Source organism: Gilliamella sp. B14448G11 (assembly GCF_016101765.1).
Taxonomy (GTDB): Bacteria; Pseudomonadota; Gammaproteobacteria; order Enterobacterales; family Orbaceae; genus Gilliamella; species Gilliamella apicola_N.
In genome coordinates this window covers 1-57,671 of the sequence record NZ_JACFPX010000007.1, presented here as the reverse complement: position 1 = coordinate 57,671, position 57,671 = coordinate 1, and the positions used below count along the sequence as shown (strand labels likewise).

The following is a 57,671-nucleotide window of genomic DNA, read 5'->3' as shown; positions in this document are numbered from 1 at the left end:
TCCAATCATGTTTTAAGCGTTAAAGCCGTATTAATTAATGGTGAGATCCTTGAAACAAACAAAAAAAGTATTACAGAAGTTGAGAATCTGGCTAATGATTCAATGATTTACCGCACGGTATATGAATATTGTAAAAATCATCGCCAACTCATTTTAAATAAATTCCCAAAATTAAATCGCTTTTTAACTGGTTATGATCTGAAAAATGTCTTCAATGATAATTTAACCGAATTTGACTTAACACGCATTCTTACTGGTAGTGAGGGTTCATTAGCCTTTATTACCGAAGCTAAATTAAATATCATCCCCAAACCAAAATATCGTTTTTTAATGAATATTAAATACGACTCTTTTCAATCCGCATTAAGTAATGCCCCCTTTTTAGTAAATGCTGAAGCATTGTCTGTTGAAACAGTGGATTCAAAAGTTTTAGGACTGGCTAAAGAAGATATTATCTGGCAATCAATTAAAGAATTAATTACCGATGTTATCGGGCATGATATGCAAGGTATCAATATTGTTGAGTTTGCAGGTAATGATTATGAGTTGACTAAAGGTAAACTCGATAACTTAAGTAAGCAAATTGACAAACTCATGATAAATCATTCCTTAGGTATCATAGGTTATCAAACATGTGAAAACTTAGATGAAATTGAGAAGATCTATGCAATGCGAAAAAAAGCGGTGGGATTACTTGGTAATGCTAAAGGAATGCGTAAACCAATTCCTTTTGTTGAAGATACATGCGTGCCTCCGCAGCATTTAGCGGAATATATCGCTGAATTTCGTGCTTTGCTTGATAGTCATCATTTGTCTTATGGTATGTTTGGCCATGTTGATTCAGGAGTATTGCATGTTCGCCCAGCTCTGGATATGTGCGTTCCTGAACAAGAAAAACTGATGAAAACTATTTCTGATCAAGTTGTCGCTTTAACTGCTAAATATGGCGGATTACTATGGGGTGAACATGGTAAAGGGTTTCGTAGTGAATACAGTCCTGCTTTTTTTGGTGAAGAGTTATATCAAGGTTTAAGAACAATTAAAACTGCTTTTGATCCCCATAATCGTTTAAATCCAGGAAAAATTTGCCCACCTTTAGGTGTTGATGAGGGCATGTTAACCGTCGATTCTACCACACGGGGCTTTTATGATCGCCAAATTCCATTAAGTGTTAAAGAAGTTTTTCACGGAGCAACAGAATGTAATGGTAATGGTCTCTGTTTCAATTTTGATGTGAATAGTCCCATGTGTCCATCGATGAAGTTATCAGGTAATCGAGTTTATTCGCCAAAAGGCCGAGCAACCTTAGTGCGCGAATGGCTACGTTTAATGGTTAAATTAGGTATGACAGAACAAGAACTTAATTCGTTATTAACAACAAAACACAGTTCGTTAGTTGCATTTGCTAAAAAAATAGCCAACACCGTTAAAGCAAAATTTGGAGAATATGACTTTTCACATGATGTAAAAGATTCAATGAATCATTGTTTGTCATGTAAAGCGTGTTCAACACAATGTCCGATTAAGATCGATGTACCTGATTTCAAAGCGCGTTTTTTACAGTTATATCACACCCGTTATTTAAGACCTGTGCGCGATTACTTGGTGGGAAATATTGAGTCATACCTGCCTTTAATGGCAAAAGCACCACGCTTTTTTAATTTTTTTATGAAGATGCCCGTTACAGAATATGTGACTAATAAAACCGTGGGTATGGCCAGTTTACCTATGTTGTCTGTGCCAACATTAAAAAAACAATTGATTGGTCATAACACTGCAAATATCAAACTTGAACAACTACAGAAATTTTCACAAGAGGAGCGCGCTAAGTATGTACTTGTCGTTCAAGATCCATTTACGAGCTATTATGATGCAAAAGTGGTCTATGATTTTGTCTGCCTGATCGAAACGTTAGGATATAAACCCGTCGTTTTACCATTTGTCCCCAACGGTAAAGCTCAACATATAAAAGGTTTTTTAAAACAATTCGCCAAGACGGCGCAAACAGCTGCACAACTATTATCACAAATTGCTCAATTGGGTATCCCCATGGTTGGTGTAGATCCTGCTTTGGTACTTTGCTATCGAGATGAATATAGACTTATACTTCAAGATAAAGTCAGTGATTTTAAAGTATTGCTTTCACATGAATGGTTAACTAATATTGCTGACCACTTGCCAAACAGCACACAATTAAAAACAACCGATAGAGAAAAATGGTATTTGCTAGGGCATTGTAGCGAAACGACACAATTACCCGCCAGTAATCAACAGTGGCAACAGATTTTTAAACAGTTTGGTACTGATTTACGACCAATCCGAGTAGGGTGTTGTGGTATGGCGGGCACTTATGGACATGAAGTTAATAATCTTACAGCATCAAAACAATTATACGAGTTATCTTGGCAACAAGCATTGGCTAACTATCCTAAAGAACGATGTTTAACAACAGGGTATTCATGCCGTAGTCAGGTTAAACGGTTTGATAAGTTTATTATGAAGCATCCGATCCAAGCATTACTCACTATGATGCAGATGAATTGATTGAAAAAATAGAAGAATATATAGAATACTACAACACCAAACGGATTAAAGCCAAATTAAAAGGTCTGACTCCGGTTGAATATCGAAATCAGGCCTTACAAGCCGCTTAATAAAAGTGTCCAACTTTATGGGGTCACTTCATTATTTGCGCTTTTAAAAGAATGATGGCAATAACTTATTATTCTAAATAAAGATCTTGCATGGTTTTAAAATCTTGATCTGTAAAACCTAACTCTTGCTTAATGTAATTTACTGGTGAGCCAGCCACTTTTTTCATTGTATCAAGAATTTCCATCATAAAACTGACACGGGTATCGATTAAACTCAATAAATAACCGAGTACATCTTCATCATCGGTAATCTTACGATAGGCTGCCATTTTGATTTTATTTCGCTCTAAACGATTTTCATGAGTCAGCATATAATCATAAATAATATCGGATTCTGATACGCCTAACATAATTTGGATCAATAATACACCATATCCTGTTCTATCTTTACCTCCACGACAATGTTGAAGACTTGGACTGTTGTCGGCATCTAAAACAGCCTTTAACATTTGTCGATAAGCATTTTTAGATTTTTCACTTAACACAAAGTTACGATATTGTTCAAGCACTTGTATGCCTTCACCATTAACTAATTCTCGAGGGATATCTCTTAGTACACTTTCAATCAATGCTTGATCTTCATTGCTTGGGTCGGCTGCAAATTGAGCTGCAAGTTCCGCCGTTTGAGCTGATGCATCTAAATGAAATGTCTGTTTTTCCCCAATGGATGAATTAGGACTGGTTTTAATTTCGTTAGCACTGCGATAATCAATAATTGTTTTAATATTTAATGCAGTAATATATTGTTGTGCATCGGGTTTTAAACCATGAAGGTGATTGGAACGGTATAATTGTCCCCATTTTACACGTTTACCGTTAGCAGCAACATAACCACCAAAATCTCGGAAATTATTCAAACCTGTTATTGGTAACGTTCTTTCACCAAATATTAAGGGTGATTTGCCTTCCTTTTCTAAAATGAAATAAATACGTTTTTTAGCTTGTAACGGATCATCAAAAATCACCGGACTTTGTACATTTTTGCCAATCAATGTTTTAGTTTGGGTATGAGCATTAGCCTCTTGAGTCCAATAAAGATCAACGGATTGTTGATCTAATGAATCAAATGATATGACAATCTGTCCTTGATTATTACGTACCGCTGATACAGCTTCTTTATTTTGTTTTTCCATCGTTATTTACCTAATTAATTTAGTATACCCAACATTGAAAGAATTACTCCAATCACCATTACCGTTATAATTAGTGAAACAGTGTATTTTCCTTGGAATTTTTTGACTAAATAAAACACACCTAAAGCAAAAAGAATAGTTAATAAATTCGGCATGACTTTATCAAACATATCTTGTACTTTGATTGACTGTTCACCAACTTCTATTAACAGGGGCGTTGAAACTTTAACGGTCGTGGCTATGAGGGAGCCGAGCACCATAACCCCCACCACATTGGCTAAATTGCTAATTCTCTGAATAATATTTGAATTTTTAGATTGTTCAATAAGATCAACCCCTTTATTGTAGCCATAATGAACAAAGAAATATTTGCTCAGTATATTGACTAAATTATAAATAAAGAACATCAATATCGGTCCAATCACATTACCTTGTAAAGCAAAAGCCGCGCCGATACTGCCACAAATTGGCATCCAAGTGAATTTTAATAAGCTATCGCCCAATCCGGCAAAAGGTCCCATCAACCCCGCTTTTAACGAAATTACCGCATCTTTTTCTTCTTCTGTGGTTTTTTCTTCCATTGCAGCTGTAACACCTAATATCAATGCACCAGCGTTAACTTGGGTATTAAAAAATTCAAAGTGACGTTTCATTGCACGGATGCGCGTCTCTTCATCCGCATCTTTATAAAGTCGATCTAAAATGGGGATCATGCAATGTGCAAAACCGATGGTTTGTAATTTTTCATAATTAAAAGAAAAAGGTATGGTTTGTATACGCCAAAAGACACTATTGAGATCCTTTTTGGTAATTTTCTTTTCGTTATTCATAGATCATACTCCTCTTCAACTACACTATTATTTACTGTAGATTTATTCTCTGTGTTACTACTTGAATTTTCATTCTTTTTACCAGCCATAAACGCCATGTCATATAAAACCGCAAACGCCAGTGCAATGAAAGTAATTGGGATAATTGGCAAATCAAGATAACTGGTTAGTACAAAACCAAGTAGAAAGAAAAACCACATGGTGCCTTTTAAGAGCATGAGTAATAAAATACAGATACCCACAGCAGGAATTAATTTTGACGCAACGCCCATACCTGTAATGATATCTTTCGGAATCGCATCTAAAATGGTTTTGATTAAATCACTACCAAAATAGATTGCTAAGAAACAAGGTACAGCACGAATCAGGAACCAAACCGGTGTAGAAAAGTAATGAACTTTTACCAGTCCCTTATAACTACCATTTTGAATACTTTTTTCTGCCAATGGATTTAGAAAACAAGCAAAAGATCGCCAAACAATTAATAACTGCTGGCAAAGTATTGAAACAGGAAGTGCTAATGCGACACCCGCAGCAATTCCACCTTGAGTAGCAATGCCGAGCGAAACACCAATTATTGAACCTGCAACAATATCAGGTGCGGAATAGGCACCCACATTACCAATACCCATCCACATAAGCTCAAGAGTGGCACTGATTGCAAGTCCTTGAACCAGATCGCCCATAATAATGCCAGCTATAGTTCCTGTTAATAATGGTCTACGTAACATTTGTGGACCAACATCATCTAATGAACAGATTCCCGCCCAAATGGCGACAAGAATAGCCTGTGTTAACATAGGTTAACCTCCAAATATAATTAATAAATAGTTAATTAAGATCAATTAATCAGTGTTTTGAGTAAAACAACAGGATCTTTGGGAACCATTTGAACCTCAACAATCACATTTTTTTCAATCAGATTTTTGAATGCTTGTTCTTCTTCAGGCGTGACAGAAACAGCCCGTGATAATTGATGACGTCCTTCTTGCATGCGCATTCCTCCAACGTTGAGTTTTTCAATCTCTAGTCCTCCTGATACCAGCGCATCGACATCAATACTGTTGGTAAATAACAACATTGTGCGTTTTTTGATAGGTGTTTTTTTGAGGATTTCAATAAATTGTTGAACGCCAAATACTAAGACTTTTAATTCTGGTGGGGCAGACATGGTTAATACTGATTGTTGAACTTTATCGTTGGCAACTTTATCGTTAATTACTAGGACTTGCTCAATATTATAATTTTTTACCCAAGTGGTGATAACTTGTCCATGAATAAGACGATCGTCAATTCTAGCTACATTAATTGGCATATTGTTCTCCTTACAAATCAGTAGATTGTTCACGTTGAGAATTTAGTACTTGTGCAACGTCAACACAGCTTTGCGGAAAAATTTCTTCAATGGCAGCTTTAACGTCGTTAAGTGATCCTTCTCTATTATTTAAAACTTCAAGCAATACAGGAATATTAAACCCACTAAATAGCAATACATCACCATATTGTATTAATAATTCACCGGCAAGATTACACGGTGTACCGCCCATAATATCAACGAGAATAATGACACCGTCACCTTTATTCAGACTCTGATAACTTTCAGACATCTGCTGACGTAGATTATCAATATTGCTATCAACTAAGACCGATATTACTTTGATATCTTGTTGTTGCCCCATAAGCATTTGGGCACACTCAAGCGCACCTTGAGCAAAAGGCCCATGACTGGCTAAAATAATGGGTAATTGTCGTTCCATTTTCAATTTCCTTTATCAAACTAGATTATCACTAAATGTAATAATGTTACTTTAAATTAAAAATTATTTAGTAATAAAATTACATCTAAGTGAAAATTAAGTCATCTTTTTTTTTTAGATTTTTAGGAATTTGTGAACTGGATCATGTTTAATTTAAAAAGTCATTAAATAACATAATATTGTATTAATAATATGAATGGTTTAAACAATTTAGTGAGAAGAAAAATACGATAACATTAAAGACTAATGATTAAAAATCATTAATATATCTTTAATAAAAATTATGAAAATATCCTTTGAGACATTATTTATGATGGGGATATTTACGTTTTTCACGACTTTGAGTCTGCTCAAGCAAATGTTTATCATATTTTCGGATGAATAAATTGGTCAGTAACATATTCATAACCGATATTTGCGAAATTTTAGAACGAATTGGAATCAGTCGTGAAGCATGCTCCATCGAGGTAGTATGTAACACAATGTTTGCTAATAAAGATATCTGACTTTGCCCCATTTTTGTGATTGCAATAGAGGGAACTTTTAAACTTTCGGCAAGTTTTAATAGCTCCACACATTCTGGCGTTTCACCTGAATGTGAAATAATAATGATCAAATCATTTTTACCGAGCGTGCTAACAATACTTCGACTGATATGCGAATCAAAATGGCAATTAACATCTTTTTTAATTTTAATGAGTTGATACTCCAACTCTTTTCCAACTAAACCGCTACTGCCCACTCCAAAAATAACGATCTTGTTACTCGCTATGATCAAATCAATGGCGTTATCCAATGCGTTAAGGTTTACGATTGAATGGGTATCGTCGATAGAGGATTTTTCCATAGCCTGAACTTTTCTATTCACATCTTGCAAGGTATCATTAAGGTTAATATCATCTTGTAAGATATCGGTACTAAATTTTTGTGGTGACGATGAAATAAGATCAACTTTAAAATCGCTAAATCCACTATAACCGAGTTTATTGCATAATCTTAAAATTGTACTAGTACTAACATAATTAAGCTTAGCTAATGTTTGAATACTCATATTTTTTACTGATTGAGAGTGGGTTATAATGTACTGCGCAACTTCTAATTCTTTTACCGACAGGTCATTTTTTACTTCCCTGAGTTTCAAATTAATCATGCTCACCTCGAAATTGAAATACCTGAACGTCAGTATAGTAAATAAGTTCAAAAATTGAAAAATATTTTAAATTGCACACAAAGAAAGCAATCATCAATCTTAATTTAATTATTTGAACAATTATTTAAAATAATGATAGTTAAAATAACAGAAATGATTAAGTACTTATCTAAGATTTATTCGGTTTATTATTAATTTTGAATAGGGAAAATAAACGATAACTTGAAGAGAAGTGGAGTTAATGTGTGTTATTTTGAGAAGTTTATGGAGGCGCGTCCCGGAGTCGAACCGAGGTAGACGGATTTGCAATCCGCAGCATGGCCACTCTGCCAACGCGCCGTAGTGCTCTGTCTCAACAGGTGGCAAATAGTAGCATTGGCTTTATTAATCGTCAAGGCTTAATAGACTATAATTACAGCAGTCATAATAAATTGATTTAAAATGATGCATTTTTCTTGTAAAAAAGTTTCAGGTCATGCATGTGTTTCAGTAAAAAATCGATTTTAGGTCACAATTACTTGATATAAATTGAGTACAAAATAATTAATAAAAGTCGTAAAATCTAAAATTTGATTTAAATGATGTAAACGAACAATCAATCCTTAGTACCATTGAGAGGAAAACGATCGCTTATTAAACGTGCTAATTATCAAAAATTTGACTTTAGTCAGATCTAATTTTTAATCCGACTTGTTCTTATAAGTTTTTACTTGAGTTGGAGAGAGTTTGGAAAATAGGACGATAGCCTATTAACTATAATGTTAAACGATAAGAGATGCATCACATTCATCAATAATTTTTTATAGGTTTAATGTTAATTATTGAATTAATCAGATTTATCATTTTACATTCGCCTATTTCTTTATGAATGATTAAACTTTATTGACTGTCTATCGAAATTTTATAAAAAATGAAACGGTATAGACTCCTGAATAATTTTTACAGACTTGGTGTTAAATAGTTAATATAATTGAATTTATTATTCAACATGCGTTTATCTATTTATGATTAATCAAACCTTATTGACTGTTTGTTAGAATTTTATAAAAAATGAAACGGTATAGACTCCTGAATAATTTTTACAGGTATAATGTTAATTATTTAATATAATTGGATTTATCATTTCACATTCGTTTATCTATTTATGAATGGTTAAACTTTATTGACTGTTTGCCAGAATTTTATAGAAAATAAAACGGTATAGACTCCTGAATAATTTTTACGGATTTGATGTTAATTATTTAATATAATTGGATTTATTATTTAACATTCGTTTATCTATTTATAAATAATTAAACCTTATTGACTGTTTGCCAGAATTTTATAGAAAATGAAACGGTATAGACTCCTGAATAATTTTTACAGACTTGGTGTTAAATAGTTAATATAATTGGATTTATTATTCAATATGCGTTTATCTATTTATAATTAATCAAACCTTATTGACTATTTGCCAGAATTTTATAGAAAATGAAACGGTATAGACTCCTGAATAATTTTTACAGACTTGGTGTTAAATAGTTAATATAATTGAATTTATTATTCAACATGCGTTTATCTATTTATGATTAATCAAACCTTATTGACTATTTGCCAGAATTTTATAAAAAATGAAATGGTATAGACTCCTGAATAATTTTTACAAGTTTGATGTTAATTATTAAATTTAATTGAGTTTATTATTTAATATTTGTTTATCTATTTATGATTAATTAAACTTTATTGACTGTTTATTGGATTGAATAAAATGAACTATTCGGAATCGATAAAAGGGTATTTGTCAAAAAGTGTCAGTTTTTGCTTAGAGTTCAGAAAAAAATAGAGTTAAGTAAAACAGTATATTCTTTGTTCAACTTGAATGAATTAGTATTTCAACGCTTCTAAAATCAATTTAAATACATTTGAATGACCTTTTCGGCTTGGGTAATAGATATAAAATGGTTCATAGGTCATGGCAAAATCGGCTAATAATTCAACTAATGTTCCTTTTGCTAATTCTTCTTCTACTTCTAACCGACCCACCCAAGTAATACCTAAACCGTCTAATGCTGCCTGTTTACGGAGATGATTATTAAAAATTAATTGTGATGAAGGATGATAAATTAGAGTATTACCATTATCGTTAAATTCCCATGATAATTCTGCACCATGATGAGAAGAGATTCTTAATCCTATTAATTTATGATGATCTAAGTCATTAATATGCTTGGGTTTTGTGGTATTTTTTAAATAATCTGGGCTGGCAACCAATGCCATTTTTAACGGCTCTGATATTTTTATTGCAACCATATCTTTAGCGAGATCGTCACCAATACGGCAGCCCATATCAAAACCTTGTTCAACAATATCGACCCAATTATTGTCGGCTTGAATTTCAACTTTTATTTGAGGATATTGAGTTAAAAAATCGCGCAATTTAGGATAAAGAATCATTTCTACCGCAAGACTTGTCGAATTAATTCTGATTGTTCCCGACGGCGTTTCAAGAAAATTTGCTAAGGCATGAACTTCGTCATTAATCGATTTGAATAAGGGGGCAACTTGCTTAAATAACTGTTCGCCTGCTTCGGTTAATGACATACTGCGGGTGGTACGATTAAATAATCGTAAATCAAGACGGCTCTCTAAATTACGCATACTATGACTCAGTGCCGAGGGAGAAATTTGTAAAGACTTGGCCGCTTTTGCAAAACTGCCCGCTTGGGCTATCGTTATAAAGTAATTTAGTTCATTAAAGTTATACATATTGGGTTGGATTAATGAATTTTATTCATCATACTATAAATCAATACCCTGTTTATCTCAATAAAATTACTGTTTAAAATCAGTTTATAAAAACATTGTGATCGTTTTTTTGAAGCAATCGTTTACCTAAGTCAATTTAGCAGCTAGAAAGGAGGAAGTTATGGATTACATTAAACTTGGCACGTCGAACATTGAAGTGTCGCGATTTTGTTTAGGATGTATGAGTTTTGGCGATCCAGCTAGTCAAATGCATGCATGGACACTTGATCCTGATCAAAGTGAAGCGATTATCAAACACGCTCTTGATTTAGGGATTAATTTTATTGATACCGCGAATACTTATTCGGCTGGTACCAGTGAAGAATATGTAGGACGAGCAATTAAAAGAAACATTGCCCGTGATAAAGTTGTGATTGCAACCAAAGTTTATTTTAATGAAGGTCATCTTTCCAAAAAAGCGATCGAGACAGAGATCAATGGATCACTTAAACGCCTTGGCACTGATTATGTGGATTTATATATTATTCACCGTTTTGACTATAGCACGCCGATAGACGAAACAATGGAAGCGTTGCATAATCTGGTGAAAGCAGGAAAAGTCCGTGCATTAGGTGCGTCAGCGATGTATGGTTATCAATTTCATAATATGCAATTAGCTGCTCAGCAAAACCACTGGACACAGTTTGTATCGATGCAAAATCATTATAATTTATTGTATCGGGAAGATGAACGTGAGCTCATTCCTGTTTGCAAGCAATTTAATGTTTCATTAACGCCATATAGCCCTTTAGCGGCAGGCAGATTGTCTCGTTTAGAGTGGAAAGCTGACACATTACGCAGTAAAACTGATAAGGTCGCTATCTCTAAATACGACGGTACCCAAAATACCGATGCCAATATTGTAAAAAGAGTTCATGAAATTGCCGAAAAATATAATGTAACTATGACACAAGTGGCTTTAGCATGGCAGTTTGCTAAAGGGGTTGCTTCACCTATCATTGGTGCAACTAAAACGCAATATCTTGACGATGCAGTAGGGGCATTGAAGGTTAAATTAACGCAAGAAGATGTTACTTATCTTGAGGAACTTTACATACCACATCGTATTATGGGCGCTTTATAACTCGAATTGAGTGATTGAAATTATTACCCTTAAAAAGGTTTGATATCATTTTAGGGGTAATTGTCAAAAAGCTTGAGAATAGCCTTAAGGTTTAACTCTATCTTACTTTTAATTAAATCAATATCGGTTAAATTTTAACTTGATATCAAGCCATCAAATTCAATTTAGAAAAATTTACCAGCAATTCTATAACAAAATGAAATAATTAATTTTTAATTTTGTTACGAAAATTACTCATCTTATGTCCTACTGATTTGAAAGAGTGATCATTTATCTCAGTACTATTTCGAGTTTCTTCAAACTTAACTATTTTCTATTAAATTTTGTTCGCATATAGCCAATTCGCATAAAGATATAAATTTTTTGTATTAAACGATTGCTGCGTTAGTCACTATAATGTTAGTGGTAAGAATAATAAATACAGTATTAGTACATCTAACATACTCAAATTTAAGGATTAATGATGCGAAGGATTTTTACTTTAACCATTTTAATGTTAAGTGGTCTATTTTTGTTTGGTTGTGAGCAAAAATCAAATCCAGAACAAGCCAATAAAACTGACAAAAAAGAGATTGTTGTTGGTTTACCGCCGAGTATGCATAATATTTTAATGGAGCGAGTGGTAAAACCAGAATTAGAACGAAAAGGTTACACGGTAAAACTGGTTAATTTTAGTTCTTTAAGAGATTCGAATACAGCGTTAGTTGAAGGTAGTATTGATATGAATGCAGCTCAGCATCAAGCCTATTTAGATGTTTATAATAAAGAAACGAATAACGACTTAGTATCATTAGTCCATATTCCATCTATTTCGGCTGCGCTGTTTTCACAGTCCCACAGGTCTGTTAATGAGATTGCCCCAAATCAAATAATTGCTATTCCTAATGATCCCTCTAATACCGCTAGAGCACTCTTATTGTTGCAAAAATTAAATTGGATCACACTTAAACCAGACACAAAATCGGGTACGGCAAATATTAATGACATTGCTGAAAATAAGTATGACTTAAAATTTAGATTATTATTATCAGAAATCATACCCAGAACGTTAGGTGAAGTGGATTATGCCATTATGCCAGGAGGTGTAGCATGGTTAAGTAAGATACCCGCTGATAATGTTTTATTTCAAGAACAATTATCCCCTAATTTGGAGTTAATGGTCGTTGTAAAAAAAGAGAATTTAAATACGGCATGGGCTAAAGAGGTTAAAACGCTTTATCAGTCTGATGTTTTAAAAAGATTTATTAACGAAGATCCTGATGCTAAAGGTCGATTCATCTGGCCTCAACAGTAGATTAAATTATTGAAATTTTTTGCAGGGATAACGTTATTATTAATAGCAAAATATTTACTTAATCAGTTATTGTATATATTTATAGCATAATGATTATATCCAGTTAGTTATCTCTGTAACGAATTAGATAAACAGTGATTTGAAGTAGGTCTTTATTAATATTAATGATAAAATTTGCCCACATTAATAATAATTTCAAAATTTTAATACGATGAAAAAAATAAAATATACTTTACTTGTTACTTGCAGTTTGAGCTTGGTGGGCTGCTTTGAAAGTAGTTCACTCGATCGTTGGATAGATAATCCGACGGCTAATGAAATTAAATTGACTATTGATGGTAATGAATTAACGATTCCTGCACAATCAGGCATACAATATAAATTTGATTATGGCAAACATACTTTAACGTATAACGATGATTCACTAAACTTCATTGTTAAACCCGCTAAATTTGGAATGGCAAGCTTTATTAATCCTACCCAAAGTAACTATTTTATTTATACTGTCGTATATTCAACTTCAAATATAAGTCAGGAAGAGTATGACAAACTTTCACAAAGAGTGATAAAAAAATTACCTATAATTGTCAATGGTGAAGAAGCAGAAATAGAACTTCCAACTGTCGAGATTAATGATGTATTCATCGATAGAATGGATACTAAGTGGGATTATTCGTTTGATGAACCTTTTCCTGAAGAGTTATTTGAAGAGCTAAATTTACCTAAAGGCTCGTATTATTACGATGACAAAAGAAAACTGTTTCGAGAAGGGGATTTTATTGATTATTTGAAAAATGATGGGGTAGAAGAAGCGATCAGTTTCTCTTATCAACCCAAAAAGTTCAACGAAACTACCAAACATGTCTTTCCAAATATTGATTTAACAGCCATAAAATGTGAAGCCGGTCAAACGTACATGAAAGAATTATTAAATGACTGGCATCATTTATTCACGCTGAAAGGTGGAGATTTTGCAAGTACTTATAATAAATTGACGTCTAATGACGCAAGTCATAAAAATTATGAATCAAGAAAATTGTGTAATCCTGAAACTGATCCAGACTGTACCTATGATAAAGCATTGACTGAAATTACTAATGCTATTCGTGATATTCGTGATGTGCACTTTTTTGTAATTAAATCATAATGCACTGACAATTTAGAAATTGTCTAAACGATATTCTTAATCCACTCGTCATAAATAGGCATAATATTATTTGTAATAGTATTATGCCTGAATATTTTTCTTACCTTTCTTCTTTTATAATATGTAATGATTACTCATTAAATTTTTAAAAATGTGTTATATAAAAAGATGAAAAAATTGAAGACAAGCAATCAATTAACAATCAAATAATAATATGATAAATTTTTTGATTTTTATTTGCTAAAACCATTAAGTAACATTATAACTTTGTAAGTAATTGTGTTATAATTTACATTATCTTTTAACAATCTTAACAAAATAATGCGATGAAAAAAATTAAATCTACTTTAACTCTTATTTGTAGTTTAACTTTAGTTGGCTGTTTCGACTCTACTTTTAGCAATAGTTCTGTTGACCGATGGATTGATAATCCTACTGCAAACGAAATAAAAGTCACTATCGACGACAAAGAACTCACCATTCCTGCAAAATCAGGCATTAAATATGCCTTTGAGTATGGCAAACACACTCTAACATATAATGGTGATTCACTTACTTTCATGGCAAAACCTGCAATATCAAACAATACTGGATTTATTAATCCAACACAAAGTAACTATATTTTGTTAACAACCTACTATACCAACAGTGATGAAGTCTATGATCAATTGATCAAGCCTTACCTTAAACTTATTCCAGTTTCCGTAAACGGCGTACCTGCAGAGATGGAATTACCAGTACAAATTTTTAATGATGTATTTATCGAAAAAAATAGTAATTCTTGGGATTATTCAGTCGATGAAGAACTGCCTGATTCCGTGACGGTTCGAGGTGAAAACCAATATCAAGCACAAAAGCGTAAAATGTACCGCGAAGATGATTTTCTTGATACCATAAATTCAGAAGATATCGATGAAAAAGTGAGTCTTCCTTACACGCCTAAAAAATTTTCTGAAATCAAGAAACATGTATTACCAACCCTTGATTTAGACAAAATTGAATGTAAAGAAGGACGCGAGTTTCTGGAATCACAGCTTAAAGATTGGAATAAATTTTTTACCACTAAGGGCAGTGAATCAGGTAATACTTATAAACAGTTGACTTCACACGAAACGTTCAAGAAAAAACATTCACTATGTTCTGGTCAAGACCCGCAAAATACTTACCAATTCACGACCAGAGAAATTGAAGACGCAATGGATGATTTGAGACAAATAAATTTCTTTGTTACCGAATAGGTGAATCTTTACCTAACAAACCAAAGCGATTATTAAATACCTAATAACGCTTCATAAGAACTTACTAAGTGGGCATAAAATCAGTTTAATTTTATGCCCGTATTTTTTACTCTTATTTAATCTTATATAACGATAAAAATGTTTAGTCATTTTTTACTTCATAAGGTATTTTGTAATTTAATGCCTTAACTAAAGTTCCATTAAAACAACCAATCATGCAAAATTGAAATAAAATTATTGAGCTATATCACACAAATTATAAAAAAAGATTTATTTATTATTCATTCTAGATAATATTTATCAAAAGAATAAATGAAAGGAATATCGTATGGGTAAAACTAAATTAAAATTAGCCGCTATTATCGGAGCTGTAATTCTTAGTTCTTCGATGGCTTTTGCTTCACTTGAGGAGGCAAAAGATTTAAAAATCATTAGTTATAATGTCTATAATGGCATGAAATTGGATGAGTCAGAAGGAAAACAAAAATTTATTGATTGGGCGAAAATGCAGGATGCCGATATTATTGCTTGGCAAGAAATGAATTTTTTTACTCGTGAAAAACTTGAAAAATTTGCGGCAAGTTATGGTCACAATTATGCAGTATTATTAAAAGAGGCACCAGATGATCCCGCCTCTTTCCCTGTTGCGATCACGTCAAAATACCCAATTGTGAATGTAAATAAAGTCGTTGATAATTTATGGCATGGCGCTTTATATGCGGATGTGGGTAATTATCATTTTGTAATAACCCATATGAACCCATTTTGGACGTCAAAAAGAATAGATGAGATCAACTTGATTATTGATTCAATCAAATACAGTACAGATCCAAAAGGTAAATGGATTATTGCTGGCGATTTAAATTCATTCTCCCCAGCAGACAAAACGGAATATGACAACAGCAAATTATTGGAGGATATCAAAGATAAACAAAAGAAACGACCAATCTTAGATAATCTTGTTAATGGCCAATTGAGTTATACGGTACAACAAAATTTACTGGATGCGGGTTATATTGATGCTTTAAAACTGAAAAACAAACAATTTATTTCAACCGCACCGACTAAAGTATTTTATGATCAGGCATCAACGCCATTGCGATATGATTATATTTATGTTTCTCCGAAACTTAAAAAAGATGTCATTGATGTTAAAGTTTTGAAAGATGAATTTACTGATACGTATTCCGATCACTATCCAGTACAAATGATTATTCATAATAAATAATAACAATACTACTTAACTTAACTTAACTTAACTTAATTGCTTAATAAGTCAGCCATACTGCAATAGTATGGCTTTTTTATATTCATCAGTTTTAATGCTAAAAGTGATAGGTTGTGATAAGACTCTCAAAAACAAAATGTAATTTAAAGTAATATTAATGTTTAGCAATTTTAACTCGCTAAATCTTTTTAAAGGATAAATAACGATGAAAAAAAATTTTTGGGTAGTTAGTTTGATTGGACTGTTTTCACTCTGTTTCAATGTTTATGCTGATGACGATCTGGTAAAAACACAATATCAAAGTTCGCCTAATAAAGTCTATGCCGAAGGTAAACAACCACAAATAACGGTGGCTAATTACAATATTGCTGGTGGACTTAGGAAGCATAAAATGGATCTCGATTTAGTCGCTAATGCTATTAAAGCCATGAATGCTGATATTGTTACACTTGAAGAAGTCGATCAAAAAACCTCTCGCAGTGATGGTTTGGATCAGGCAAAAGTTTTAGCTGAAAAAACTGGAATGCATTATGTTTTTGGTAAAGCGACTGAAATGAAAGGGGGAAATTACGGCAATGCAATTTTGTCTAAGTACCCAATCGAAAAAAATAAAGTCTTTTTATTGCCATCGGGTTCTTTCGAGCAAAGGTCACTTATGCTTAGCAAGATTAATGTTCCCGGCTTTGATTCTCCTATTTATATCTTCAATAGTCATTTCGACTGGCATGAAGAAGATGAAGTGAGAATGTCACAAGCACGATTTATTAATAGTATCGTTTTTGATGATCTTGATTTAGATGATGAATTTCCTAATTTAGCAACGGGAATTATGATCTTGCTAGGTGACTTTAATTCTGTTGAAAGTGACAGGGTGATTAAAGAACTTGATAAATATTGGAATCGAGTTAAAAAAGATGGCGTTGATACACGTACTTGGCCAGCAGGCAATCCTGGATTAGATCTTGATCACATATTTACCAGTCGTAACCAAGTCTGGAGTGTAGAGCAATTAACCATACCTAATGATGGTAATGAGTGGAACGGTATTAAATGGCCATTAGTCAGTGATCATATACCTGTTATTGCTAAGCTAAAATTATTAGAACAATAATGAATGGGCGGAATGCCCATTTTTTATAAATAAAAGAATAACGGATTTAATCACTCAATTTATCAAAGAGAGGATTGTCGGATAATTTATCCATAGTTTGAAATAAATTCAGTTTCGAAACGATTAAACCAATAAAAAATGGGCGGAATGCCCATTTTTTATAAATAAAAGAATAATGTATTTAATCACCCAGTTTAGCAAAGAGAGGATTGTGGGATAATTTATCCATAGTTTGAAATAAATTCAGTTTCGAAACTATAAGACCAATAAAAAACGAGCGATATGCCCATTTTTTATAAATAAAAGAATAACGGATTTAATCACCCAATTTAGCAATGAAATGTATGTAAAATAATTCACCCACCAATTCAATAAGCGTTTGGGTCACAATTACCGCTGGTAATAAAGGGATTGCGTTAGGTATAGCAAGAGCTAAAGGAAGTATTACCAGTGCATTTCGTGTGCCTGCACTAAACGCTATTGAGCGACTTGCACAACTGGGCAGATGAAATAGCTTGGCTATCCTCCAACCGAGTAATGGTGCAATGATGGCAAAAATCACATAATAGGGTATCACAATCAAAGCGGTTGCTACGGTGTTTTCAAGTTGCGGTAAAATGGCGATGATCACCACAAATAATGTGAGTGCCGTTGCAGGAACTGGCATTAAATTTAGATATTGAGCAACGGTCGAGCCAATTTGATTACGCTTAGCGTAATATTGAACAATAGTAGCCAAAATAAATGGCACTAGTATTAACTCAATAAAAGCATGAATAAACGGAGCAAATTGAATTAGGCTTTTAACTTCATCCCCAATAAATAAGCCGAGATAAATTGGTAATAGTAACATTTGCATGACTAAAAGAATTGGCGTTGACATCATCAACGATTTTGCATCGGCTTTCCCAAGATGCGAAAAAGTGACAACGTAATCAATGCATGGTGCAAGCAAAACAAATAATACGCCCAGTTTTATCAAAGGAGCATGAGGTAAAAATAAAGCTAATATGCCAACAAACAGCGGGATTATCACAAAATTAGTGATTAATAAGGCTGCAATAAATCGCCCTAGAGTAAAAATCTTTTGAGTTCAGTAATGGGAACTTGTAGAAAAGTGACAAATAACATATACGCAAGCACTGGATTTATCACTATGACTAATATACTCGTGCCTTGTATACAAAAAGCTAAAATAATGGCAACGACAATCGTCACAAAGTAAAGGATAATTTGCTGTTTTTCTAACAATTCTTTAATGGTTGGCATATCAATGATTGATTTTTATTTAAAGAAGATTGTTTTATAGCTTATCAGAAAAGTAGATGTTTATCTTCATACTTATTGGTAAAGTATAGTTTGTTCGTTTTCAGCTTCTGTGACAGATATTTTTTACTTTTTTACTTTTTTACTTTTTTACTTTTTTACTGGTGATTATTTGTTAGTGAAAAAGTTTCAACTCAAAATGATTATTATGAAAATCAATGAGGTTAAGCAAATTAACTTAATTAAAAATTTTAAACAAAAAGCACTAACTTATTTAAAAAACTCAATATTGTGAATCTCATCACATTGTACAATAAAAGTAAGCATATCCCTGAAATTATTAAATGCTTCCGTTTTTAATTACTCTTTCCTTTCCTAACTGTAAGTTAATTAAATTAAATTTACTCAATCAGGGATTTATCGTGCCACATTTACTATTTCATTTTGTTAAAACCAAAAGTATTTATTGAGGAATATGAACAAAGTAGAAACTGCTATCACGATCACAATTTATTTTTTCTGACCCGTTTATACTACTTATTGAATTTGTTAATCTTTTCCATAAGTTTTGTTATCGAAAGTGAGGTAGTAATGAAAAAATGTATGAAAAATTGGATAACAGTGGGGATATTGTCCACTCTGTGTTTACCTATCCATTCTGTTTGGGCTAAGGACTATCAATTGTCTGGGAAGAATACGACTATTAAAATTTCGGATAGTGACAATCAAAAAAGTATTACTTCCTTAGATTTTATTAATGCTAAAAATAGTGATCAAATCAAGGTGAACACCTTGTTTGAAATTACACTAAGCTCGGGCAAAAAATTGACGGATAAAGATTTTCAATTAAAAACATTAAAACAAAATGATAATAATTTAACATTAACCTATACTGGCCACGATCTTAATGTTGAAACGTTATTAAATTTAAATGATGATAATCATTTTGCGAGTTTTGAACTGCAAATCACCCCTAAAACTAAATCACTTTCAATGACGGCAATTTCTTTGATGCCATTTCATTCGCAAGCACCTTTTGTTTATGGTTCTGTGGTGAGTTCACCTATTATTAGTGATACCTTTTTTATCATTCCTGAAAATCCGCTAACAAATACCGTTGCTTATGAAGGGGGCGTTTCGCAAAAAATTCCTCAGGAAATTCCTTTACAAGCAAATCATACTTTAAGTTATAAAACCTATATCGGTACTTTTGAAACAGGTCAGTTAAGACGTCATGTTAACCAATTTATTAATTATGTGCGTGAACGCCCTTATGCACCTTATTTACACTATAATTCTTGGCTTGATATTGGTTTTTTTAATCCTTATACCGAAAAAGAAGCATTACTACGCATCGATCAGTATGGAAAAGAATTGGTAGAAAAACGTCATGTTAAGCTTGATGGTTATCTATTTGATGATGGTTGGGATAACTTAAAAGGTAACTGGGGATTTGGCAGTAATTTCCCTGACGAATTTAATAAACTAAAAAGTGCTTCGGAAAAATATCATGCTGCATTGGGTATATGGTTGTCACCATGGGGTGGCTATAACAAACCACGAGATACTCGTGTTAAAAATGCATCTGAATTTGGTTATGAAACAATGGATGGCAAATTGGCACTATCAGGACCTAAATATTATGCCAATTTTCATAAACGTATTATTGAGTTAATTAATCAGCAAAATATCAGTATGTTTAAACTTGATGGCACAGGTAATGCTGATAAGGTTATTGCAGGTAGTGAATTCACCAGTGATTTTGATGCTGCTATCCATCTAATTAAGGATATGCGCAGTGCTAATCCTAATTTGTATGTCAATCTAACAACAGGTACACAAGCCACACCATCTTGGTTGTTTTATGCTGATTCCATCTGGCGGGGAGGCGATGATGTTAACTATTATGGTCCAGGTACAAAAGTTCAGCAATGGTTGACCTATCGTGATGCGGAAACCTATCGTTCAATTATTATGAAAGGTCCCTTATTTCCATTAAATTCGTTAATGTTACATGGCATTGTCTATGCTAAACAGGCCAAACATCTACAAAAAGAGAGCGACACTGATTTTGCTGATCAAGTTTGGAGTTATTTTGCAACGGGTACTCAACTGCAAGAAATGTATATAACTCCTGAATTACTTTCAACTACAAATTGGGATACTTTGGCTAAAGCAGCTATCTGGGCGCGTGATAATCAACATGTATTATTTGATACACATTGGATTGGGCAAGATCCTACCAAATTAGCTGTTTATGGTTGGGCAGGTTGGTCAAGTGATAAATCAATTATTACGTTACGTAATCCGTCTGATAAACAGCAAGTTTACTATCTTGATCTACAAAATGATTTAGAACTACCTGCCAATGCTGTTCAACATTATCAAATCAATATTGATTATATAAGTAAATCTCATGCAGATAAACCAGCCAAAATTGACAAAACTGCAATGATAACATTAGCGCCATTTGAGACAGTGATCATGTCTTTAACGCCTCAGTAATCATAAAACACCTTACCTTACTTTGTTAAGGTAAGGTGTTATCTTTAAGCGAGTAAATAGAGTATTAATTAAGCTTGAAAAATTAGTAATTAAATAATAATAGATACATTAGATTATCAACAATCGTAAATAACAAATTTATATATATCGACAACCTAGAAAAATCCTACAACATTTTGATGACACTCAATAAAGAGTGAACAGCCATTTATATTCTATAAAAAAGGTTTGGCTTGAAAATAAAGTGAATAAAATAAAAAACTCACAATTTGCCTATTAAATTAGCAGATTATTCAGTTATCTTTAATCAGACAAGTTAACGTCGGCTTTTCTTCTGGCAAGGTAGATAGCTTTATGATTCTCATTCGCCCACTTGATAAGCGTATTCATTGGTTTTAAAAACGATTGTCCTAAATCTGACAAAGCATATTCAACACGGGGAGGGGCTTCGGCATAAATGGTTCGAATAATATAACCATCTTTTTCGAGTTTTTTTAATGTTCGCGAAAGCATTTGCCGAGAAATATCATTAATTTCTTTATGCAAGACACTAAAACGTATTGTTCGGTTTTCAAGGGTTTTTAAAATTAATAAGCTCCATTGGTCACCGATTCTATCAAGCACATCACGAATCGGACAGGGATGATCAAATTGGATCGACGTATCATCAAATAGTTTGGTCATTTTAACTCTATTTTCTAGTAATAATTAGATAAGTCACACCGATGTGACCTAGTTACATTCAGGTTACTTATTGTTTTAGTTCAATTTTATTGTTAACATTTAATAAGTCTACATTATAGACTAATAAAAATTGATTGCACGGATTTTTGAGTTTAATTGACTATTTAGGAGTGGCTATGAGTATATTAAAAAACAGTATGGTAGCAATATCATTATTATTTATAACAACTGGTGCAATTGCCAATGAAAAACCAACTTCTGATATTGCCCAAGAAGAAAATAATAAAACATTGGTCGTTAATTTTTATAATGATTTCTTTAATAAACATCAAATCAACGAAGCGTTAAACATTCTCACTGAAGATTATAAACAGCATAATCCATATGTACCGGATGGTCGAGCACCATTTATTACCTACTTTTCCGCATTTTTTAAAGAACATCCTCAATCCAGTGCGCAAATTGTTCGTACTGCTGTAGATGGAGATCTTGTTTGGCTTCATGTTCACTCTAAAGAAAATGAAAAAGATCTGGGTAAAGCGGTACTGGATATATTTCGAGTCAAAGACGGTAAAATTGTTGAACACTGGGATATCATTCAAAATGTGCCAGCAACTGCTGCAAATTCTAATACCATGTTTTAACGAGTATTCGCTTTTAACCAATATTATTTTAAAAGATACGATGTGTTAATTAATACGGCGTCTTAGCAAATGTCCAATTTAAATAAAAGCACTTAATTAGTGCTTTTACTTATTATTCTTTCAATCTTTAATTGTTTCAACTACCTCAATTTTCACTATTTAACATTTTTAGCGTATACAGAAAATAAAATTTATTGGCTGGATTTATAAAAACATTATCCCTTCATATGTATCAGACTGAAACAACAATAGTGAAAGCTTCTATATTTTTCTTTTCATTTTTTACTAAACCCAATATACTTGCCAGCCTATTAATTGATAATAATTATCATTATTAATTGCGTGGTTAATATTCAATAATTATCTATCACTTAACATATTGATTAATATTATGGAAGGAATCAGATATGAAACATAAAAAGGCAGGCCTATTATTACTCTTTATGAGTTGCTCTCTCCACGCTGAATCATTGATAGGTGGGAACCTCACGTCTGATAAGGATGACAAGCAACAAAAAATCACTGATAAATCTAACTCACCGAATTCAGTGAAAAATAACGCTCAAAATGATGATATTGATGATGTTATAACTGTTATTGCTCGATCGACGTCTCAAGATGAACTTAAAAAGATTAATAGTGTTATTGCAGGTCGTTCCACACTTTCTTCAAGGCTAATTGAACAAAAACAAGCCGACAATGTCGCCGAATTACTCAATACATTACCGGGTGTCAGTTCTGCTGGATCAGTAAGACCAGGCGGACAAACTTTAAATATATGGGGATTTGGTAAAGTTGAAGATGTCAAAATTATTGTTGATGGTGCGCAAAAAGGCTTCCAAAAATATCAACAAGGTTCAGTATTTGTTGAGCCTGAATTATTAAAACAAGTGGAAGTTAATAAGGGTCCACACGATGTAAAGTTTGGTAATGGTGGCTTTGGTGGTGTGGTCAAAATGGAAACGAAAGATGCGATAGATTTGCTTGATCCTGACCAATATGTTGGTGCTTTGGTAAAATACAGTTTCCATTCTAATAATCATCAAAATATGGTGACCAGTGCCGTTTATGGACGAACGCAAGATGATATGTTTGATGGGCTGGTTTATTACACCAATCGCAATAGTGGTAATTTTAAGCGACCAGACGGCTCCAGATTTGTCTTTTCAGAAGATGATATGGATACCTACATGGCTAAGTTAAATTTTAGACCCAATGAAGAACATACATTCACTGTTTCAGGTGTTCGTTCTAAACGTGATTCATGGCAACCATGGGCAGCTAAATATGTCGAAAAAATGACGCCCCCAACAGCTGCTCAAATTAAAAAATATGGTTATAAAGCTGCGTGGTTAAGAAAGTTAGTCAAACGCGATCAAACCGATGAATCAGCCCAATTTAAATGGAATTATCAACCAACTTATAACCCATTTATTAATTTTACTTTGCATACCACTTATTCTAAAACCAAACAGCATGATACCCGTCCGAGTAAATATAATCCCGTTTCATCTTTGGGTACTATGGGTAATGAAAGTTGGGTTAGCTATACGGATAAAACCGTTGAACTTGAAAATATCAGTATTTTTTCTACCGGACCGATTGATAATGCTTTAAAAATCGGTGCGCAAGTACATTTACACGACCGTGATACCCTGATGTATTATAAGGGTTATGAAAAGAAACCTAACTATAATAATGGTTATTTTCAACCTGCTTATATGCCATCCGGTAAACAACAGAATTATAGTTTTTATATCCAAGATGAGCTTTCTATTGATACTTTTGTTCTAACACCATCACTTCGTTATGATTATGTTCGTAATCATGGTAAGCAAAATTATGCTTCAGCCTACAATGACCCAGATCCTCGTTTTGGTCATGACTATTCACCCGTGAATTATTCTGGTTGGACACCAAGATTTGGAGCCTATTGGCAAACAACACAAAATATCGGATTTTTTAGCGATATTAGTTATGCTTGGCAAGCTCCGACAATTGATGAAACATATGAAGTGCAATTTACCCCTAAAAATGGTGGTTCAGGTAAAATCAGTGCCACAAGTCGTAATTTAAAAAAAGAGCGTAACTTGTCAATTCGGGCAGGTAATATTCTCGATTTCAGTAATATATTATTAGAAAATGATAAATTACAAATCAGAAATACGTTATTCAGACAGCAAGTTAAAAACGAAATTTTTATTACGCGTGGCTTTGATGGTTCAATTTGTGGACCCGGTAACTCATGTCCGCTTGGTCAATCCAATTATCATAATGTTCCGGGTAAACTTGTGATACAAGGTTTTGAATTAGAAGCTTTCTATGATAGCCGATATTGGTTTGCCAGTGCCACTTACTCTATCCAAAAAGGGGAACGTGATTCAACACCGCAGGCAATATGGATGCATAACAAAACTTATGTGGCAACGATTGCTCCGCGCACAGCAACCTTAACCTCTGGTTTTAAAATACCTGAATGGAATGTTCGAGCAGGTTGGAATGCTCAATTTGTGAGAAAACAAGATCGCACAGGTCTTGAAGATAGAAATCATGATGGTATAAAAGATCTGGGCGCTTACGGTTTAGGGCGTTCATCAGGCTATTCAATCCATAATTTATTTGCAACATGGCAACCAACCTTTTTACCGAAAGCGGAAGTTAAGTTAGCTGTTGATAATTTATTTAATAAAGATTATAGACTCTATTTAGGTGAGAATACCTATGGATTAGCGCGTAACTTTAAAGCCAGTTTTTCATATCGATTCTAGTTTGTACATTCAAATTCTGCTAAATAATGAGCAGAATTTGAAAATTGCAATTCATTTTATTGATATCTCATTATGCTTTTAAAAATTTTGTTCTCCTTTCAAAAAGGAATGTTTAATTATGGATACGATTTATTTTAATCTTTGAGATAGCCGAAGTTTGACTTTTTTTGCACTTAAAAAAAGCTGCAATCTAATGACTCATTTTTTTAGTGATCTTGATGTGATCAAAGAAGTGTCGAATTAAAACGAACTTAAGCAATAAAATTGGGTAATTTATTTTTTTATGTCACAATGGGATGAATTGATGCAGTTTATCTTCAAAAATCTTTTTTATAAAATGCATGAAATAAGCCATATAAAAGTGTTTATTCATTAACTATTTTATAAAAACAGGATTTTTTTATCGTAAAATCGATTTAACTCAAGTCAAATTATCTGCCAACTAAAAATATCAAGAGGAAAAAGTAAATGACTCAATCAAGACACACAAAAGGTCTGGAAAATATCGAATCATTATATGGTGAAATGGGAGCCAATGGTTTAAAAAATAACGCAAAATTAGCGCCGAAATTCGAAGAATATATTTGTGATTTTGCTTATGGTGATATTTATAGTCGTCAAAGTTTATCCTTGTTACAAAAACAGATCGTCACCATATCTTCGCTTATTACTCAAGGTTGTGTGCCAAAAGAGTTAAAAATGCATATTCATGGTGGCTTAAATGCTGGATTAACGGAAGAACAAATTTTAGATATTTGTGTTCATTGCTTACCTTATGTAGGCTTTCCTCGTGTTACTAGTGCATTAAAAATTGCCCACCAAGCATTTGAAGAAAGAAAACCGAAATAAACCATTCAAAACAGCACACATTAATTTTAATATCACACGTCAATGTGAATGAAATGCCATAAAAATTCCATAAAAATATTTTTTATGGTATCCACAAGGATAATGATTAATAAATAATCTTAATGATTTCCTGATGAGTTAAAGTAAAACATAGCGTTTGGATTGTTTAATCCATATAACCAAAAACAGGGTTCGGCCTAAACTAAATAAAATATAAGAAAACCATAATCCATTATTTCCAAAGACGGGCACAGCAAAGTATTGTGCTATAAACCAAACTAATAACGCCAATAACATTGAGTCGCGAATAGATGAGGTATAACTGATACCTGAAAACACGCCATAATAGATTAATCCTCCAGCTGCAACAATAGGGAATACCATTAACCAAGATTGATACTGAAGCGATAGGGTTATAATCTCAGTTTGATTCGTTAATAGTTTTATAATTGCAGTATCAAAGGCTAACCAAATTGCAATCAAAATTATTGGGCAAATAATGCAGGCTTGTAGTGACCATCGTAAAGTTTGATTATAAAGTTGAATATTTTTATTACCTTTAGCTCGGCCACTAAAGACGCTTGAAGCATTAGCAAAACCGTCAAATAGGTAAGCCATCATGTAATGAATCTGAAATAAAACGGCATTGGCGGCTAATACTTCAGTATTGAATGTTGAGCCAATCGAAATAAAGTGATTAGTTACCGTTAATAAACAGATAGTGCGGATCATTAAATTAGTATTAACTAAAATGACCCCTTTTAACGATTGCCATGACAAAATAGATTTTATATCGATTTTTTGTTTAGTTCTGGGTAAGTACCGGTAGATAAACCAAATACCGACCAAGGTACAACATATTTGAGCAATCAATGTTGCAAAAGCCACTCCTTGAATGTCCCAATGCATCCACCAAACAAAAAGCATCGCCATTATAATATTCAGTAGATTGATAAAGACTTGTAAAAACAGCACGGCTTTTACTTTGGATATCCCCATTAACCAGCCAACTAGGACATAATTAATCAGAACAAAAGGGGCTCCCCAAATTAAAATCGAAAAATAGAGATCCGCATAATGCTGTACATCTTGATTAGGTTGGATGATGTGCATTGAGGCGCAAAAAATCAACTTTTGAAAAATAATAAATATCAAACCTAAAAAGATAGCAATAAATAAAGGTCTGATAAGAGAAGATCTTAATAATAAACAATCATCCAAAGCTTGTGCAGCAAAACCAGTAGTACTGACTCTTAAAAATCCAAATAACCAATAAATGGTATTAAATATTACTGTCCCTATTGCAATACCAGCAATAAAGGCAGGATTAGGCAAATGACCAACTAAAGCCGTATCGACCACACCCAGTAGTGGAGTGGTGATGGTTGACAGAATAAACGGAATAACTAATTTAAGATAATCTTTAAACTGATATTGATGATTCGATGTTGATGAATGGGTCATTTTTAAAAACCTAAAATTGATTCAAGTAACTGTTTAGAATAAGGATTTTTAACTTGACTTAATTGTTCTATTTTATCAATGTATTCAACGATTTCACCTTTATAAAAAAAGGCAATTTTATCACAAAGGTAAGTGATTGTGGTTAGATCATGGGTAATAAAAATACTGGTTAGATTAAGCTGTTTTCGCAAATCGGCAAGTAGTTCTAAAATTTGGGTTTGGACCGAAATATCTAATGAGCTCACTGCTTCATCAAATAAAATAAATTGAGGAGAGCAGGCTATCGCTCTTGCAATGCAGACGCGCTGTAATTGACCACCACTCATTTCATGAGGAAAACGCTCATAAAAAGAGCTGTCTAATCCTACTTGTTCTAATAAAACATTGATACGCTGCTTTCGATCATTTTTAGATAACCTTTCATAAATATCAAGCGGTTCAGCAATAATCTGTGCAGCAGTAAAATAGGGGTTAACAGAAGCATTATAATCTTGAAATACCGCGCTGATATTTTTACGCATGGCTGATTTTTTCCATATGCGAGTACTAATATCTTGTCCATTAAAATAAATTTTGCCACTGTCAGGTTTTTCTAAGCCTAAAATTAGCTTTCCTAATGTACTTTTCCCACTACCACTTTCACCAATAATACCGAGACACTCTCCTTGTTTTAAATCAAACGATACCCCTTTAATAACCGTCGTTTTTTTATTACTAAACAAACGTTGGTTAGGTTGTAGAAAAGATTTTTTAACATTAGCAACTTGTAATAACGGTGGCATTAAATTGTCTCCACTATTAAATTTGGATGATTGGCATAAGTAACTGCATTAAATTTATTCAATAATTGTTTGCGAGTGTCGATTAGATAACGAGTATATTCATGTTTAGGATGATAAAAAATCTGATCACGACTGCCCGATTCAACAATCTTTCCTTTATTCATCACAATAATCTCATCGGCAATATGATGAATGACGCCTAGATCGTGAGAAATAAAGATCATGGTCGTTTTGGTTTTGATCTTTTCAAGCATTTTTAAAATATAAAACTGGCTAATCGAATCTAATGCCGTTGTGGGTTCATCGGCAATAATAAGTTCAGGCTCTAGCATTAACGCCATACCAATCATTATGCGCTGTAACATGCCACCACTTAACTGATGCGGGTACTTTTTATAAATCTCTTTGGGTTTTTCGAGCCCTATATTTTCAATCATCGCTATCGTTTTAGCAATAGCATCGTTTTTGTTAATAATGAGATGCGCTTGCAGGGTTTCGACCACTTGCTTACCAATGCAATAAAGTGGATCAAAAGCACTCATTGGGTGTTGTAAAATTATCGAAATGACACTACCACGCATTTGATTCAACGTCTTTTTATTCTGTTTTAATAGATCGAACGCTAAATTAGCATTTTGAGGTTTAAACAGGATTTGCCCAGTCACGCTAAAGTAGGATTCTAATAAGCCGATGATCGCTTTACATGTCAAACTTTTGCCACTGCCACTTTCCCCAACAATGCCTAAGCATTGATGATGATTGACCGTAAACGATATATCATCGAGTAGCTTATCCCCCTTATTGAGGGTAACGGTCAGTTGTTTTACGGATAGCAATGGGCTACTCATACAGTTTTTTCCTTTGGATCTAAAATATCTCGTAAACAATCACCCAACATATTAAATGCTGCCACAACGATTAAAATGGCTATACCCGGAAAGACCATTTGCATCGGGTGCTGCGTCATTACATTTTTTGCTTCACTTAACATTAATCCCCATTCAGCGGTAGGCGCTTGGACGCCTAATCCAATAAAAGACAAAGCCGAGATATTTAAGATTACCCAACCCGTATCTAACGTTGCTAATACAACCAGTTCTGACAGTATATTAGGCAATAAATGACGACAAATGATAAAAGAATGTGGTGCGCCAATGGCTCGTGAAAAAAGAATATAATTTTTTCGACTGTACTTGATCACTGAACTGCGAATCATACGACTGTACCAAGCCCATTTAACGACAATATTAGCAATAATGACGTTTTCAATACCTACGCCTAACACACCAACAATAGCCAAAATCATCACTTGGCTCGGAAATGAGAGCATAATGTCACAAAGGCGCATTATACATTCGTCAAGTTTACCTCGCCGATAACCAGAAATAAGGCCGATGACACTACCAACGATTATGGTAATGATCATAGTTAACAGTGATAAGAATAGGGTTGAGCGAATACCATACAGTAGCCGTGAAAAAATATCACGGCCAAGATGATCACATCCAAGCCAATGGTCACTCGATATTGCAGCATATTTACGGACGATGCGAACTTTATTGGGATCAAACGGTGCAATATAAGGGGCTAATATCCCTAAAATAATCATTGTGGTGATGATAAACATGCAAATTAACGCCGTTTTATTGTTAATCAGTTTCTTAGTTAGATTCATATGGCACCACCATTATCACGTAATCGTGGATCTAGCCATTGATGAATAACATCTACAATAAAATTACACACTACAAATAAAATAGCCATAATTAATATATAAGCTTGAATGACCGGATAATCGCGATTCATAATAGCTGCGATACACAAACGACCCAATCCCGGCCAAGAAAATATATATTCAACAACAAAAGAGCCAGCGATTAATTGCGGAATGGTCATGCCTAAGGCGGTGATGGTGGTGTGCAGTGAATTAACAAGCACATGTTTAAGTATAATCGTTTTTTCTTTCAAACCTCGACAGCGAGCATAAAAGACCGAATAATTATGCATGTTCTCTAACATATTATTACGAATAAAACGGATATATGTTGAGATATAAACAAATGATAAAGTTAAAGTTGGTAGAATCAGATTTTGCCATGTTCCATAACCATTGGTAGGCAGTAAATCTAAATAATTGGCAAACAGCCAAATAAAGAGTAAACCTAACCAATAACTCGGCATTGCCGTGCCAAGAAAAATAATAATACGAACAATATGATCGAAAGCTGAATTAGCAAAAATTGCACATAATACGCCTAAAATTAAACTGATGATGAGTGTAAATGCAAATGATGACATTGCTAAAATTAAGGTCGGTATTAAGCTGCGAATTATCTCATCCCAAACCAGTCTGTCTCGATGAATAAAAGAACGACCAAAATCAAGATGTAAAACATCATAGAGCCAAATAAAATATCGTTCCAAAAAAGGCTTATTTAATCCTAGCTCTTGGCGCATACTTTCAATAGCATCAGGGGTTGGCATGATTTCGTTTAAGCGTAATGCAACTTCAGCAGGATCAGAAGGTGCGAGATTGATAAGTAAAAAAGCGATAAAAGAGATACCGAATAATATCGGTATCATCATCGTTAAACGTTTAATAATATAATTTAACATTATTGGTCAATAATATTAGTCTTTTAAAAATGCATTTTCTCAAACGGAATATCAAATTGAGAAGGGGCGAACTCAATTCCTTTTAAAGATTTAACCGCAATCGCACGATTACGCTCATAAGTCAGCGGAATATAAACCGCTTCATTATGTAAAGTTTCTAACACATAACGGAATAGATCTTGTCGCTCTTTTTCATCCGTTGAAATTAATGCTTTACTGATACTTGCATCAATTTGTGATTTTTCTTTTAAACCTTGTTGTGCCATGTAATCACCATATACAGGTAGTTTCATCCCTGATAAAAATGATTGTGGATCATATGGCGTACCCCATGAGATATCAAACACCATATCAAAATCACCGGCTTTTTGGCGATCACGATAACCTTGTTCTTCTTCACCATGAATATTAAGCTTTAATCCGACTTGCTCAAATTCATCTTGCATATATTGGGCAATCGTTTTTTGGGAGGCGGTATTACTGTCGTAATATAAGGTAATTTCAAAAGGCTTACCGTCTTTTTGACGATAATCTTGACCTTTAACTTTTACCCAGCCGGCTTTATCAAGTAGGGTTTCGGCTAGTTTAGTGTCATATACATAAGGTTTTAAACCAAGGTTAGCATAAGGAATATTGGTTGCCATTAATGTATCAGCAGGCGCTTCACTGTTATTGAAAATACCCTCTGAGATATCTTTTTTACTGATGATATGTTCAATTGCTTGGCGCACATTCACATCGCTAAGTTGGCTTCGGGTCGTATTCATTAGAACAATTCGGCTTGAAACTGGTTTAGACATTAAGGTTTGAAACTTATCCATGGTAGAAAAACGTTCAAACGAATCAGCATCAACCATATTTTTACCATAAATCAGATCGATTTCGCCTTTTTCCAATGCCATTAGTCGACTTTGATTATCCGCGATAACTTTCATCGTCACTCTTTTTAGGATTGGTTTTGTTCCCCAATAAGTTGGATTTGCGTTAAATACTGCATATTGATCTTTCTTATGATCACCTAAAACATACGGGCCGGTACCAATGTAAGACTTAACCCCATTTTTAGTTTCACCGTCGATCATAGAGTTAGGTGAAATAAAACGCATTGGGCGAGTTACAGCAATTTCAATCATAAAAGGGTAGTAAGGTTCGGAAAGATTTACTTGTAACGTATAATCATCTATCGCTTTGACTTCGGTAATCAAACGAACCATTTCTAACCAAGTATGACGGACTTTATTTGATAATACCGCATCCCAGTTTAGTTTTGCACTGTGCGCATCAAATTTTGCGCCGTCACTAAATGTAACGTCTTTTCTAAGTTTGAATGTATATGTTTTACCGTCGTTAGTGATAGTCCAGCTTTCTGCAAGCCAAGGCGAAAAAGTACCGTCTTCGTTATAGTGAACTAATGATTCATACAACATATTTTGAGCCCACATTTCACCTGAGTATAAATGCGGATTTAAATCACGAATATCACGAAAATTGGCGAAAGTAATATCATCTTTAGCAAAACAGTTAAGACTAAAGCTGCTTAAAATTAGAATGATGAGTATTTTTTTTAAATGAGGGAAATTAAAAGACATACCTATTCCATGAAATAATTATTGTCAGGGGAGGCGGATGATACAATAAATGAGAATGATAATCAATATCATTTGGACGGGATGATTTAAAAACAGACAGAATTCGGATATTTATATTCAATTAACAAATAATACCACATTTTATGGGGTTAATCTTACTAAAAATTAACATTCATAAAGACTAATGTTTAAAAGTAAAATAATAAAACAATTATTATCAAATTACTTTATAATGCTTAGGATTATTCATCTTTCGTTTATTTTAGGAATCAATACATGTCATTTGACTCTCTTGGCTTAGATGCCGAGATTTTAAAAGCAATCCACGAACAAAACTACACCGAACCCACACCCATTCAACAACAAGCTATCCCAGTTATTTTATCAGGTAAAGATTTGATGGCCAGTGCTCAAACAGGTACAGGCAAAACAGCTGGCTTTGGCTTACCCATTTTGCAGAAGTTAGTTGAACAGCAAGCAAAGGCAAGCAATCAGTCTCAACCTAAAAAAGGTAAACGTCGATTATATGCTTTGATCTTAGCCCCAACACGCGAATTGGCTGCTCAAATTGGAGAAAATATTCGTGACTACAGTCGATATTTACCGATTCGGTCTTTAGTGGTGTTTGGTGGCGTAAGCATTAATCCTCAAATGATGAAACTACGCGGAGGAGTCGATATTTTAATTGCAACTCCCGGTCGTTTACTCGATTTGGTGCATCAAAACGCAGTGGATCTGTCGTCGGTTAAAGTGTTAGTATTGGATGAAGCCGATCGTATGTTAGATATGGGTTTTATTCATGATATTCGGCGCGTGATTGCTAAATTACCTAAAAAACGTCAAAATTTAATGTTTTCGGCGACTTTTTCAGATGAGATAAAAGCGTTAGCGCAAACCATTTTAAACTCACCTGAATCTGTTGCTGTGGCAAAAACGAATAGTGCATCAGAACAAATTACTCAGTATGTGCATCGGGTAGATAAGCGTCGTAAACGTGAATTGCTCTCTTATTTAATTGGTAAAAATCAATGGCAGCAGGTATTGATTTTTACCAGAACCAAATACGGAGCTAACCATCTTGCTGAACAGCTAACCAAAGATGGCATTAGAGCTTCAGCGATTCATGGCAATAAAAGCCAAGGCGCTAGAACTAAAGCTTTAGCGGATTTTAAAAATGGTCAAATTAGAGCGTTGGTGGCAACCGATATTGCGGCTAGAGGTTTAGATATTGAACTATTGCCTTACGTTGTCAATTATGAACTACCACAAGTGGCAGAAGATTATGTGCATCGTATTGGTAGAACAGGGCGAGCACAAAATCAAGGGCAGGCGATATCTTTAGTTTGTATTGATGAACTTGCTCAATTAAAATCAATTGAAAAATTGATTAAAAAATCGATTCCAGAAATTTTTACTCCGGGATTCGAAGTTGATCCTAGAATTAAAGCGGAGCCTGTAAAAAAAGCGACAGCAAAGCGTGCTCCAGCAAAAAGAAGACGTGTTGATAAAACGCGAACTTCTAAAAATAACCAGAATAGTATGAAGCAATCTAGTCATCATACATATTCTAAAACGAACTAAATTATCTACAGTAGAAGGATATTATTATGGCTAAGGTTAATCGCAGTCGTCGTTTAAGAAAAAAATTACATATTGAAGAATTTAAAGAGTTAGGTTTCACGGTAAGTTGGTCATTTGACGAAGGGACCAGTGAAGAAACCATTGATAATGTCGTTGATCAATTTATTGTTGAAGCAATACAAGCAAATGGTTTGGCCTATGAAGGAAGTGGTTATTTAAGCTGGAAAGGCATCATCTGCACTCAAAAATTGGGCAATTGCAGCGAAGAAAATCGTGATGTTGTCACTAAATGGCTTGAAAGTCACGGCTTAAAAAATGTCAAAACCAGCGAATTAATTGATATTTGGTGGGATGAATTAGATTTCTAATTTCTAAATATTTAATAAAAATAGCCACCAATGTGGCTATTTTTATTGAAAGATAAGATACCTTTGCTTTACTCAATTCCTTGGCTACGCAGGTAATCCTCATAATTACCGGTATAATCAATCACTTTTTCTGGGGTGATTTCGACAATTCGAGTAGCAAGTGAGCTAACAAATTCACGGTCATGTGATACAAAAAATAGCGTACCTTGATAAAGCTCTAATGCCATATTCAATGATTCAATCGACTCCATATCCAAATGGTTGGTCGGTTCATCCATCACAATAATATTTGGACGTTGCATCATTAATTTACCAAATAACATACGTCCTTTTTCACCACCTGAGAGGACTTTAACTTGTTTTTTAATGTCATCTTGTGAAAATAATAAGCGACCTAAAATACTGCGTACAGCTTGCTCATCATCGGTTGGCTGTTTCCATTGACTCATCCAATCAAACACAGATAGATCTTGTTCAAATTCATATTCGTGATCTTGGGCATAATAACCAATATTGGCATTTTCAGACCATTTAATATCACCTTGTTCTGGCGTTAGTTCGCCCATTAAGGTTTTTAATAAAGTTGTTTTACCAATACCATTCGTCCCTAAAATAGCCACTTTTTCGCCAACTTCAACCATTAAATTTAGATTTTTAAATAGTGGTCCGTTATCAAATCCTTTAGTTAAGTTTTCAACAACTAAAGCATTACGGAATAATTTTTTGTCCTGCTCAAAACGAATAAATGGATTTTGTCGGCTCGATGCTTTAACTTCTTCAAGTTTAATTTTTTCAATTTGTCTTGCCCGAGAAGTCGCTTGTTTGGATTTAGATGCATTCGCACTAAAACGACTGACAAAAGATTGCAGTTCACTAATTTGAGCTTTTTTCTTGGCATTGTCGGCTAATAAACGTTCTCTGGCTTGCGTGGATGCAGTCATATAGTCATCGTAGTTACCTGGATAGATTCGAAGCTCGCCATAATCCATATCCGCCATATGAGTACAGACCATATTTAAAAAGTGTCTGTCATGCGAAATGATGATCATGGTGCTTTCGCGTTCATTTAAGGTATCTTCCAACCAACGAATGGTATCAATATCCAAGTTATTGGTCGGTTCATCTAATAATAAGATGTCCGGATTAGAAAACAGAGCTTGAGCTAAAAGTACTCGCAATTTCCAACCGGGCGCGATTTCGCTCATTAATCCATAATGTTGCTCAATTGGAATACCGACTCCTAGCAATAATTCACCCGCACGAGCTTCGGCACTGTAACCATCCATTTCGGCGTATTGAGTTTCTAAATCGGCGACTTTAAACCCATCTTCTTCGCTCATTTCTGGAAGTCCATAAATGCGATCACGTTCTTGCTTGATTTGCCATAATTCAGTATGTCCCATAATCACAGTATCAAGAACAGTATATTCTTCAAAAGCAAATTGGTCTTGGCGTAATTTACCTAATCTCTCATGTGGATCTAATGCAACATTTCCTGATGTTGGCACTAAATCACCCCCAAGAATCTTCATAAAAGTTGATTTGCCACTTCCATTGGCGCCAATTAATCCATAACGATTACCATTGCCAAATTTAACAGATATGTTTTCAAATAAAGGTTTACTGCCAAATTGCATCGTGATGTTATTTGTACTTAACACTAAACTTTTCTCTCGCTTTAAATACATTTTGCTTTAAAGATATCTATCTCTTTAAGCAAAATCGTTGAAATGTGATTTGGCGCACATTATGCCATAAAATGCCTTTTTTGAGGATCTTTGATTTTTTTAACTGTATCAGTTATCCGTTAGGCGATTATGTCTTAAGATAGGATTTATTGATATTACAAATTATTAATATCTATATTTAAAAAAATAACGAATAAATAGATGGATAGAGTAATTAACCCTTTTAACCATTGTAATCAATTTATATTTCAAAAGGTTTACAACTGATAGATGAATTGTTACGATGCGTGCCTATTTATTACTATTTAACTCATTTTATTATGTTTTATCTTATCTTTGTGACTTTGGTTTGGTCATTTTCGTTTAGTTTTATCGCGGTCTATTTAAGTGGACAGGTTGATACTTGGTTTGCGGTTGTAATGCGTGTTTTACTGGCGTTTATTGCTTTTCTGCCTTTTTTACGCTTTAGAAACATTCAACTAAACACGATGTTACTTTTAATGAGCGTTGGGGCTTGTCAATTAGGTATCATGTACTTTTTTTATTATAACTCTTTCCAATATATTTCAGTGCCTGAAGTGTTGCTGTTTACTATTTTTACACCGATTTACGTCACGGTTATTTATGATTTATTGCAACATCATCCGTTACGGCTGAGTTATCTTTTTACCGCCATTATAGCCGTAATCGGAGCGGCTATTATTCGTTATGACCATATCAGTACAAACTTCATTATTGGATTTTTATTAATTCAAGGGGCCAATATCGTTTTTGCTTTAGGGCAGGTTGGTTATAAAAGAATTATGGAAGTTTCCCCAGTACCACAACATCAAGCTTTTGCATGGGTCTATTTAGGTGCAGTCATTGTCGCAACAATTGGTTGGCTATTATTTGGTGATGCATCCAAATTGCCAACTACTAATGTACAATGGGGCATTATTATTTGGCTTGGCGTAATTGCTTCTGGATTATGTTATTTTTTATGGAACTATGGTGCGACAAAAGTCGATTCTGGAACATTAGCAATTATGAATAATGTGGTCATTCCAACTGGCATTATTGTTAATGTAGTGATTTGGCATCAGTCGCTTGATTGGGGGCGTTTTATATTAGGTAGTGTAGTCATTGTTTTAGCATTAATTCTACACTACAAGATTAAAAATCGTTCTTCTAACTAAGGTAAATGGGTCATGATGGATAATATCAATGGTGTTGTCACAGATGATAATGCCGTTGATATTAGTAAACTTGATGCAATAGGACCTTGCAATACCTCAAATTGTCTTGCCATCATATAACAATTGATGGCAATAGATACCGAACTTAATAATACGACAACTTGTAACTCTAAAGTTGGTAATCCTAAAAGTTTGCCAACTATATAGGTTACAATTGGTAAAATCGCCAATTTTAAAATACAGATCGAACCAGTAATTAAAAACTGGTCGCGGATTTTATACTCCGCAAGTCCCATACCTAATACAATAAGTGATAAAGGAGCGGTCATGTCACTGACCATTTTTGTTGACTGATTAATAAAATTGGGTATTGGTAAACCGATATAATTGACGGCAATTCCTGTGAAAATACCAATAATAATCGGGTTTTTTGATACATTTTTAAGTGCTTTTATAAAGCTGCGCCCCGAGAGTTTCCCCATTTGTACAAACTCAATTGATACCGTCGCTAACGTCCACAATATTAATGCATTGAATATAACAATGATGGCGACAATGGGGATAGCTTGATCGCCGAGTAACATTTTTATAATTGGGATACCAACAAAGACAGTATTGGTATAGATGCCTCCCATTGCAAATAAAGTGCTTTGAGAACCATTTAATTTGAATATTTTTGATGCAATTAAGCAACCAATAGCAAATACGATAAATGAACCACCAAAAAATACCAATAACAGTTTGATATCAATTTCTGACTGCTCAGAAAAGTGACTCATTATCTGAAATAGCATTATTGGAAATGCAATATAAAAGGTAAATTTAGTTAAACTATCCGTTACCGTTTTTTGCCATCGACCTAACTTTACAGCTAAAAATCCAAGCAATATTAAAATAAATAAGGGCAGAGTAGATAAAAACTGTGCCCATAATGTTATCAAAAAATTCATAGAGATTATTTTATTGGTGATTACGAATAAAGTACCAATCTAATTCAGTTGACCGTTTCGAGTCAAATTGATAACCAGAAAGATTAAAATCTTTAATATCATTACTCTTATCAATGCCATTTTTTATAATATAGCGGCTCATAAGCCCACGTGCTTTTTTGGCGTAAAAGCTAATAACTTTATATTCGCCTTTGCTTTGATCTAAAAAAATGGGCTGAATAATTGTCGCTTTCAACTGTTTAGCTTTAATGGCTTTAAAATATTCATTTGACGCTAAATTGATTAAAGTCGGATGAGTGGATTTGCTGAGTTCTTTATTGAGATGATCGGTTAGATGATCGCCCCAAAATTGATAAAGATTACTGTTATTGCCATTTTTTAAACGTATGCCCATTTCTAAACGGTAAGGTTGTATTAGGTCAAGCGGTCTTAATACACCATACAGTCCAGATAGAATTCGTAAATGTGATTGAGCAAATTGAAGATCATTATCATTAAAATCTTCTACATTAAGCCCCTCATAAACATCCCCTTTAAAAGCTAATATCGCTTGTCTTGCATTATTTAAATTAAAATCAGAATGCCAATTTTGGAAACGTTCATGATTTATCTCAGCTAATTTAGGACTAATGGACATCAGTTTAGCCAAATCATCAACCGTTAATTTTTTACAATCTGTAATGAGTTTTTCTGAATACGAAATAAATTGTGGCAAAGTATGTTTTTGAGTTATTAATGGGCTTTGATAATCAAGCGTTTTAGAAGGAGAAATAATCGTTAGCATAAGTGATTGGCCTATTGTAATTTGGATAATTTAGGGTTATTTTACACCTAATCAACCAAAAGAGGAGTGATAAAATGAATCCAACCAAAAAAGATATACATGATATTCGTTCTTGGGCCAGTGTTCGTGAAACTTCTATTGAGATTGCCGAAGCTATTTTTGAATTAGCTAATGATGATGAAAAACTAGCAGAACAGATTTGGGAAGAAGGAAGCGATGAAGTATTAAAACTCGCTTTTGCTAAAACCAAGGCAGATAAGCTCTTTTGGGGTGAGCAAACTATCGAACGTAAAAACGTTTGATTTATGACATAAATCACGATTTTAAATAAATTTTTGTTATTTACAGGATGTTTAAGTTATATGAAAATAATAAAATTAATGATTATATTTATTATTATTACACCATTATCTGTTTTTGCTGATTCAAAATACGCTAATTTAAATCAATATGAATTACGGCTTTATTGCAGTAATAATACTCTTTCAGAAGCAGAACTGACTGAATGTTTAGAAAAAATTTTTTATACCAGTCAAGCTGAGTTAGATAAATCGCAGCAGAATTTTTTTAATGCACTTTCAAATTGGGATGAAGACAAAGAGTACATCGTAATTGCAAAAAATAAACTTAAAAAAGCTAATAAAGAATTTATTAAATATCGTGATTTACAGTGTGACTTTGCTTATTCGTTAGGGGGCGGAGCAATTGATAATGCTCTAAATATGTATAAATTCTCTTGTCTAGCCGAACTAAATTTTCAACGAGCAAAACAACTTGATCTTTATCGGTCTAATTGATTGTTACTGTTATAGAATTTTTTACTTATTGTATCTAAGTAAAGTTAGGTATTGTTATTCTCAGTATGTAATAAGACATCCAACAAAAGATTGATATGTTATGAAATTAACTTTTTTAGGAACAAGCGCAGGTTTACCAACCGCTGAGCGGAATGTAAGTAGTATTATGCTCGATCTCCGACAAGAGAGAGGACGATTATGGCTTTTTGATTGTGGTGAGGCAACTCAAATGCAAATGCAGAAAGCAAAATTTAGCTTAGCCAAATTAGAGATAATTTTTATAACACATTTACATGGTGATCATCTGTTTGGTTTACCGGGTGTTTTAACTACACGTTCATTAATCCAAAATCAATCAGAACTAACTTTGGTTGGCCCCAAAGGTATCAAACAATTTATTCAAACTGTGATTGATATTAGTTATTCTTGGCTAACTTATCCTTTAAACATTATTGAACTTGAGCAAGATAGTTTAGTATTTGAAGATACTAAATTTCGGGTTGAAGCCAAATTATTAGCGCATCGAGTACCTTGTTTTGGTTATCGTGTTGTGGAAAGGGATTTGCCACCTATCTTAGATATCAACAAATTACAGCAAGATAATATTAATGCGGGTTCACATTATGCCTATTTAAAAGAAGGTAAAACAGTAACACTAGCTGATGGTCGTGTCATTGATGGTCGTAATTATCTTGGTGATTTTAAGCAAGGGAAAAAATTGGCTATTTTAGGTGATACAATACCTTGTGATGCTTCAATTGAATTAGCTAAAGATGTTGATGTACTTGTCCATGAAGCAACGCAAGAAGATGCATTAGAACAAAAAGCAATTGAGCGAGGTCATTCTACTACTGTTCATGCGGCGATGATTGCTAAACAAGCCAATGTTAAAAGATTGATTATGACGCATATAAGCCCTCGATATTCCCTTAATGACAATGCCAAATTAGTTAATGAGGCTAAGAACATTTTTAACCATACTGAAATCGCAACTGATTTTGCCACGTTCCAAATATAAAAAATATGCCGACATTATCGGCTAGTTTGCTGATATTTCAGTCAGCAATAAAATTTTGCAAGAAAAGCTAATTGAGCCTAAAAATTATAGATTTTTGTGAAAAATATTCAGGAGTCTATACCGTTTTATTTTTTATTCAGAATAAAATCATTAAATACCAATTACATTAGAAAAAATTAATAAATATGCCGTATATTTATTAACTTTTTAGTCATAGTAGATTTATTTAGTAATAAGCATGAATGAACTTTAATGATCTATTTTAAATTAGCATTCCTAATTTTTTCATCCAATTCACATAATCATCTGCACTTTTATCGATATCTTTTTGTGTAATTTTATCTGGATAGTCTGGCTCATTATTTGCGCCATAAATTGCAAAAATGGGCTGATAATCAGCCTGAACGTAATTTATTGTTAATTCAAAAGGGCTGAGAATTTGCTCAAGTGTATATTTATAATGTCCGGTTTTAGAATAGTCCGCTTTCTTTATACCTGCCGAAACCGCTAAACCTACTTTTTTACTTCTTAATTTATCGCCCATGGCACCAAATGCCCATCCATAGGTGAAAACTTCATCCAACCATTGTTTTAATAATGGTGGACAATTAAACCAATATATCGGAAATTGAATTACTAAATTTTGATGATTTTCAATTAAGTTTTGTTCGAAACTAGAGTCTATTTTAAAAGAGGGATAGTAAGAATATAAATCATGTATGGTTACTTGTTCATGATACTGATTTAATCTATTAATCCAACATCGGTTAACTCTTGAAGAGGCTAAGTGAGGATGAGCAACAATCACTAAAGTGCGTTTCATTGTAAAATATTCCTTCTATATTATTATCAATAATTAAGTCATACTAATATTAATACGATTAATTTTAAAGTACGGTAATTACCGTTATGTACTATCTTTATGGAAAGTGTCAACATGGAAAATCATCATTGTGCCGAAGAGCATTTTGAGAATAGTGGATTTAATTACACACTCTCAATGATTCGAGGTAAGTATAAGATTGTGATTCTTTATTGGTTAAACGAGAATCAGCCAACAATGCGATTTAATCAACTTAAACGAAGCATTAATAATATTTCTTTTAAAACACTGAGTAATACCCTAAAAGAGATGGAAAAAGATAAATTAATTTTTAGAAAAGAATATCCGCAAATTCCGCCTAAAGTGGAATATGGGTTATTAGAAAGAGGTAAATCTTTAGTTCCTATTTTAGATATGCTTTGCCAATGGGGAAATAATCATAAAGATGACCCATTATCATAATCTGAAAAAACTTTATTCGCCGACATGGTCGGCGTATTTATATGACTAAAGACAGAAATCTTTAATTAAATTTTCAATAGTTAATTTTGTCGGTTTTATAAAATCCATCGAAATAAATTCGTCAGGTTGATGAGCTTGTTCAATCGAGCCTGGCCCTAAAACAATGGTTGGAGCAATTTGATTTAAATAGGGGGCTTCAGTACTGTAATTAACGGTTTGTGCTTGATGACCGACTAGTTTTTCTATGTGTTGTAATGCTGGATGATCTTTTTTACACTCATAGCCTGGAATAGGTGAGACTTCATATTCTACCGCAATACGATTAGGGTACTTATCCATCACAGGTTGCAATGCTTCACATAATTCATTATAGAGCGAATCAACATCATTATCTGGTAATACCCGTATATCAATAATTAATTCACAACAGCCGCATATACGGTTTGCTGCATCGCCTCCATGAATTACACCTAAATTTAGAGTCGGGTAGGGCACACTAAAGCCTTCATTATGATATTGTTCTTTAAATTTTTGTTTAAGGAGCAATAAACGTTCAATGACTAAATGCATAATTTCGATAGCGTTAATACCTTTGTCTGGATCGCTTGAGTGACCAGATTTACCAATAACTTTAATTGAGTTAGATAAAAATCCTTTGTGAGCACGGATAGGGATTAATGAGGTGGGTTCTCCAATGATGGTACAATCGGGTTGTAATTGTGTTTGTCGGGCAAAAAACGATGCGCCCGCCATTGAAGTTTCTTCATCGGCAGTGGCAAGTACATAGATTGGTTTAGTCAGTTTTTTTAGGTCTATATCTCGTAATGCATCTAAAATAAAAGCAAAAAATCCTTTCATATCAGCAGTACCAAGTCCATATAAATTGTTATTTTCTTCGGTTAATTTGAAAGGATCTTTTGTCCATTGTCCTTCATCAAAAGGGACAGTGTCACTATGGCCACTAAGTAATAATCCACCTTGTGTGCTATTTTCATCATTGGTATACGTTGCTAGCATATTGTATTTATCGCGAGTATTCGGAACGGGTTGTATATCGATAGTAAAACCCAAATCCGAAAACCACGATGCTAATTTTTCGATGAGAATTTTATTGGAGTAATCTAATTTTTCATTAGTAACATTGCTAATTGTTGGGGTTGAGATAAGTTCATTATATAGTGTTAAAAAAGAAGGAAGAGCCATAGAAATCACCTTAAAAAAATAGTCAATATGTCCTTTTACAAGGTGATAAGAATAGCACTTAGATGATTATTTGCATATCAGGGTATTTAAAATAATAATTTAAATTCAAATTTTTAACATTTCTTGCTGTTAACTATTGTGTTTATTTTATTTATAAAGAACTTTTGTTATTATTTAAACCATATGGATAAAGTTTACAAAAATTTATTATTCATTTAGTCTTTATAAAAATTAATTATATACAAACAAGGCATTATTCATGAAAAATATTAGCAAGAAATGGATCATTATCGCGTTTATCGTTGTCGTGCTTGGTTTTGTTTTGTGGCAACAATTCAAAACCGATGGTTATGGACCCGATTTCATTAGTGGTAATGGGCGTATAGAAGCAACCGAAATCAATATATCTACAAAACTCGCAGGTAGAATTGAAAAAATTAATGTTGATGAAGGTGAATTTGTCACAGCAGGTCAGCCTCTCGTTATCATGCAAACTGATACTTTGCAAGCTAAGTTAAATGAAGCCCAAGCACAACATCGACAAGCAATGAGTAATGAAGCTACATCAAAAGCTCAAGTTGCCTTAAAAATGAGTGATAAAGTAGCTGCGTTAGCAGGCGTTACTCAAAAAGAAAGTGATTTAGATATTGCGAATAAACATTTACAAAGAACGGCTACACTTTATCAAAAAGGTGCCATTTCAGTTCAACAATTTGATGATGATACCGCTAAAGTCAATAGCGCAAAAGCCGCTTTAGATTCCGCTAAATCCCAAGTAGCGGCTGCCGATGCAGCAATTGAAGCTGCGCAAGCGGGAGTTGAAAGTGCTCAATCAGAGATAAACGTAGCTCTAGCAAATATTAGACAAATTCAGGCTGATATCGATGACAGTACTTTGACTGCACCTGTTGATGGACGTATTCAATATCGTATCGCTCAACTTGGTGAAGTCTTACCTTCTGGCGGTAAAGTTTTGAACTTGGTCAATTTATCAGATGTGTATTTAACATTCTTTTTACCTGAAACCATTGTAGGTAAAGTCGCTATTGGTGATGAAGTTCGATTAGTTCTTGATGCTTTACCTGAAAAAGCCATTTCTGCCAAAATTTCATTTGTTTCAAGTGTTGCACAATTTACGCCTAAAACTGTAGAAACAAAAGATGAACGTCAAAAATTGATGTTTAGAGTAAGAGCGCAATTAAGCCCAGAACTTTTAAGATGTTATATTACCTACGTTAAAACAGGTCTTCCCGGTGTTGCTTGGGTAAGACTTAATCCTAATACGGAGTGGCCTTCAGAGTTATCTGATGTTGCAAAATGCCAAACAAAATAATTGGAGATAGCAAATGTCAGAATCGGATAAAAAGGATTTAGCTTTACTTGCTGAAGGTAAAACCCTTGATGATGCTGTAGTAAATGTTAGTAATGTAACATTAAAATATAAAAAGACTTGTGCACTCAATGATATCAGTATTGCAATCCCACCAAGATGTATGGTGGGATTGATTGGACCTGATGGGGTAGGTAAATCCAGTCTATTATCATTGATTTCAGGGGCACATGTTATTCAAGAAGGATTAGTGTACGTTCTCGATGGTGATATGAAAGATAAATCACATCGAAAAAACGTTTGTACACGCATTGCTTATATGCCACAAGGATTAGGTAAAAATCTCTATCCTACACTTTCAGTTGAAGAAAATTTACAATTTTTTGCTCGCCTATTTGGTAATGACGCAGCGGAAAGACGACGCCGTATTGATGAATTAACTAAAAGCACGGGTTTATATCCCTTTTTATCCAGACCAGCGGGTCGCCTTTCAGGTGGTATGAAACAAAAGGTCAGCTTATGTTCTGCTCTGATTCATGACCCTGATTTACTTATTCTTGATGAACCGACTACGGGAGTTGATCCTCTTTCTCGCGCGCAATTTTGGCAATTAATCAATAAAATTCGTGAACAACGACCGCAAATGAGTGTGATTGTCGCAACGGCTTATATGGATGAAGCGCAAAACTTTGATTGGTTGGTTGCAATGTATGGCGGTAAAATTCTTGAAACAGGCACTCCACAAGCATTATTAGCCAAAACGGGTAAAAATAATTTAGATGATGCCTTTATTCAGTTAATGCCAGAAGATGCTAGGGAAGGTTATGAAGCCGTCGAAATCCCCCCATTAGCCATAAATCAAGATTTACAAGTTGCAATCGAAGCTAAAGACTTAACCAAACAATTTGGCGATTTTATTGCAGTTGATCATGTTAATTTTTCAATTAAACAAGGTGAGATATTTGGCTTTTTAGGATCAAATGGTTGTGGTAAATCAACAACCATGAAGATGTTAACTGGATTATTACCGATATCATCAGGCGAAGCGTGGTTATTTGGTAAACCTGTCGATGCCAGTGATATCAATGTTAGACGCCATTTAGGTTATATGTCTCAGGCATTTTCGCTTTATAGTGAATTAACTGTTGAACAAAATCTCATTTTACATGCACGCCTATTTGGTATTGAAGAAAGCAAAATACCAGCAAGAGTTAATGAATTACTTAAACGTTTTGGTTTAGAAAATGACGTAAAAAGTTTGCCGGAAAGTCTACCTTTAGGTGTTAAGCAAAGGCTTTCTTTATCGGTTGCGGTGGTTCATAATCCTGAAATTCTTATTCTGGATGAACCTACCTCTGGGGTCGATCCTATTGCTCGTGATGACTTTTGGCGTTTGATTATTGAACTATCCCGAAAGGATAAAGTAACCGTATTTATTACCACTCACTTTATGAATGAAGCTGCTCGCTGCGATAGAATTTCATTAATGCATGCAGGTAAAGTATTAGCCAGTGATACACCTGATAATATTATTCATTCTAAAAATGCGAACACTCTGGAAGAAGCGTTTATCCGTTATTTAGTTGATGCAGGGGCAGATGATACAAATATGGATGAAAAGGAGAGTGAAACATCCAAAACTGTAACGAATGAACCCGTTAAGGTAACCCAAGATACCCATCATCTACAAGGATTTAGCTTGACTCGTATGATTGGTTGTTTGTGGCGTGAAACATTAGAGTTATCACGTGATCCTTTGCGTGCTTTATTAGCCTTTTTAGGTTCAGCAATCTTAATGTTGGTTATGGGATACGGTATCACCATGGATGTACAGGATTTAAGATTTGCGGTGTTAGATCGTGACCAAAGTATTACCAGTCAAAATTACATTCTTAATCTTTCAGGATCTAAGCGCTATTTTATCGAAAAATCGCCAATTCTTGATTATGATGACATGGATCAAAGGATGAAAAGTAATGAAATCTCTTTAGCTATCGAGATACCGCCTAATTTTGGACGAGATATACAACGTGGAGATCCAGTTAATATCGGAATTTGGATTGATGGTGCTATGCCGTCTAGAGCAGATACGGTTAAAGGATATGTACAAGGTATGCATCTTGCTTGGTTAAGTGAAAAAATAAAAACAACAACTGGAACAGAATCTAGCGCATTAGCAAACATTGAAACTCGATATCGGTATAATCCTGATGTTAAAAGTTTACAGGCAATGGTTCCGGCTGTAATTCCAATTCTATTATTAATGATTCCATCTATGTTAGCAGCGTTATCCGTTGTTCGTGAAAAAGAGATGGGATCAATCATCAATTTATATGTTACTCCTGTTACAAGAACAGAGTTTTTATTAGGTAAGCAAGTTCCTTATATTGTTATTTCGATGCTTAGCTTCTTATTACTCCTGATTATGGCTATCACCATATTTGATGTGCCGATAAAAGGAAGCTTCCTGACTTTATGTTTAGCTGGATTAGCTTATTGTGTTATTGCAACAGGGTTTGGATTGCTTGCCTCGACAGTGACACGCAGTCAAGTTGCAGTTATATTTTTAACCACGGTTGGTACGATGTTACCCGCAATACAATTCTCAGGATTACTTAATCCAGTAGCATCCTTAGAGGGTATTGGGCGATATATTGGTGAGGTGTATCCAACAAGTCATATGCTTGTTATTGCGCGAGGTGTTTTCAATAAAGCATTAGGACTTTTTGACTTACATAACTCAATATTTGTATTACTTATTACCATTCCGATTATACTTGGTGCAAGTATATTTCTCCTCAAGAAACAAGAAGGATAGATATTATGCAAGGTTTTATTAATATTTATCGCTTAGGTATTAAAGAATTATGGGGATTAATTCGTGATCCAATCATGTTATGTTTAATCGCCTACTGTTTTACAATTGATATTTATTCTGCTGCAACAGCAACTTCTGATTCGCTTCATCATGCTTCGATAGCAGTGGTTGATGAAGATGACTCGCCTTTATCAAGGCAAATTATTGCGGCATTTTATCCACCAATGTTTAATAAACCCGTTAAATTACATTCAATGGATGTTGTCGATCGTGGAATGGATACAGACACTTATACCTTTGCATTAAATATACCGCCTAATTTTCAACGCGATGTCTTAAATAATCAAAGCCCTGAAATTCAACTTAATGTTGATGCGACGCGAATGGGGCAGGCGTTTGTTGGAAATGGCTATATTACTCAAATCGTGAATAACGAAATAACAAAATATTTCAATCAAATAGATAAACCAACCAGTTTACCGGTTAACATTGAAGTTCATACAGCATTTAATCCAAATTTAACCCGCTCTTGGTTTGGTTCGGTTGTTGAAATTATTAACATTGTTACTACTTTGTCGATTATTTTGACAGGTGCTGCTTTAATGAAAGAACGTGAACACGGCACTATCGATCACTTACTTTCAATGCCAGTTACACCATTTCAAATTATGATCTCAAAAGTTTGGTCTATGGGTCTTGTCGTTCTGGTTTCAACATGGGGAGCTCTTTTAGTAGTTGTTCAAGGTTGGCTTAATGTACCAATTGAGGGATCGATTACTCTATTTTTGATTGGTGCCGCTTTACACTTGTTCGTGACAACGTCACTTGGTATCTTTATGGCTACCGTCGCTAAATCAACAGCACAGTTTGCGATGTTATTCATTTTAATTCTTCTGCCGTTACAGATGCTTTCTGGTGGCAGTACGCCACGTGAAAGTATGCCTGAAGTGGTTCAAAATATTATGTTGTTTGCACCTACCACTCACTTTGTTGAATTAGGGCAAGCCATTTTATATCGTGGTGCCGGTTTAAGTGTAGTTTGGACTTCCTATGCTTGGCTTCTAGCCATTGGTTGTGTGTTCTTTCTTATTGCCCTTAAACGTTTCCGTAGTTCAATTGTCAATATGGGATCATAAGATCCCATATCTTCATAATATGACAAAATGATTTATTTTGTCTCTTTTTGACTTGTTATTCTTTTTCATCACTATTATTGCAATAGACACATTTTTTTATGCATACAAAAGGTATCTATACAGAATAAGATATTCGGTAATATTAAATCAGTACATCTAATTTATAACCATAATAAGATCTGTCATTGATTTCATAATTAGAAAAAAATTATAATAAATTAATAAGTTATTTCAAAATGACTCAAGTGGTTTACATAACAAAACGTACAATATCTTTAATAAAAAATCTAAATATAATTTTTTAGAACTAGGTGATAGTATTCAGTATAAATAGATCATTTGAGTCTATTTCAAAAAACAATGAATCATGATTTTGAATAAAAATGTTACTTATTGGTACAAATTTGAAATAAAAAGGTACAATATTTGTCTCCTCTCAAATAGATAGATATGTATATTTTCTTATTAATTATCAATAAGTAAGCATTAAGAAATCGTGCAAATCTCATCATGTCATGCGACTTGTAAATCTCAATCTTAAGGTTATGTAAACAAATTGAAAGATTTTGTTAATAAAATGAATTTAATTGTTATTTTTTTTACAAAATTACTTGTTATAATTTAGGACATATCGCAAATGAGGTTGGGTATTAAATCATGCCAACATTGTAGTTTGGGATAGGCTATTTATAGAAATACTGTCATTTTATGGATATTTTGATAGTGTAAAAAAATCAGTATTAATCCTTTTAATTCTAAAAGGAATTAGAACTAAAAGGAATTAGTTATAAAGGGAAATAGTTCTAAGGAAAAAATATCTGATTTAATTGGTATCAAAGTAAAGGTCATTTTGGCTTATTACCCATGGAAGACTGGTATCACTAAAAACCTTTGCAATTTTGCCATGGAAGGCATTATTGCAAACTCCAACCTAGTTTTTTAACGTTTATTAATTCTTTTTGTGCAAATCCGAACTCCACTGATACTATCTAACTTTGATACTAATTGTTTTTAAGATAAATAATTATAATTCTACATAAATAGGGTAATTTGTTGATAACTGATTTGCAGTAATCTATTTGTGTTTAAAAATTTATCTTAAAAAAATACTGATATTTTAAAATGATAAAAACTTTTACTTGGACTAACTTTATCCAACAAATATTGGATATTAAAAAAAATCCCAATTAAATGAGATTTTTATATTAAAAAACGATTAATTTCGTTTGGTATTTTTTAACTCTTTTGGTGATAATCCAAAATAAGCTCTAAATCGTTGAGAAAATCGAGCGGTAGATGAATAACCAACCATTGTGGCAATGTGTTCTGTTGAAAGACTCGATGTTTGTAATAAGTGAAGCGCACGTCCCATTAACACTTTTTCTTTTATTTTTTGGATATTTTCCCCTTCAAACTTTAATTTGCGATATAACGTCGCTTTACTCATGCAAATTTCTTTACTTACGTCATCTATTGTAATTTTTTTATTGTCGTTTCTTTTAAATATTTCGATAACTTTTAGGGTTGTTTCTTTTTGGCTAGGGAGGTAAGCTAAATTTGGATATCCCGAACTAACTAATAAATTGATGATCTCTTTTCTTCGGTTTTCTATTATATCTTCTGTTGCCCAATCTAAACATTCAATAAGCTGAGATATGCATTTGTATAAAGCGTTATTAGCTTTACCAAATGTGTATGTTTCAGATTTATTAGTATTATTATTTATTATATTATTATCAAAATCAGAAAATTCAAATTCAACGAGTACCGCAAAATAATTGGTATTGGCAGGAATATTTCGCATATTCATTGTTTGTACATCAGTAAAAAAAACAAAATTACCTACATTACATGCGACTTTGGTTTCATTACCAACGATTTTACATCCATTTAATACAACAACCAGCAGTGGTTTTAATATAGGTATATTAGAGAGATCTTGTTGTAGCTTTGATTTATAAGTTGAAACACACTTTTTATGATTCAATGTAGTACTTAACGTTTTGAGTCTTTCTATTTCTAATTCTGTATCTTTCATCCTAATCAATCCGTTTTTATGTTATGGTCAATTATTGAGGATATTCAATATCCATCGCTAGAATCAATGTTACTCTTGAGCTTATTATATATAATAATGATTACTATTTTTAGTTATTTATTTCACTAATGGTAATTCATTCCAATGAGTTGTATAACGTTTGCTTAATAATTGACGTTTTATTTGCCAAGGTGCAGACTTTTGTATTCCTCCTAATTGGATCGTATTTTTACCCATTTTTTGATTAATGCTATCAATTGTTTTCATAAGTTTGTCGTTTTTATGCAGCGATGGATTTGTTAAAGGTGTAGTGAAAAAGTCTGGTTGTGAATGGCTGTTTTTAATTTTTAGATCCAATAACATTACCCCTGATTTCATAAATAAAAGATCTTGCTTATATATTGCCAGCAAACCTTTTTGTGCTGCGTGAATAATTAATCGTGAGTCATCTGTTGGAAAAGAGAGTGGTACTACGATTGATGGGTGATATTGATTTGAATTGTCACAAAAGCGATTCGTTTTTAAAAAGACTAGAATAGCGCTAGCGACAGATTGTTGTTGTCTAAGCTTTTCAGTTGCACGGCTTGCATGCAGACGAATCGCTTCTTGTAAATCAAATAGTTTACTCGTTAAACGACCAAAACTGCGTGATATCATGATGTTTTTCTTCGGAGTGCATAGGTCATCTAATTCAATACAATTAATACCTTGTAATTCTAATACGGTCCGTTCTAGTGTTACCGAAAAGTTCTTTCTAATATATTTTAGATTAGCTTGACGCAGGTCCCATGCAGTATGAATATTGATTCTATTTAATTTATTTGCGATATGTCGACCTACGCCCCAAATGTTATTAATTGAAAATGTTTCTAATATATTTTTTAGTGATTTTTCATCTGTGGGTAAACAATAAACATTTTGATAAATGGTTTGTTTTTTGGCTATATGATTAGCTAACTTTGCCAATGTTCGCGTTGGAGCAATACCGATACTAATAGGAATACCCGTATCTCGTTTTACAACATTTTTTATTTTTAAACAATGTGCTGTTATATCTGTAAATCCATCTAGTTGAATAAAAGCTTCATCAATAGAATAAAGCTCAATACTCGGAGTATGGTTTTGTACAGTATCAAAGACCCGCTGACTCATATCACCATAAAGTTCATAATTTGAACTTAGCAAAATTATTTGTTTACGAATTTTAGATGGGATCTGATAAGCCGGCATCCCCATAGGTACTAATGGTTTTAATTCATTTGAACGCGCAATAACACAGCCATCATTATTGGACAAGATCCCAATTGGTTTTCCTTCTAATTTAGGATTAAAAACGCGTTCACATGAAGCATAGAAATTATTGCAATCAATTAGGCCGATCATACATGTGCTCTTTTTCGTAATGAATGGATGGTATGTATAACAATTCCCCAAATATGAACATCTTTCCCCACTAAGGGAATTGGCGGATAAAGAGAATTACCTGACAATAAATGATGTTGGTTATCGAATATTCCAAGACATTTACATGTTAACTCACCATCAACTGCGGCAACTACAATATCACCGATTTTAGGCTCTAAAGAACGATCAACAACTAACAAATCACCACTAAAAATACCATAATCGATCATAGAATCGCCTACGGCTTTAATATAATAGGTTGCGCTAGGATGCTTTACTAAATGTTCAGTCAAATCAAGTTTCGTTTCCAAATAATCATCTGCAGGGGATGGAAATCCAGCTCTTACTGGCGTATCAATTAAAGTTAAGTAATTTTTATCGGCAGTATTAACCATGCCAAGTACAATACAATTATTACGCAAGTACGTTCTCCTTAAAATTAACATATAAATCTACTTCGTTGTGTTATGGACATAAGGTTATAGACATATTAAAAAACGAATATATGTATAAATATACAGTACAAGATAGCTGATTCAAAAATTTTTGACTGTAAAAAAATAGAAATTGAGCAAAAAAACGCAATTGATATTAAGCCACAGCTAACATTTTTGGGATTTCCAATTTTTATGGGATTAAAAATAATAGGGCAAAAATAAGCAGTTTTTAACTTAAAAATAGTCCAAATGACATTATTGATTTTGTCATGCCACATAGAAAGCTTACATTGTATTAATTATTCATTAATAGTTTAAAAACATAATTCACTATCTGTTATGTTAATTATTTATCTTGATAATATAAAGATAAGTAATTACATGTTGTTGTCATTCTTTTATATAAACAAATTAAATCAGTTTTTTAACTATAAAATTAGTAGCTTTTTATTGTTAATAAAGTGTTATAAAAAGCAGCAAAACAAAAGAGTTAATGGTCAAATTAACTTTTACCATAATTTAACACGCGTTTTCTATGTGATCTTATTTGTTGATTTTTATGAAATAAAACTTCGCTATTTAGTGGTGTCAAAGCAAAATTGAATGATTTTTTATTCTTTTTAAGATAGGTTGCAGACCTTGCTTAACACAAGTTAAAAAAGAATAAGTATAATACCGCGCAATTTACAGAATTTTCCATTTGATATAACAAAGGTTGACATATTAACAATGTATTCAGTTAAGCTTACATCATGTAAAACAACATTAAGCAATATAGAATTTCAAAAAACAAACATGCACTTTTACATGTAATAAATACATTCAACTTTGTTATCCGCTTTAGCTCGGTCTAAAAAAAATCTAATCAAAAGTTACCGAACAATTACCGAATTTGTATTTCAAGTAATATTATTTTAGGAGTTTTAAAAAAATGAATCTAATCTGGTCTGCAGTTGGACAAGTTGTAAGTTCTTGTCTTCCGGTTTTTTTACTTATTTTTCTTGGTTGGTTGTGTGTACAGCAAGGAATATTTACGAAAGATTCTAAAAAATTATTATCTGGACTTGTATCTAACTTTGTATTCCCAGCATTACTATTTGTGCATACATCACACGCTAAACCATCGCAAATATTCAATGGTATTTGGATGATTGCCTTTTTCTGCACGATGTCATTTTTATGGATCGTTTGTTTCTTAGTGAATAAATACGTTCTACATAAAGATCTCAAATCAACAGCCATGAGTTCAATGTTATGCTGCTTCCCAAATATGGGGGGAATGGGGGTTCCGTTCTTAACGTTAATGTTAGGTGCTTCATCTACAATTTCTGTTGCAGTCGCTAACTTTGTTGTGGCATTGTCATTAATTCCTATGACCATTTTTCTATTAGAATTATGTGACACCAAAATATCAGGTGGTAAAGTAACGGGTGCAATGGTTTTTAGTGCAGTAAAAAGTTCACTGATGAAACCAATGTTCTTAGGTGTTATTCTTGGTTTAGTGGTGAGTGTGACTGATGGTACGACTTGGATGCCACACTTTATATTTAACACTTTCGATATCATGTCTAATGCTTGTAACTTCATTTCGTTAATTGCAGTAGGTGTGGGTATCTATGGTGTTAAATTAAAAATGTCAAAACCACTTATGATCAACGTAGTTTTGAAAAGCTTCTTTACACCAGTTGTTGCGTTAATTGCTGTACATCTATTTGGTATCACAGGAATGGAAGCAGAAGAGTTAGTTTTCTTACTTGCAATGCCAACGGCATCAACAGCGGTTATTTTAGCTTATAACTGGAATGTTGAACAAGAACATGCATCAAGCATTTTCTTTGCTTCAACAGTTTTATCAATCTTTATTTTACCAACATTATTACTCATCATGGAATATACCATTCCAGGTGTGCAATAAGCATTTATAATCGATCCGAACCGCCTCATTTAGCTCGCCTAAATGGGGCTTTTTCATTAGTTTTATTTTTTATTATCATGTTTTCAATATCAATAAAAATTGCCATTCCTTAGTTTTCTTTGTGTTTTTATTTATGTTTTAACTTATTAATTAAAAATAAAATCCATCTGAAAGTAATCAGAATTTTTTATCCTTTTATAATTAAAACTAAAAGAACAACACTAAATAACAAAACATCAATATAATCATTTTATTATTTAAAATTACGAAATAACTGTCTAACTATAAATGGATGAAGTATAGAAACTGGCATCATATATAATTTTCCCCAAAAGTTATGATTATTAACTGAAGCAATAAGATACAACATATTAATCTTCTCCATATTATTAACAATCCGTAAGCATAGGCAAACATCAAGATGCGAGTCTTTTACCTGTAATGTGAGTTTATCTGGGGTCTGTTCAATAATTGTAAAAAAATGGAGGGTATTTGAAGTTTCAAGATTGTGATGGTGTGGCTCAGACTTATTAAATCCATGAACAGGTTTAATTCCAACTAATCTAACTAAAAAATCTCTTATTTTAAATAGAAACTCTAGCCATTTAGGCTGATAAGATGTCATTATTTTATAAGCATCAAGCGCCGTAATATTTTTTGCTATGGCTATTGTTTGATAATCTAAATAATCTATTTTTTCGCCAACTAAGGTAGTATCGTTAGGCAAAACAGCTAATATTTGTTGAATATGCTTTTTTTTCATTTTTCTATATTGGATATGTTAATTTAAATTTATAGCAAAATAAATCAAGTTAAACAGTAAGTTAATTTAAGAAAAATGCCTAATATGGATTATGTAATATTGTTATTATGGCACTATACCGTTACTTTTACTAGCAATGATAAATATCTTTCATTGAATTACTTCTATCCAAAAAATGCGTTTTTTTCTTAATTTTGCTAATAATAGTTAAACCCTAAATGAACAAAAAAGACTCGTTTCCACAATGTTCTTAAACTCAGTAGCTATTTATTAACATGATTTATGAGTATAAATTAAATTTTAGGCATTTTATCTAATTAAATGGTATAGACTCCTGAATATTTTTTACAAAATTAATTTTAACTTATTAATATAATTAAATTATTTTGAATAATTTCAACTCGATTATTTAATCACACTAAAATCTTATTTATAGCCTTATCGGTAATTCTAAAAAGCATATTTTTTGGGTAATTGTGCAGTCCATTATTTTGTTTAAAAAGTTTCAGGTCATGGTTATGTTTCAGTAAAAATGCTTTTTTAGATATAAATCTTAATAAAATTCAGTGAAAAATTATCCAATAAAAAATGAGCAAAATCCAAATGCTTTTAATCCTCTGTTGATCATGTTTAAGTGACAAATTTTTAATGATATTTTATTTTATTTATTAATAATATCAGTAAGTTATCTATCTAAATTAAATTTATAAAATTTTTTAAAAAATGTTGCAAATTACACAAAACAGTGTATTTTATATCAGTTTTGGATTGTTTTTAACGTAACTTCATAAAAATATTTAACTAATAATGGTAAATCATTAAAATAATCAATTTTTTAGTAAAAAATAATATTAAATAAATATTAATAATAAATAGTTTAATAAAACAAAGTTTTATTTGCAGCGCACATGAAATATATCGAGGATAGCATGGATAAAGGATTAACCAATCTGGTAAATCAATTGGGTAATGGTTTAAGTCGGGGTTTAAAGCATGGTTTGGTTAATGGAGCTGGTCATAATCGTTATACATTAAATATTGATGGTTTGCCTGCTGAGGTTTCAATCTTACAGGTTGAGGGTAATGAGCAACTTAACCAGCCTTGGCACTATACGATTACTTTCACCAGCTCGGATAAACAACTTTCTGTTGAGTCATTTCTTAACCAAAATGCCCGTTTGAGTTTTAATCCTGCTAATTCTGGCAGTTTAAGTGGCTTTACAACTCAAGGACTTAATGCACTTAATTCCTTAACTTCGGCTAATCCATTAGATGCATTAAAACAGTCTGGGCCATTAAAACAGTTAGATAAGCTTAAACAATCTAATCCACTTGATTCACTTAATTCTTTAACCCAGTTTAATCCGCTTAATCCGTTAAATTCACTATTATCTCAGGGCGGTTCACGCACTCTTTATGGTGTGATTACCCAGTTCAGTCAATTATCAGTCAGTAACGATGAAGCCCGTTATCAAGTTGTCTTATCCTCGCAATTAGCCAAACTGGCATTAAGTCATAACTGTGCTATTTTTCAGAATCAAAGCGTTATCAGTGTGGTTGAAGAGGTCTTGCGTGGTCATGGTTATACCGGGATTGATTATCGTTTAGCACTTAAAGAGCAATACCCTGAACGTGAATTTATTACCCAGTGGCAGGAGAGTGACCTTGAGTTTATTCAAAGACTGCTTGCTGATGTGGGGGTCTATTTCCGGTTTGAAACCCATGGTGAACACAACTGTGATGTGATGGTCATCAGTGATTATGAACAAGGTTATCAGCAGGTGGCTGATATTGTGTATAAACAACCGAGCGGTACACTGGATAACAGCGTTGAAAGTGTCTGGGATATAACCTTACACAGTCAGATGGTGGAATCTTCGGTACAAGTACAGGATTATAACTACCGCGATGCGCAGGCTAATTTACTGGGTGAGGTTAACAGTCAACTAAAAGATAACACCACTTATGGCACTGATTACCGTTATGATGAGCACTATAAAGGGTTAAATACCAATGGTGACAGCAATAATGGAATTGATAGTGACATCAATAATAATGATGATGATGATGAAAATAGTGGTGATATCGATACCGACGACAGTAACGGCAATAATAACGATAATAGCGGTGATATTAGCACTCATTCTGGTAATGCGAGTAATGGTGTTGAAAGTGGAGAATGGTATGCCCGCATTCGCCATGAACACGCCATTAGCCGTCAAATTGTTATTCGGGGTAAAAGTAATCAGGCCAATTTAGCCCCGGGTCAACATATCCGCATCAAAGGCAGTGCGATTGCCGGAATTGATGAGGGGATAATGATATTAACGGTGCAAGGACAGGGAAACCGCAGTGAGGCTTATGAACTGAGTTTTACCGCCATACCTTACCAGCCATTAAA

General features: G+C 33.3%; 46 protein-coding genes, 1 tRNA gene and 2 pseudogenes (1 of these 49 running past the window's edge). 24 read left to right on the top strand and 25 right to left on the bottom strand.

All coding sequences use genetic code 11. The features are described from left to right. Positions 1-2,544, top strand: partial view of an FAD-binding and (Fe-S)-binding domain-containing protein gene (locus H3S88_RS06695; RefSeq protein WP_198228383.1) — the 3' portion only. It extends 519 nt beyond the left edge of the window; only the last 2,544 of its 3,063 coding nucleotides appear in the window; its start codon lies off the left edge, out of view; its stop codon occupies positions 2,542-2,544. An 8-nt stretch (positions 2,545-2,552) separates the two neighbouring features. After that, positions 2,553-2,654, top strand: a pseudogene (locus tag H3S88_RS06690) (IS3 family transposase); the annotation flags it as partial. A 68-nt stretch (positions 2,655-2,722) separates the two neighbouring features. On the opposite strand, the gene H3S88_RS06685 reads toward H3S88_RS06690, so the two are convergent. The 8 genes from H3S88_RS06685 to H3S88_RS06650 all read right to left on the bottom strand — a co-directional run bounded on the left by H3S88_RS06685 (position 2,723) and on the right by H3S88_RS06650 (position 10,269). After that, a complete protein-coding gene (locus tag H3S88_RS06685; RefSeq protein WP_198228381.1) occupies positions 2,723-3,787 on the bottom strand; it encodes a tyrosine-protein phosphatase in 1,065 nt (354 codons plus the stop codon). Positions 3,788-3,801: 14 nt separating this feature from the next. Next, entirely contained in the window at positions 3,802-4,617 is an 816-nt protein-coding gene (locus H3S88_RS06680) for a PTS system mannose/fructose/sorbose family transporter subunit IID (RefSeq protein WP_198228379.1), read from the bottom strand. Beyond that, positions 4,614-5,417, bottom strand: a complete 804-nt coding sequence (locus H3S88_RS06675; RefSeq protein WP_198228378.1) for a PTS sugar transporter subunit IIC — start codon at positions 5,415-5,417, stop codon at positions 4,614-4,616. The genes H3S88_RS06680 and H3S88_RS06675 overlap by 4 nt, the downstream gene beginning before the upstream one ends. A gap of 41 nt (positions 5,418-5,458) precedes the next feature. After that, on the bottom strand, positions 5,459-5,932 hold the full coding sequence (locus tag H3S88_RS06670; RefSeq protein WP_198228376.1) for a PTS sugar transporter subunit IIB: 474 nt from the start codon (positions 5,930-5,932) through the stop codon (positions 5,459-5,461). 10 nt (positions 5,933-5,942) lie between these two features. Then, complete coding sequence (locus H3S88_RS06665; protein ID WP_198228374.1) at positions 5,943-6,374, bottom strand: PTS sugar transporter subunit IIA; 432 nt, start codon at positions 6,372-6,374, stop codon at positions 5,943-5,945. 304 nt (positions 6,375-6,678) lie between these two features. Further along, entirely contained in the window at positions 6,679-7,524 is an 846-nt protein-coding gene (locus tag H3S88_RS06660) for a MurR/RpiR family transcriptional regulator (RefSeq protein WP_198228372.1), read from the bottom strand. Between the two features lie 265 nt (positions 7,525-7,789). Beyond that, a tRNA-Cys gene (locus tag H3S88_RS06655) sits at positions 7,790-7,863 on the bottom strand. A gap of 1,524 nt (positions 7,864-9,387) precedes the next feature. Further along, positions 9,388-10,269, bottom strand: coding sequence for a LysR family transcriptional regulator (locus H3S88_RS06650; protein WP_198228370.1), 882 nt, complete (start codon positions 10,267-10,269; stop codon positions 9,388-9,390). Between the two features lie 160 nt (positions 10,270-10,429). Here H3S88_RS06650 and H3S88_RS06645 point away from each other — a divergent pair, with 160 nt between their 5' ends. The 6 genes from H3S88_RS06645 to H3S88_RS06620 all read left to right on the top strand — a co-directional run bounded on the left by H3S88_RS06645 (position 10,430) and on the right by H3S88_RS06620 (position 17,410). Beyond that, a complete protein-coding gene (locus H3S88_RS06645) occupies positions 10,430-11,392 on the top strand; it encodes an aldo/keto reductase (protein ID WP_198228368.1) in 963 nt (320 codons plus the stop codon). 463 nt (positions 11,393-11,855) lie between these two features. After that, positions 11,856-12,686, top strand: coding sequence for a MetQ/NlpA family ABC transporter substrate-binding protein (locus tag H3S88_RS06640; RefSeq protein WP_198228366.1), 831 nt, complete (start codon positions 11,856-11,858; stop codon positions 12,684-12,686). Positions 12,687-12,897: 211 nt separating this feature from the next. Further along, entirely contained in the window at positions 12,898-13,833 is a 936-nt protein-coding gene (locus tag H3S88_RS06635; RefSeq protein WP_198228364.1) for a hypothetical protein, read from the top strand. A 326-nt stretch (positions 13,834-14,159) separates the two neighbouring features. Next, positions 14,160-15,071 carry a hypothetical protein gene (locus tag H3S88_RS06630; RefSeq protein WP_086327663.1) on the top strand — a complete coding sequence of 304 codons (912 nt, stop codon included), beginning with the start codon at positions 14,160-14,162 and terminating at the stop codon, positions 15,069-15,071. A gap of 328 nt (positions 15,072-15,399) precedes the next feature. Then, positions 15,400-16,299, top strand: a complete 900-nt coding sequence (locus tag H3S88_RS06625) for an endonuclease/exonuclease/phosphatase family protein (protein ID WP_198228362.1) — start codon at positions 15,400-15,402, stop codon at positions 16,297-16,299. Positions 16,300-16,504: 205 nt separating this feature from the next. After that, positions 16,505-17,410 (top strand): endonuclease/exonuclease/phosphatase family protein, encoded by a 906-nt coding sequence (locus H3S88_RS06620; RefSeq protein WP_086327562.1) that lies wholly within the window; start codon positions 16,505-16,507, stop codon positions 17,408-17,410. A 316-nt stretch (positions 17,411-17,726) separates the two neighbouring features. Here H3S88_RS06620 and H3S88_RS06615 read toward each other — a convergent pair. Further along, positions 17,727-18,679: pseudogene (locus H3S88_RS06615) on the bottom strand (arsenic resistance protein). 600 nt (positions 18,680-19,279) lie between these two features. Between H3S88_RS06615 and H3S88_RS06605 the strand changes: the two are divergent. After that, positions 19,280-21,181, top strand: coding sequence for a hypothetical protein (locus H3S88_RS06605; RefSeq protein ID WP_198228356.1), 1,902 nt, complete (start codon positions 19,280-19,282; stop codon positions 21,179-21,181). 303 nt (positions 21,182-21,484) lie between these two features. On the opposite strand, the gene H3S88_RS06600 is transcribed toward H3S88_RS06605, so the two are convergent. After that, a complete protein-coding gene (locus tag H3S88_RS06600) occupies positions 21,485-21,865 on the bottom strand; it encodes a helix-turn-helix domain-containing protein (protein WP_198228354.1) in 381 nt (126 codons plus the stop codon). Between the two features lie 176 nt (positions 21,866-22,041). On the opposite strand from H3S88_RS06600, the gene H3S88_RS06595 reads away from it, so the two are divergent. From H3S88_RS06595 to H3S88_RS06585, 3 genes are all read left to right on the top strand, one after another. Further along, positions 22,042-22,509, top strand: a complete 468-nt coding sequence (locus H3S88_RS06595; protein ID WP_232352523.1) for an ester cyclase — start codon at positions 22,042-22,044, stop codon at positions 22,507-22,509. Positions 22,510-22,916: 407 nt separating this feature from the next. Continuing rightward, positions 22,917-25,277: a TonB-dependent hemoglobin/transferrin/lactoferrin family receptor gene (locus tag H3S88_RS06590; protein ID WP_198228352.1), complete on the top strand. Its 2,361-nt coding sequence runs from the start codon at positions 22,917-22,919 to the stop codon at positions 25,275-25,277. A 468-nt stretch (positions 25,278-25,745) separates the two neighbouring features. Continuing rightward, on the top strand, positions 25,746-26,126 hold the full coding sequence (locus H3S88_RS06585) for a carboxymuconolactone decarboxylase family protein (protein ID WP_198228350.1): 381 nt from the start codon (positions 25,746-25,748) through the stop codon (positions 26,124-26,126). A gap of 138 nt (positions 26,127-26,264) precedes the next feature. Here the strand turns inward: H3S88_RS06585 and H3S88_RS06580 are convergent, their stop codons facing one another. From H3S88_RS06580 to nikA, 6 genes are read right to left on the bottom strand one after another with little or no spacing between them, the layout of a single operon-like run. Continuing rightward, entirely contained in the window at positions 26,265-27,590 is a 1,326-nt protein-coding gene (locus H3S88_RS06580) for an MATE family efflux transporter (protein WP_198228348.1), read from the bottom strand. A 2-nt stretch (positions 27,591-27,592) separates the two neighbouring features. Beyond that, a complete protein-coding gene (locus H3S88_RS06575; RefSeq protein ID WP_198228346.1) occupies positions 27,593-28,372 on the bottom strand; it encodes an ABC transporter ATP-binding protein in 780 nt (259 codons plus the stop codon). Next, positions 28,372-29,220, bottom strand: a complete 849-nt coding sequence (locus H3S88_RS06570; RefSeq protein WP_198228345.1) for an ABC transporter ATP-binding protein — start codon at positions 29,218-29,220, stop codon at positions 28,372-28,374. The genes H3S88_RS06575 and H3S88_RS06570 overlap by 1 nt, the downstream gene beginning before the upstream one ends. Next, positions 29,217-30,047 (bottom strand): nickel/cobalt ABC transporter permease, encoded by an 831-nt coding sequence (gene opp1C, locus H3S88_RS06565; RefSeq protein ID WP_198228343.1) that lies wholly within the window; start codon positions 30,045-30,047, stop codon positions 29,217-29,219. The genes H3S88_RS06570 and opp1C overlap by 4 nt, the downstream gene beginning before the upstream one ends. Beyond that, positions 30,044-30,988 carry a nickel/cobalt ABC transporter permease gene (opp1B, locus tag H3S88_RS06560; protein WP_198228341.1) on the bottom strand — a complete coding sequence of 315 codons (945 nt, stop codon included), beginning with the start codon at positions 30,986-30,988 and terminating at the stop codon, positions 30,044-30,046. Before opp1B ends, opp1C begins: the two co-directional genes overlap by 4 nt. 23 nt (positions 30,989-31,011) lie before the next feature. Then, on the bottom strand, positions 31,012-32,577 hold the full coding sequence (gene nikA, locus H3S88_RS06555) for a nickel ABC transporter substrate-binding protein (protein ID WP_198228339.1): 1,566 nt from the start codon (positions 32,575-32,577) through the stop codon (positions 31,012-31,014). A gap of 276 nt (positions 32,578-32,853) precedes the next feature. On the opposite strand from nikA, the gene rhlE reads away from it, so the two are divergent. Both rhlE and H3S88_RS06545 read left to right on the top strand, forming a co-directional pair. Continuing rightward, positions 32,854-34,158 (top strand): ATP-dependent RNA helicase RhlE, encoded by a 1,305-nt coding sequence (gene rhlE / locus H3S88_RS06550; protein ID WP_198228337.1) that lies wholly within the window; start codon positions 32,854-32,856, stop codon positions 34,156-34,158. A 26-nt stretch (positions 34,159-34,184) separates the two neighbouring features. After that, positions 34,185-34,526, top strand: a complete 342-nt coding sequence (locus tag H3S88_RS06545) for a YggL family protein (protein ID WP_144091467.1) — start codon at positions 34,185-34,187, stop codon at positions 34,524-34,526. A gap of 68 nt (positions 34,527-34,594) precedes the next feature. Here the strand turns inward: H3S88_RS06545 and H3S88_RS06540 are convergent, their stop codons facing one another. Beyond that, positions 34,595-36,214 (bottom strand): ABC-F family ATPase, encoded by a 1,620-nt coding sequence (locus H3S88_RS06540; protein WP_370528589.1) that lies wholly within the window; start codon positions 36,212-36,214, stop codon positions 34,595-34,597. A 320-nt stretch (positions 36,215-36,534) separates the two neighbouring features. Here H3S88_RS06540 and H3S88_RS06535 point away from each other — a divergent pair, with 320 nt between their 5' ends. Then, positions 36,535-37,392 carry a carboxylate/amino acid/amine transporter gene (locus H3S88_RS06535; RefSeq protein ID WP_198228333.1) on the top strand — a complete coding sequence of 286 codons (858 nt, stop codon included), beginning with the start codon at positions 36,535-36,537 and terminating at the stop codon, positions 37,390-37,392. On the opposite strand, the gene H3S88_RS06530 is transcribed toward H3S88_RS06535, so the two are convergent. Both H3S88_RS06530 and yaaA read right to left on the bottom strand, forming a co-directional pair. Next, entirely contained in the window at positions 37,389-38,342 is a 954-nt protein-coding gene (locus tag H3S88_RS06530; protein WP_198228331.1) for an AEC family transporter, read from the bottom strand. The two genes, H3S88_RS06535 and H3S88_RS06530, sit on opposite strands and share 4 nt — an antisense overlap. A gap of 10 nt (positions 38,343-38,352) precedes the next feature. Further along, entirely contained in the window at positions 38,353-39,126 is a 774-nt protein-coding gene (gene yaaA / locus H3S88_RS06525; RefSeq protein ID WP_086308527.1) for a peroxide stress protein YaaA, read from the bottom strand. A 74-nt stretch (positions 39,127-39,200) separates the two neighbouring features. Between yaaA and H3S88_RS06520 the strand changes: the two genes are divergently transcribed. The 3 genes from H3S88_RS06520 (at position 39,201) to rnz (ending at position 40,941) form a co-directional block, all read left to right on the top strand. Further along, on the top strand, positions 39,201-39,428 hold the full coding sequence (locus tag H3S88_RS06520; protein WP_025315495.1) for a YccJ family protein: 228 nt from the start codon (positions 39,201-39,203) through the stop codon (positions 39,426-39,428). Positions 39,429-39,488: 60 nt separating this feature from the next. After that, positions 39,489-39,923 (top strand): lysozyme inhibitor LprI family protein, encoded by a 435-nt coding sequence (locus H3S88_RS06515; RefSeq protein WP_086308526.1) that lies wholly within the window; start codon positions 39,489-39,491, stop codon positions 39,921-39,923. Positions 39,924-40,023: 100 nt separating this feature from the next. After that, positions 40,024-40,941 carry a ribonuclease Z gene (gene rnz, locus H3S88_RS06510; RefSeq protein WP_198228329.1) on the top strand — a complete coding sequence of 306 codons (918 nt, stop codon included), beginning with the start codon at positions 40,024-40,026 and terminating at the stop codon, positions 40,939-40,941. A 262-nt stretch (positions 40,942-41,203) separates the two neighbouring features. Here the strand turns inward: rnz and H3S88_RS06505 are convergent, their stop codons facing one another. Further along, the gene (locus H3S88_RS06505) at positions 41,204-41,764 is read right to left on the bottom strand and encodes an NAD(P)H-dependent oxidoreductase (RefSeq protein WP_198228327.1); all 561 of its coding nucleotides are present in this window, start codon (positions 41,762-41,764) and stop codon (positions 41,204-41,206) included. A gap of 114 nt (positions 41,765-41,878) precedes the next feature. Between H3S88_RS06505 and H3S88_RS06500 the strand changes: the two genes are divergently transcribed. Beyond that, entirely contained in the window at positions 41,879-42,226 is a 348-nt protein-coding gene (locus tag H3S88_RS06500) for a helix-turn-helix domain-containing protein (protein WP_198228325.1), read from the top strand. 45 nt (positions 42,227-42,271) lie between these two features. Here the strand turns inward: H3S88_RS06500 and argE are convergent, their stop codons facing one another. Further along, positions 42,272-43,435 carry an acetylornithine deacetylase gene (gene argE / locus H3S88_RS06495; protein ID WP_198228466.1) on the bottom strand — a complete coding sequence of 388 codons (1,164 nt, stop codon included), beginning with the start codon at positions 43,433-43,435 and terminating at the stop codon, positions 42,272-42,274. A 253-nt stretch (positions 43,436-43,688) separates the two neighbouring features. On the opposite strand from argE, the gene H3S88_RS06490 reads away from it, so the two are divergent. From H3S88_RS06490 to H3S88_RS06480, 3 genes are read left to right on the top strand one after another with little or no spacing between them, the layout of a single operon-like run. Next, the gene (locus H3S88_RS06490) at positions 43,689-44,762 is read left to right on the top strand and encodes an HlyD family secretion protein (protein WP_198228323.1); all 1,074 of its coding nucleotides are present in this window, start codon (positions 43,689-43,691) and stop codon (positions 44,760-44,762) included. A gap of 13 nt (positions 44,763-44,775) precedes the next feature. Next, positions 44,776-47,577, top strand: coding sequence for a ribosome-associated ATPase/putative transporter RbbA (gene rbbA, locus H3S88_RS06485; protein WP_198228321.1), 2,802 nt, complete (start codon positions 44,776-44,778; stop codon positions 47,575-47,577). A gap of 5 nt (positions 47,578-47,582) precedes the next feature. Then, positions 47,583-48,713: an ABC transporter permease gene (locus H3S88_RS06480; protein WP_198228319.1), complete on the top strand. Its 1,131-nt coding sequence runs from the start codon at positions 47,583-47,585 to the stop codon at positions 48,711-48,713. A gap of 1,216 nt (positions 48,714-49,929) precedes the next feature. On the opposite strand, the gene H3S88_RS06475 is transcribed toward H3S88_RS06480, so the two are convergent. From H3S88_RS06475 to H3S88_RS06465, 3 genes are all read right to left on the bottom strand, one after another. Next, positions 49,930-50,751 (bottom strand): helix-turn-helix transcriptional regulator, encoded by an 822-nt coding sequence (locus tag H3S88_RS06475; protein ID WP_198228317.1) that lies wholly within the window; start codon positions 50,749-50,751, stop codon positions 49,930-49,932. Between the two features lie 117 nt (positions 50,752-50,868). Next, positions 50,869-52,134, bottom strand: coding sequence for a Y-family DNA polymerase (locus tag H3S88_RS06470; protein WP_198228315.1), 1,266 nt, complete (start codon positions 52,132-52,134; stop codon positions 50,869-50,871). Further along, positions 52,131-52,577 (bottom strand): LexA family transcriptional regulator, encoded by a 447-nt coding sequence (locus H3S88_RS06465; RefSeq protein ID WP_198228313.1) that lies wholly within the window; start codon positions 52,575-52,577, stop codon positions 52,131-52,133. Before H3S88_RS06465 ends, H3S88_RS06470 begins: the two co-directional genes overlap by 4 nt. Before the next feature lie 946 nt (positions 52,578-53,523). Here H3S88_RS06465 and H3S88_RS06460 point away from each other — a divergent pair. Beyond that, positions 53,524-54,507: an AEC family transporter gene (locus H3S88_RS06460; protein WP_025315506.1), complete on the top strand. Its 984-nt coding sequence runs from the start codon at positions 53,524-53,526 to the stop codon at positions 54,505-54,507. 253 nt (positions 54,508-54,760) lie between these two features. On the opposite strand, the gene H3S88_RS06455 is transcribed toward H3S88_RS06460, so the two are convergent. Next, complete coding sequence (locus H3S88_RS06455; RefSeq protein ID WP_198228311.1) at positions 54,761-55,270, bottom strand: DUF2867 domain-containing protein; 510 nt, start codon at positions 55,268-55,270, stop codon at positions 54,761-54,763. Positions 55,271-56,178: 908 nt separating this feature from the next. On the opposite strand from H3S88_RS06455, the gene H3S88_RS06450 reads away from it, so the two are divergent. Beyond that, on the top strand, positions 56,179-57,671 hold a 1,493-nt coding region (locus H3S88_RS06450), incomplete at its 3' end, for a type VI secretion system Vgr family protein (protein WP_198237261.1).

Bases quoted from the DNA above. Each gene is read 5' to 3' on its own strand.
- H3S88_RS06685 (WP_198228381.1), bottom strand. From the start codon at position 3,787: ATGGAAAAACAAAATAAAGAAGCTGTATCAGCGGTACGTAATAATCAA.
- H3S88_RS06680 (WP_198228379.1), bottom strand. From the start codon at position 4,617: ATGAATAACGAAAAGAAAATTACCAAAAAGGATCTCAATAGTGTCTTT.
- H3S88_RS06675 (WP_198228378.1), bottom strand. From the start codon at position 5,417: ATGTTAACACAGGCTATTCTTGTCGCCATTTGGGCGGGAATCTGTTCA.
- H3S88_RS06670 (WP_198228376.1), bottom strand. From the start codon at position 5,932: ATGCCAATTAATGTAGCTAGAATTGACGATCGTCTTATTCATGGACAA.
- H3S88_RS06665 (WP_198228374.1), bottom strand. From the start codon at position 6,374: ATGGAACGACAATTACCCATTATTTTAGCCAGTCATGGGCCTTTTGCT.
- H3S88_RS06660 (WP_198228372.1), bottom strand. From the start codon at position 7,524: ATGATTAATTTGAAACTCAGGGAAGTAAAAAATGACCTGTCGGTAAAA.
- H3S88_RS06650 (WP_198228370.1), bottom strand. From the start codon at position 10,269: ATGTATAACTTTAATGAACTAAATTACTTTATAACGATAGCCCAAGCG.
- H3S88_RS06645 (WP_198228368.1), top strand. From the start codon at position 10,430: ATGGATTACATTAAACTTGGCACGTCGAACATTGAAGTGTCGCGATTT.
- H3S88_RS06640 (WP_198228366.1), top strand. From the start codon at position 11,856: ATGCGAAGGATTTTTACTTTAACCATTTTAATGTTAAGTGGTCTATTT.
- H3S88_RS06635 (WP_198228364.1), top strand. From the start codon at position 12,898: ATGAAAAAAATAAAATATACTTTACTTGTTACTTGCAGTTTGAGCTTG.
- H3S88_RS06630 (WP_086327663.1), top strand. From the start codon at position 14,160: ATGAAAAAAATTAAATCTACTTTAACTCTTATTTGTAGTTTAACTTTA.
- H3S88_RS06625 (WP_198228362.1), top strand. From the start codon at position 15,400: ATGGGTAAAACTAAATTAAAATTAGCCGCTATTATCGGAGCTGTAATT.
- H3S88_RS06620 (WP_086327562.1), top strand. From the start codon at position 16,505: ATGAAAAAAAATTTTTGGGTAGTTAGTTTGATTGGACTGTTTTCACTC.
- H3S88_RS06605 (WP_198228356.1), top strand. From the start codon at position 19,280: ATGAAAAATTGGATAACAGTGGGGATATTGTCCACTCTGTGTTTACCT.
- H3S88_RS06600 (WP_198228354.1), bottom strand. From the start codon at position 21,865: ATGACCAAACTATTTGATGATACGTCGATCCAATTTGATCATCCCTGT.
- H3S88_RS06595 (WP_232352523.1), top strand. From the start codon at position 22,042: ATGAGTATATTAAAAAACAGTATGGTAGCAATATCATTATTATTTATA.
- H3S88_RS06590 (WP_198228352.1), top strand. From the start codon at position 22,917: ATGAAACATAAAAAGGCAGGCCTATTATTACTCTTTATGAGTTGCTCT.
- H3S88_RS06585 (WP_198228350.1), top strand. From the start codon at position 25,746: ATGACTCAATCAAGACACACAAAAGGTCTGGAAAATATCGAATCATTA.
- H3S88_RS06580 (WP_198228348.1), bottom strand. From the start codon at position 27,590: ATGACCCATTCATCAACATCGAATCATCAATATCAGTTTAAAGATTAT.
- H3S88_RS06575 (WP_198228346.1), bottom strand. From the start codon at position 28,372: ATGCCACCGTTATTACAAGTTGCTAATGTTAAAAAATCTTTTCTACAA.
- H3S88_RS06570 (WP_198228345.1), bottom strand. From the start codon at position 29,220: ATGAGTAGCCCATTGCTATCCGTAAAACAACTGACCGTTACCCTCAAT.
- opp1C (WP_198228343.1), bottom strand. From the start codon at position 30,047: ATGAATCTAACTAAGAAACTGATTAACAATAAAACGGCGTTAATTTGC.
- opp1B (WP_198228341.1), bottom strand. From the start codon at position 30,988: ATGTTAAATTATATTATTAAACGTTTAACGATGATGATACCGATATTA.
- nikA (WP_198228339.1), bottom strand. From the start codon at position 32,577: ATGTCTTTTAATTTCCCTCATTTAAAAAAAATACTCATCATTCTAATT.
- rhlE (WP_198228337.1), top strand. From the start codon at position 32,854: ATGTCATTTGACTCTCTTGGCTTAGATGCCGAGATTTTAAAAGCAATC.
- H3S88_RS06545 (WP_144091467.1), top strand. From the start codon at position 34,185: ATGGCTAAGGTTAATCGCAGTCGTCGTTTAAGAAAAAAATTACATATT.
- H3S88_RS06540 (WP_370528589.1), bottom strand. From the start codon at position 36,214: ATGTATTTAAAGCGAGAGAAAAGTTTAGTGTTAAGTACAAATAACATC.
- H3S88_RS06535 (WP_198228333.1), top strand. From the start codon at position 36,535: ATGTTTTATCTTATCTTTGTGACTTTGGTTTGGTCATTTTCGTTTAGT.
- H3S88_RS06530 (WP_198228331.1), bottom strand. From the start codon at position 38,342: ATGAATTTTTTGATAACATTATGGGCACAGTTTTTATCTACTCTGCCC.
- yaaA (WP_086308527.1), bottom strand. From the start codon at position 39,126: ATGCTAACGATTATTTCTCCTTCTAAAACGCTTGATTATCAAAGCCCA.
- H3S88_RS06520 (WP_025315495.1), top strand. From the start codon at position 39,201: ATGAATCCAACCAAAAAAGATATACATGATATTCGTTCTTGGGCCAGT.
- H3S88_RS06515 (WP_086308526.1), top strand. From the start codon at position 39,489: ATGAAAATAATAAAATTAATGATTATATTTATTATTATTACACCATTA.
- rnz (WP_198228329.1), top strand. From the start codon at position 40,024: ATGAAATTAACTTTTTTAGGAACAAGCGCAGGTTTACCAACCGCTGAG.
- H3S88_RS06505 (WP_198228327.1), bottom strand. From the start codon at position 41,764: ATGAAACGCACTTTAGTGATTGTTGCTCATCCTCACTTAGCCTCTTCA.
- H3S88_RS06500 (WP_198228325.1), top strand. From the start codon at position 41,879: ATGGAAAATCATCATTGTGCCGAAGAGCATTTTGAGAATAGTGGATTT.
- H3S88_RS06490 (WP_198228323.1), top strand. From the start codon at position 43,689: ATGAAAAATATTAGCAAGAAATGGATCATTATCGCGTTTATCGTTGTC.
- rbbA (WP_198228321.1), top strand. From the start codon at position 44,776: ATGTCAGAATCGGATAAAAAGGATTTAGCTTTACTTGCTGAAGGTAAA.
- H3S88_RS06480 (WP_198228319.1), top strand. From the start codon at position 47,583: ATGCAAGGTTTTATTAATATTTATCGCTTAGGTATTAAAGAATTATGG.
- H3S88_RS06475 (WP_198228317.1), bottom strand. From the start codon at position 50,751: ATGAAAGATACAGAATTAGAAATAGAAAGACTCAAAACGTTAAGTACT.
- H3S88_RS06470 (WP_198228315.1), bottom strand. From the start codon at position 52,134: ATGATCGGCCTAATTGATTGCAATAATTTCTATGCTTCATGTGAACGC.
- H3S88_RS06460 (WP_025315506.1), top strand. From the start codon at position 53,524: ATGAATCTAATCTGGTCTGCAGTTGGACAAGTTGTAAGTTCTTGTCTT.
- H3S88_RS06455 (WP_198228311.1), bottom strand. From the start codon at position 55,270: ATGAAAAAAAAGCATATTCAACAAATATTAGCTGTTTTGCCTAACGAT.